General features: G+C 61.3%; 64 protein-coding genes (2 of these 64 only partly in view). 24 read left to right on the top strand and 40 right to left on the bottom strand.

Features of this window, described 5'->3' with window-relative positions:
• The 8 genes from cysD to EEB13_RS05710 all read left to right on the top strand — a co-directional run.
• A protein-coding gene (gene cysD / locus EEB13_RS05745) for a sulfate adenylyltransferase subunit CysD (protein ID WP_045063838.1) crosses the window boundary here: on the top strand, window positions 1–571 show its 3' portion. Its footprint begins 335 nt before the window's first position; the window shows 571 of its 906 coding nt (coding positions 336–906); the start codon falls outside the window, past its left edge; it ends in the stop codon at window positions 569–571.
• Window positions 571–2472 carry a sulfate adenylyltransferase subunit CysN gene (cysN, locus tag EEB13_RS05740; protein WP_141484819.1) on the top strand — a complete coding sequence of 634 codons (1902 nt, stop codon included), beginning with the start codon at window positions 571–573 and terminating at the stop codon, window positions 2470–2472. Before cysD ends, cysN begins: the two co-directional genes overlap by 1 nt.
• Window positions 2473–2496: 24 nt before the next feature.
• Entirely contained in the window at window positions 2497–2856 is a 360-nt protein-coding gene (locus EEB13_RS05735; RefSeq protein WP_033235479.1) for a nuclear transport factor 2 family protein, read from the top strand.
• Entirely contained in the window at window positions 2850–3641 is a 792-nt protein-coding gene (locus EEB13_RS05730; protein WP_033235478.1) for an SDR family oxidoreductase, read from the top strand. Before EEB13_RS05735 ends, EEB13_RS05730 begins: the two co-directional genes overlap by 7 nt.
• 40 nt (window positions 3642–3681) lie before the next feature.
• Window positions 3682–4824, top strand: coding sequence for a sulfotransferase family protein (locus EEB13_RS05725; protein ID WP_033235477.1), 1143 nt, complete (start codon window positions 3682–3684; stop codon window positions 4822–4824).
• Window positions 4825–4859: 35 nt separating this feature from the next.
• Window positions 4860–5921, top strand: coding sequence for a DUF1214 domain-containing protein (locus tag EEB13_RS05720; protein ID WP_033235476.1), 1062 nt, complete (start codon window positions 4860–4862; stop codon window positions 5919–5921).
• Window positions 5922–6040: 119 nt separating this feature from the next.
• Window positions 6041–7654, top strand: a complete 1614-nt coding sequence (locus tag EEB13_RS05715; protein ID WP_033235776.1) for an ABC transporter substrate-binding protein — start codon at window positions 6041–6043, stop codon at window positions 7652–7654.
• A gap of 125 nt (window positions 7655–7779) precedes the next feature.
• The gene (locus tag EEB13_RS05710; RefSeq protein WP_033235475.1) at window positions 7780–8655 is read left to right on the top strand and encodes a TIGR03619 family F420-dependent LLM class oxidoreductase; all 876 of its coding nucleotides are present in this window, start codon (window positions 7780–7782) and stop codon (window positions 8653–8655) included.
• 5 nt (window positions 8656–8660) lie between these two features.
• Here EEB13_RS05710 and EEB13_RS05705 read toward each other — a convergent pair whose 3' ends face one another.
• The gene (locus EEB13_RS05705; protein WP_033235474.1) at window positions 8661–9221 is read right to left on the bottom strand and encodes a TetR/AcrR family transcriptional regulator; all 561 of its coding nucleotides are present in this window, start codon (window positions 9219–9221) and stop codon (window positions 8661–8663) included.
• Between the two features lie 135 nt (window positions 9222–9356).
• Between EEB13_RS05705 and EEB13_RS05700 the strand changes: the two genes are divergently transcribed.
• Window positions 9357–10379: an ABC transporter permease gene (locus EEB13_RS05700; protein WP_141484818.1), complete on the top strand. Its 1023-nt coding sequence runs from the start codon at window positions 9357–9359 to the stop codon at window positions 10377–10379.
• A gap of 38 nt (window positions 10380–10417) precedes the next feature.
• Here the strand turns inward: EEB13_RS05700 and EEB13_RS05695 are convergent, their stop codons facing one another.
• Complete coding sequence (locus EEB13_RS05695; protein ID WP_033235472.1) at window positions 10418–12349, bottom strand: acyl-CoA dehydrogenase; 1932 nt, start codon at window positions 12347–12349, stop codon at window positions 10418–10420.
• Window positions 12350–12392: 43 nt separating this feature from the next.
• The gene (locus tag EEB13_RS05690) at window positions 12393–12740 is read right to left on the bottom strand and encodes a hypothetical protein (protein WP_033235471.1); all 348 of its coding nucleotides are present in this window, start codon (window positions 12738–12740) and stop codon (window positions 12393–12395) included.
• 110 nt (window positions 12741–12850) lie between these two features.
• On the opposite strand from EEB13_RS05690, the gene hemL reads away from it, so the two are divergent.
• From hemL to EEB13_RS05655, 7 genes are all read left to right on the top strand, one after another.
• Window positions 12851–14176, top strand: a complete 1326-nt coding sequence (gene hemL, locus EEB13_RS05685) for a glutamate-1-semialdehyde 2,1-aminomutase (RefSeq protein WP_051730613.1) — start codon at window positions 12851–12853, stop codon at window positions 14174–14176.
• Between the two features lie 59 nt (window positions 14177–14235).
• Window positions 14236–14895: a histidine phosphatase family protein gene (locus EEB13_RS05680; RefSeq protein WP_033235469.1), complete on the top strand. Its 660-nt coding sequence runs from the start codon at window positions 14236–14238 to the stop codon at window positions 14893–14895.
• Complete coding sequence (locus EEB13_RS05675) at window positions 14892–15503, top strand: TlpA disulfide reductase family protein (protein ID WP_033235468.1); 612 nt, start codon at window positions 14892–14894, stop codon at window positions 15501–15503. Before EEB13_RS05680 ends, EEB13_RS05675 begins: the two co-directional genes overlap by 4 nt.
• Window positions 15500–16330: a cytochrome c biogenesis CcdA family protein gene (locus EEB13_RS05670; RefSeq protein WP_033235467.1), complete on the top strand. Its 831-nt coding sequence runs from the start codon at window positions 15500–15502 to the stop codon at window positions 16328–16330. Before EEB13_RS05675 ends, EEB13_RS05670 begins: the two co-directional genes overlap by 4 nt.
• The gene (locus tag EEB13_RS05665; RefSeq protein ID WP_141484817.1) at window positions 16327–17991 is read left to right on the top strand and encodes a cytochrome c biogenesis protein ResB; all 1665 of its coding nucleotides are present in this window, start codon (window positions 16327–16329) and stop codon (window positions 17989–17991) included. Before EEB13_RS05670 ends, EEB13_RS05665 begins: the two co-directional genes overlap by 4 nt.
• The gene (ccsB, locus tag EEB13_RS05660; RefSeq protein WP_045063821.1) at window positions 17988–18950 is read left to right on the top strand and encodes a c-type cytochrome biogenesis protein CcsB; all 963 of its coding nucleotides are present in this window, start codon (window positions 17988–17990) and stop codon (window positions 18948–18950) included. Before EEB13_RS05665 ends, ccsB begins: the two co-directional genes overlap by 4 nt.
• A gap of 178 nt (window positions 18951–19128) precedes the next feature.
• Window positions 19129–20793, top strand: a complete 1665-nt coding sequence (locus tag EEB13_RS05655; protein WP_141484816.1) for a MinD/ParA family protein — start codon at window positions 19129–19131, stop codon at window positions 20791–20793.
• A gap of 94 nt (window positions 20794–20887) precedes the next feature.
• Here the strand turns inward: EEB13_RS05655 and EEB13_RS05650 are convergent, their stop codons facing one another.
• Both EEB13_RS05650 and EEB13_RS05645 read right to left on the bottom strand, forming a co-directional pair.
• Entirely contained in the window at window positions 20888–21094 is a 207-nt protein-coding gene (locus EEB13_RS05650; RefSeq protein ID WP_033235464.1) for a hypothetical protein, read from the bottom strand.
• Window positions 21095–21232: 138 nt separating this feature from the next.
• A complete protein-coding gene (locus tag EEB13_RS05645; protein ID WP_033235774.1) occupies window positions 21233–21439 on the bottom strand; it encodes a BldC family transcriptional regulator in 207 nt (68 codons plus the stop codon).
• A 238-nt stretch (window positions 21440–21677) separates the two neighbouring features.
• On the opposite strand from EEB13_RS05645, the gene EEB13_RS05640 reads away from it, so the two are divergent.
• Both EEB13_RS05640 and EEB13_RS05635 read left to right on the top strand, forming a co-directional pair.
• Complete coding sequence (locus tag EEB13_RS05640) at window positions 21678–22064, top strand: DUF4229 domain-containing protein (RefSeq protein ID WP_410055744.1); 387 nt, start codon at window positions 21678–21680, stop codon at window positions 22062–22064.
• Window positions 22061–23164 (top strand): PLP-dependent cysteine synthase family protein, encoded by a 1104-nt coding sequence (locus EEB13_RS05635; protein ID WP_095886723.1) that lies wholly within the window; start codon window positions 22061–22063, stop codon window positions 23162–23164. The genes EEB13_RS05640 and EEB13_RS05635 overlap by 4 nt, the downstream gene beginning before the upstream one ends.
• On the opposite strand, the gene EEB13_RS05630 is transcribed toward EEB13_RS05635, so the two are convergent.
• Window positions 23130–23666: a GNAT family N-acetyltransferase gene (locus tag EEB13_RS05630; protein WP_045063817.1), complete on the bottom strand. Its 537-nt coding sequence runs from the start codon at window positions 23664–23666 to the stop codon at window positions 23130–23132. The genes EEB13_RS05635 and EEB13_RS05630 overlap by 35 nt on opposite strands.
• 238 nt (window positions 23667–23904) lie before the next feature.
• Here EEB13_RS05630 and EEB13_RS05625 point away from each other — a divergent pair, with 238 nt between their 5' ends.
• The 4 genes from EEB13_RS05625 (at window position 23905) to EEB13_RS05610 (ending at window position 27117) form a co-directional block, all read left to right on the top strand.
• On the top strand, window positions 23905–24780 hold the full coding sequence (locus tag EEB13_RS05625) for a tyrosine-type recombinase/integrase (protein ID WP_187328497.1): 876 nt from the start codon (window positions 23905–23907) through the stop codon (window positions 24778–24780).
• A 143-nt stretch (window positions 24781–24923) separates the two neighbouring features.
• The gene (locus tag EEB13_RS05620) at window positions 24924–25778 is read left to right on the top strand and encodes a replication protein (RefSeq protein ID WP_141484814.1); all 855 of its coding nucleotides are present in this window, start codon (window positions 24924–24926) and stop codon (window positions 25776–25778) included.
• Window positions 25775–26437 carry a DUF2637 domain-containing protein gene (locus EEB13_RS05615; protein ID WP_141484813.1) on the top strand — a complete coding sequence of 221 codons (663 nt, stop codon included), beginning with the start codon at window positions 25775–25777 and terminating at the stop codon, window positions 26435–26437. The genes EEB13_RS05620 and EEB13_RS05615 overlap by 4 nt, the downstream gene beginning before the upstream one ends.
• Window positions 26438–26532: 95 nt before the next feature.
• Window positions 26533–27117, top strand: a complete 585-nt coding sequence (locus EEB13_RS05610; protein ID WP_141484812.1) for a hypothetical protein — start codon at window positions 26533–26535, stop codon at window positions 27115–27117.
• A 56-nt stretch (window positions 27118–27173) separates the two neighbouring features.
• Here EEB13_RS05610 and EEB13_RS05605 read toward each other — a convergent pair whose 3' ends face one another.
• The 3 genes from EEB13_RS05605 to EEB13_RS05595 form a co-directional block, all read right to left on the bottom strand.
• Window positions 27174–28103 carry a tyrosine-type recombinase/integrase gene (locus EEB13_RS05605; RefSeq protein WP_141484811.1) on the bottom strand — a complete coding sequence of 310 codons (930 nt, stop codon included), beginning with the start codon at window positions 28101–28103 and terminating at the stop codon, window positions 27174–27176.
• A 1383-nt stretch (window positions 28104–29486) separates the two neighbouring features.
• The gene (locus EEB13_RS05600; protein WP_141484810.1) at window positions 29487–29810 is read right to left on the bottom strand and encodes a hypothetical protein; all 324 of its coding nucleotides are present in this window, start codon (window positions 29808–29810) and stop codon (window positions 29487–29489) included.
• A 9-nt stretch (window positions 29811–29819) separates the two neighbouring features.
• Window positions 29820–30119 carry a hypothetical protein gene (locus EEB13_RS05595; protein WP_141484809.1) on the bottom strand — a complete coding sequence of 100 codons (300 nt, stop codon included), beginning with the start codon at window positions 30117–30119 and terminating at the stop codon, window positions 29820–29822.
• A 209-nt stretch (window positions 30120–30328) separates the two neighbouring features.
• Here EEB13_RS05595 and EEB13_RS05590 point away from each other — a divergent pair, with 209 nt between their 5' ends.
• Entirely contained in the window at window positions 30329–30826 is a 498-nt protein-coding gene (locus EEB13_RS05590) for a hypothetical protein (protein ID WP_141484808.1), read from the top strand.
• A gap of 490 nt (window positions 30827–31316) precedes the next feature.
• On the opposite strand, the gene EEB13_RS05585 is transcribed toward EEB13_RS05590, so the two are convergent.
• Both EEB13_RS05585 and EEB13_RS31915 read right to left on the bottom strand, forming a co-directional pair.
• Window positions 31317–31997, bottom strand: coding sequence for a hypothetical protein (locus tag EEB13_RS05585; protein WP_141484807.1), 681 nt, complete (start codon window positions 31995–31997; stop codon window positions 31317–31319).
• Between the two features lie 159 nt (window positions 31998–32156).
• Entirely contained in the window at window positions 32157–32279 is a 123-nt protein-coding gene (locus EEB13_RS31915; RefSeq protein WP_261984449.1) for a hypothetical protein, read from the bottom strand.
• A gap of 52 nt (window positions 32280–32331) precedes the next feature.
• Between EEB13_RS31915 and EEB13_RS05580 the strand changes: the two genes are divergently transcribed.
• Entirely contained in the window at window positions 32332–33150 is an 819-nt protein-coding gene (locus EEB13_RS05580) for a hypothetical protein (RefSeq protein ID WP_141484806.1), read from the top strand.
• Window positions 33151–33172: 22 nt separating this feature from the next.
• Here EEB13_RS05580 and EEB13_RS05575 read toward each other — a convergent pair whose 3' ends face one another.
• The 29 genes from EEB13_RS05575 to EEB13_RS05435 all read right to left on the bottom strand — a co-directional run.
• A complete protein-coding gene (locus tag EEB13_RS05575) occupies window positions 33173–34681 on the bottom strand; it encodes a hypothetical protein (RefSeq protein WP_141484805.1) in 1509 nt (502 codons plus the stop codon).
• Window positions 34681–35037 (bottom strand): hypothetical protein, encoded by a 357-nt coding sequence (locus tag EEB13_RS05570; RefSeq protein ID WP_141484804.1) that lies wholly within the window; start codon window positions 35035–35037, stop codon window positions 34681–34683. The genes EEB13_RS05575 and EEB13_RS05570 overlap by 1 nt, the downstream gene beginning before the upstream one ends.
• Before the next feature lie 10 nt (window positions 35038–35047).
• The gene (locus EEB13_RS05565) at window positions 35048–35698 is read right to left on the bottom strand and encodes a hypothetical protein (protein WP_141484803.1); all 651 of its coding nucleotides are present in this window, start codon (window positions 35696–35698) and stop codon (window positions 35048–35050) included.
• Between the two features lie 87 nt (window positions 35699–35785).
• Window positions 35786–36745 carry a hypothetical protein gene (locus EEB13_RS05560; RefSeq protein ID WP_222839788.1) on the bottom strand — a complete coding sequence of 320 codons (960 nt, stop codon included), beginning with the start codon at window positions 36743–36745 and terminating at the stop codon, window positions 35786–35788.
• A gap of 29 nt (window positions 36746–36774) precedes the next feature.
• Window positions 36775–37119, bottom strand: coding sequence for a hypothetical protein (locus EEB13_RS05555; protein WP_261984448.1), 345 nt, complete (start codon window positions 37117–37119; stop codon window positions 36775–36777).
• Between the two features lie 9 nt (window positions 37120–37128).
• Window positions 37129–37440: a hypothetical protein gene (locus tag EEB13_RS05550; protein ID WP_141484801.1), complete on the bottom strand. Its 312-nt coding sequence runs from the start codon at window positions 37438–37440 to the stop codon at window positions 37129–37131.
• Window positions 37440–37730, bottom strand: coding sequence for a hypothetical protein (locus EEB13_RS05545; RefSeq protein WP_141484800.1), 291 nt, complete (start codon window positions 37728–37730; stop codon window positions 37440–37442). Before EEB13_RS05545 ends, EEB13_RS05550 begins: the two co-directional genes overlap by 1 nt.
• Window positions 37727–38560, bottom strand: coding sequence for a hypothetical protein (locus tag EEB13_RS05540; RefSeq protein ID WP_141484799.1), 834 nt, complete (start codon window positions 38558–38560; stop codon window positions 37727–37729). The genes EEB13_RS05545 and EEB13_RS05540 overlap by 4 nt, the downstream gene beginning before the upstream one ends.
• A gap of 3 nt (window positions 38561–38563) precedes the next feature.
• Window positions 38564–38929: a hypothetical protein gene (locus EEB13_RS05535; RefSeq protein ID WP_187328496.1), complete on the bottom strand. Its 366-nt coding sequence runs from the start codon at window positions 38927–38929 to the stop codon at window positions 38564–38566.
• On the bottom strand, window positions 38926–39132 hold the full coding sequence (locus EEB13_RS05530) for a hypothetical protein (RefSeq protein WP_141484798.1): 207 nt from the start codon (window positions 39130–39132) through the stop codon (window positions 38926–38928). Before EEB13_RS05530 ends, EEB13_RS05535 begins: the two co-directional genes overlap by 4 nt.
• Entirely contained in the window at window positions 39129–39440 is a 312-nt protein-coding gene (locus tag EEB13_RS05525) for a hypothetical protein (RefSeq protein WP_141484797.1), read from the bottom strand. The genes EEB13_RS05530 and EEB13_RS05525 overlap by 4 nt, the downstream gene beginning before the upstream one ends.
• Window positions 39440–39814 carry a hypothetical protein gene (locus tag EEB13_RS05520; protein ID WP_141484796.1) on the bottom strand — a complete coding sequence of 125 codons (375 nt, stop codon included), beginning with the start codon at window positions 39812–39814 and terminating at the stop codon, window positions 39440–39442. The genes EEB13_RS05525 and EEB13_RS05520 overlap by 1 nt, the downstream gene beginning before the upstream one ends.
• Complete coding sequence (locus EEB13_RS05515) at window positions 39811–40710, bottom strand: glycoside hydrolase family 19 protein (protein WP_222839787.1); 900 nt, start codon at window positions 40708–40710, stop codon at window positions 39811–39813. Before EEB13_RS05515 ends, EEB13_RS05520 begins: the two co-directional genes overlap by 4 nt.
• A 26-nt stretch (window positions 40711–40736) precedes the next feature.
• Window positions 40737–41252, bottom strand: a complete 516-nt coding sequence (locus tag EEB13_RS05510; protein ID WP_141484794.1) for a M23 family metallopeptidase — start codon at window positions 41250–41252, stop codon at window positions 40737–40739.
• A complete protein-coding gene (locus EEB13_RS05505; protein ID WP_141484793.1) occupies window positions 41249–41632 on the bottom strand; it encodes a hypothetical protein in 384 nt (127 codons plus the stop codon). The genes EEB13_RS05510 and EEB13_RS05505 overlap by 4 nt, the downstream gene beginning before the upstream one ends.
• Before the next feature lie 14 nt (window positions 41633–41646).
• Window positions 41647–43224: a hypothetical protein gene (locus tag EEB13_RS05500; RefSeq protein ID WP_141484792.1), complete on the bottom strand. Its 1578-nt coding sequence runs from the start codon at window positions 43222–43224 to the stop codon at window positions 41647–41649.
• A gap of 3 nt (window positions 43225–43227) precedes the next feature.
• Window positions 43228–44064, bottom strand: coding sequence for a hypothetical protein (locus tag EEB13_RS05495; RefSeq protein WP_141484791.1), 837 nt, complete (start codon window positions 44062–44064; stop codon window positions 43228–43230).
• Window positions 44061–49445 carry a hypothetical protein gene (locus EEB13_RS05490; RefSeq protein WP_141484790.1) on the bottom strand — a complete coding sequence of 1795 codons (5385 nt, stop codon included), beginning with the start codon at window positions 49443–49445 and terminating at the stop codon, window positions 44061–44063. Before EEB13_RS05490 ends, EEB13_RS05495 begins: the two co-directional genes overlap by 4 nt.
• Window positions 49446–49463: 18 nt before the next feature.
• The gene (locus EEB13_RS05485) at window positions 49464–50261 is read right to left on the bottom strand and encodes a hypothetical protein (protein ID WP_141484789.1); all 798 of its coding nucleotides are present in this window, start codon (window positions 50259–50261) and stop codon (window positions 49464–49466) included.
• Between the two features lie 3 nt (window positions 50262–50264).
• Complete coding sequence (locus EEB13_RS05480) at window positions 50265–50600, bottom strand: hypothetical protein (RefSeq protein WP_141484788.1); 336 nt, start codon at window positions 50598–50600, stop codon at window positions 50265–50267.
• Window positions 50601–50647: 47 nt separating this feature from the next.
• Window positions 50648–50956 (bottom strand): hypothetical protein, encoded by a 309-nt coding sequence (locus EEB13_RS05475; RefSeq protein WP_141484787.1) that lies wholly within the window; start codon window positions 50954–50956, stop codon window positions 50648–50650.
• Between the two features lie 98 nt (window positions 50957–51054).
• Complete coding sequence (locus EEB13_RS05470; protein WP_141484786.1) at window positions 51055–51738, bottom strand: hypothetical protein; 684 nt, start codon at window positions 51736–51738, stop codon at window positions 51055–51057.
• A 69-nt stretch (window positions 51739–51807) separates the two neighbouring features.
• On the bottom strand, window positions 51808–52215 hold the full coding sequence (locus tag EEB13_RS05465) for a hypothetical protein (protein ID WP_141484785.1): 408 nt from the start codon (window positions 52213–52215) through the stop codon (window positions 51808–51810).
• Window positions 52216–52542, bottom strand: a complete 327-nt coding sequence (locus EEB13_RS05460; protein ID WP_141484784.1) for a hypothetical protein — start codon at window positions 52540–52542, stop codon at window positions 52216–52218. It lies immediately after the preceding gene.
• Window positions 52535–52864 (bottom strand): hypothetical protein, encoded by a 330-nt coding sequence (locus EEB13_RS05455; protein WP_141485542.1) that lies wholly within the window; start codon window positions 52862–52864, stop codon window positions 52535–52537. Before EEB13_RS05455 ends, EEB13_RS05460 begins: the two co-directional genes overlap by 8 nt.
• Window positions 52857–53219, bottom strand: a complete 363-nt coding sequence (locus EEB13_RS05450) for a hypothetical protein (protein WP_141484783.1) — start codon at window positions 53217–53219, stop codon at window positions 52857–52859. Before EEB13_RS05450 ends, EEB13_RS05455 begins: the two co-directional genes overlap by 8 nt.
• A gap of 14 nt (window positions 53220–53233) precedes the next feature.
• The gene (locus EEB13_RS05445) at window positions 53234–53686 is read right to left on the bottom strand and encodes a lipase chaperone (RefSeq protein WP_141484782.1); all 453 of its coding nucleotides are present in this window, start codon (window positions 53684–53686) and stop codon (window positions 53234–53236) included.
• The gene (locus EEB13_RS05440) at window positions 53683–54621 is read right to left on the bottom strand and encodes a hypothetical protein (RefSeq protein WP_141484781.1); all 939 of its coding nucleotides are present in this window, start codon (window positions 54619–54621) and stop codon (window positions 53683–53685) included. The genes EEB13_RS05445 and EEB13_RS05440 overlap by 4 nt, the downstream gene beginning before the upstream one ends.
• 27 nt (window positions 54622–54648) lie before the next feature.
• On the bottom strand, window positions 54649–54942 hold the 3' portion of the coding sequence (locus tag EEB13_RS05435) for a hypothetical protein (RefSeq protein ID WP_141484780.1). Its footprint extends 147 nt past the window's final position; only the last 294 of its 441 coding nucleotides appear in the window; its start codon lies off the right edge, out of view; it ends in the stop codon at window positions 54649–54651.

Raw genomic sequence — 54942 nt, 5'->3', positions numbered from 1 at the left:
GTGGAAAACCGAAGGCCTCAAACAAGCCCTCGATCACTACAAGTTCGACGCGGCATTCGGCGGCGCCCGCCGTGACGAAGAAAAATCCCGGGCCAAGGAACGGATCTTCTCGATCCGATCGGCAGCGCACCGCTGGGATCCGAAGCAGCAGCGACCGGAGCTGTGGCGGATGTACAACGTCCGCAAGGCGCCGGGTGAAAGCCTGCGCGTCTTCCCGCTCTCGAACTGGACCGAGCTCGATGTGTGGGAATACATACGCCAGGAAGAGATTCCGATCGTTCCGCTGTATTTTGCCGACAAGCGTCCCGTCGTCGAACGTGACGGCGCCCTGATCATGGTCGACGACGACCGGATGCCCTTGTTGCCGGGAGAAACTCCGGAACTCAAGAGCGTCCGTTTCCGTACTCTCGGCTGCTACCCGCTGACCGGTGCCGTCGAATCGACCGCCACCAGCTTGACCGAGATCATCTCGGAAATGTTGCTCACCACCACCTCCGAACGCCAGGGACGGGTCATCGACCACGACTCGAGTGCATCGATGGAAAAGAAGAAGCAAGAAGGGTACTTCTGATGACTGTTTCCTCGGATCTGATCGCCGACGACATCGAGGCATACCTCGAGCGCCACGCGAACAAGAGCATGCTGCGATTCATCACGTGCGGCAGCGTCGACGACGGCAAGAGCACCTTGATCGGCCGTCTGCTCTACGAATCGAAACTCGTCTTCGACGATCAGCTGACGGCACTCGAAGCGGATTCGCGCAAGAGCGGCACCCAGGGTGAAGGGCTCGATTTTGCGCTCCTCGTCGACGGTCTCGCCGCCGAACGTGAGCAGGGCATCACTATCGACGTCGCCTACCGCTACTTCACGACAGAACGTCGCAAGTTCGTTGTTGCCGATACTCCCGGGCACGAGCAGTACACCCGAAACATGGTGACCGGCGCATCGACAGCCGATCTCGCGGTGATCCTTGTCGACTCACGCAAAGGCATCCTGACGCAGACGCGTCGGCACTCGTATCTTGTGTCGTTACTCGGGATCAAGCACGTGCTGCTTGCGGTCAACAAACTCGACCTCGTCGACTACTCGCAGGAGGTCTTCGACGCCATCACCACGGACTACACGAGCTTCGCTCACGAGATCGGTCTCGACGGGTTTGTCGCCATTCCGATGTCGGCATACAAGGGCGACAATCTCACCGAGCGCAGCGCGAATACCCCGTGGTACTCCGGGCCCAGCCTGATCGAACATCTCGAATCCGTGGACATCGACGATGCCGCCGCCTCGGCTCCGTTCCGGATGCCGGTGCAGTGGGTCAACCGGCCGGACCTCGACTTTCGGGGATTCTCGGGCCAGATCGTCTCCGGGACAGTCTCTCCCGGTGATCCGATCCGCGTGCTCCCCAGTGGAAAGACGTCCACTGTCGAGCGCATCGTGACGATGGGCGGCGACCTCGATGTGGCCGGTGCGGGCCGCTCGGTCACCATCACACTCACCGACGAGATCGACATCAGTCGCGGCGACGTGCTGTCCATCGGCGACAATCCGCCGGCCGTCGCAGACCAGTTCGAGGCCCACATCGTGTGGATGGGCGAGGCGCCCATGCTGCCCGAACGGCCGTTCCTGTGCCAGATCGGTACCGTCACGGTCACTGCGCGCATCACGAAACCGAAACACAAGATCAACGTCAACACACTCGAAAAGACCGCAACGACAACCCTCGAGCTCAACGAAATCGGTGTGTGCAACATCAGTTTCGATCGCGCGGTCCCGTTCGACCCGTACACGGGCAACCGTGACACCGGCAGTTTCATCCTCATCGATCGCCTCACCAACGGCACGGTCGGTGCCGGCATGATCACGCACTCGCTGCGCCGATCCGACAACATTCACTGGCAATCCGTGGACGTCGACGAGGCCGCGCACACCAGGCTCAAGGGACATAAACCCGCCGTTCTGTGGTTCACCGGGCTCTCCGGATCGGGGAAGTCGACCATCGCCAACGACGTCGAGCGCCAACTGCACGCTCTCGGCGCACACACCTATCTCCTCGACGGAGACAATGTCCGTCACGGTTTGAATCGAGACCTCGGGTTCACCGAAGCCGACCGCGTCGAGAACATCCGCCGCGTCACCGAAGTGACCCGCCTGATGGCGGACGCCGGCCTGATCGTTCTCGCGTCGTTCATTTCGCCGTTCGAGGCGGAGCGTCATGCGGCCCGTGAATTGATCGGGGACAGCCAGTTCGTCGAGATCTTCATCGATACCGCTCTTGCCGTCGCAGAGGAGCGAGATCCCAAGGGGCTGTACAAGAAGGCTCGACGTGGGGAGTTGGTGAACTTCACCGGCATCGACTCACCGTACGAAGCGCCGCAGAGTCCCGATATTCACATCGACACCAGTGTCACGACGACCGAGGATGCTGCGAGCGTCATTGTCGACTATCTCCGCGCCCGCGGAACCATTTCTTGACCCGCCTGAACATGAGGAGCCTTCATGCCTGACAGGGCTGAAATCATTTCTGTCGTAGAAGATTACGTCAAGTATCTCGGAAGTCACGATGTTGACAATCTGGTTGCGCTGTTTGCCGCCGACGCCGTTCAACACGAACCGTTGGGTGTCAAGACCTATCGCGGGGTCGACGAGATTCGCGCATTCGACACGGCAAACGCGCAGGTCGACTTCACAGTCAGCCTGCTCGGTCCGATTTCGGTGACGGGAAAGTACGCAGCAATGCAGCTTCGGGTGCAGCGCGTCGGTATGGCCGACTTCGCTGCCTCCGACCTGTTCGAGTTCGACGACAACTGCAAGATCGTCTCGTTGAGTGTGGTTCTCGATCCGCAGGCACTGTGTTGAGCGCTCAGGGCCTGCTGGCCGGCAAAGTAGTCGTGGTCTCGGGAGTCGGCCCGGCGCTTGGTCGTTCGATCGCAGTGCAGAGTGCGGCGGCCGGTGCGAAGGTTGTTCTGGCCGCCCGCACGTCCGAGCGTTTGGAATCGGTGGCAACCGAGATCCGTGATCGCGGCGGAATCGCTTTGGCGGTACCGACGGATCTCACCGACGTCGATTCGATTGCGTCGCTGGCGCAGACTGCCGTTGCTGAGTTCGGTGCCGTGGATTGCCTTGTGAACAATGCCTTTGTCCAACCGGCGCAGGTCCCATTGCTTGAAGCCGACATGGCTTCCATCCAGTCGGGCATCGACATCAACTTGCTTGCGGCGTTGAACGTCACACGCGCATTGGTGCCGGCATTGACCGAGGCGCAGGGGTCCGTCGTGATGGTCACGTCCATGGTGCTGCGCAATCAGCTTCCCGGGTTCGGGGCATACCGCGTGATGAAAGCCGGACTTCTGGCAATGGCCCGCAGTCTGTCGATCGACCTCGGTCCCAAGGGGATTCGAGTCAACTCCGTTGCCCCCGGCTATATCTGGGCGGACTCGGTCAAGAACATGTTCGAGAAGAAGGCTGCGGCCACCGGAGTCGACCCCAAGGTCATTTACGACGAGATCGCAGCGGGCGCCGATCTGCGCCGGCTACCAGAACCCGATGACATTGCCAACGCTGTCGTCTTCCTCCTGTCCGATTCGGCCAGGGCCATCGCCGGGCAATGTCTCGACGTCAACTGCGGTCACACGCACCACTGATCAACTCATACAAGACCGATCAATTCTCAAAGGACGTGTCATGACACAGGATTACGACGGCATTGGTTCCATCGAGGACTTGCACCAGGCTGCGCGCGAGGTGGCCGGTTACGAAGATTTCGGCAGTGACGGTTACCTCGATGGCCTTCGAGTTCTGCTCGAGTCGTTCCAGCAGGAAGCCGACCTCACTCCGCACGGCAAGGTGATTGCTCGCAAGATGATCATCGGAGCGCTCGCGGGACGACTGACCAGCGAGGCCGGATTCGCGAAATACCCCGAGCACGTCGATGTTCCGATCGAGCGTCCGATCTTCGTAGTCGGGTTGACTCGGACCGGCAGCACCGCGCTACACCGGTTGCTGGGCGCTGACCCGGCGCATCAGGGTGCCGAGATGTGGCTTGCCGAGACGCCGCAGCCGCGCCCGGAGCGCGACAAGTGGTCGGAGAACGAAGATTACGTTCGCTCAGACGCTTTCTACCGAGCCCGTCAGCGCAACGAGGCTGACCTGATGAAGGTGCATTTCATGGGGGCGGAGGAGGTCGAGGAATGTTGGCGCCTGCTGCAGCAGACGATGCTCTCGACCGCGTTCGAGACCGTTGCGTACGTACCGAGTTACACCCGGTGGCTGGCGAAGCAGGACTGGACCGAAACGTATGCGCGGCACAAGAAGAACCTGCAGCTGATCGGGCTGCACGATTCGGATCGACGATGGGTGCTCAAGAGTCCGAGCCACGTCTTCGCGATCGACGAGATCATGTCGGTCTATCCGGATGCGTTGTTCGTTCGCACATTCCGGGACCCGCTGACATCGATGGCGTCCACTTTCAGCCTTGCGGAGCAGGGCGGACACGATATGTCGAAGGCCTTCGACCGTCCGGCCATCGGACGCACCCAACTCGACCTGTGGGCGCGCGGTAACGCGAACTTCAACAATGCCCGTACCCGTTACAACTCCGATCAGTTCATCGACGTCGACTACAAGGACTTCATCTCCGATGCGGTCGGCACTGTCGAGAAGATCTACGCGCAGTTCGACCTGCCCTTCACGGACGAGGCTCGGGCCGCGGTGGATGCGTCGCATCAGGCGAGCCTCGCAGAACACCGTCGTCCGTCACACCGCTATTCGCTCGAGGAGTTCGGCGTGAGCGCCGCCGACGTCGAAGCGAAGTTCGCCGCCAGCTGATTGCTCGAAAAATCTACTAGAACAAGGAGACTCATATGAACGCTACTTGGGAAAAGTTCTGCGCAGATCTGCTCGAGGTCGGGAAGGTCCTGGAGGACGAGATCGTTCCTCAGGATCCGCTGACGCAGGCCGAGGGCGTCCGCTACCTGAGTCGGTTGCTCCGCTACGGCACAATCAACTGTGTCGAGTACACCGATCCGCGGTGGCCGCAGTTCACGTCCGCACCGAACCCGAACATGATGACGAAGATCGGTGCCGACAACCCGGACAACGTTTACATGCGCGCCAACATCTCCGGTAAGTACAGCTACCGGATCATCGGCAGCCGGGGCACGGTTCCGCTGATCACGTTCGGTTCACGCATCAATCGGTACCACATCGACGGCACGATGCTGCAGACCGGCGACCTGCACATCCACGACCTCGAGGTTGACGAGAACGGCCGTTTCGAGTTCATCGCGAGCGTGGACAAGCCGGCGGAAGGTGCCTGGCTGCCGCTGGCGGCCGACAGCAATCTCATCTCCGTTCGACAGACGTATCGGGATCGACGCAACGAGGTACCCGGTGAGCTGAGCATCGAGTGCCTGAACCCGGACGGCGACTTCGAGCCGCTGAGTCCGGAAGAGTTGGGCGTGCGCCTGAGCAAGTCGGTCGGGATCGTGAAGGGGATGGCGGAGACCTTCCTCGAATGGTCGCGCAAATTCCAACCGCACACCAACGAGATCTTCGACTGGGGACAGGACTACTTCCAGAACGCCGGCGGCGATCCGACGATCTTCTACTTGCACGGGTACTGGAAGCTCGCCGAGGACGAGGCGTGGGTCATCGAGACCGAAGTTCCGAACTGCGAGTACTTCAACTTCGTGCTGCAGAACTTCTGGGTGGAGTCGCTCGACTACAACCGGACGAACATCTACATCAACAACCACACTGCAAAGCTCAACGACGACGGAACCCTGACAATCGTGGTGGCGGCAAAGGATCCGGGTTACGGCAACTGGATCAACACCGATTCGCACGCGGAGGGGACCTGGGCGATGCGCTGGATCAAGGCGGACTCCCACCCGATTCCGACGTCGAAGGTAATCAAGCTCTAAGGCAGGCAGACTCACTCGGTCCTGTGTGAACAGTCGTACTACGTGGTCATATCGGCCGCGTAGTACGACGTTCGCCGCGCGGGATAATGTCACTGGTTCATCTTCAGCAGGGGAATCGTATGCACACCACAGTAATTCGGTCCACTACCCGCCTGGTTGCGCTCGGTATTGCCGGCGCGCTTCTGTTGACCGGCTGCGCGTCGAGTAGCGGCGACTCCTCGGATGCGAATCCCCAGACGCGCAGTGGTGCAGCTGGGTACGTCGGCGCACAGGACGCCGGGGAGCCGATCGGCGGGGGTGCTCTCACCTTCGGGTCCTATTCGTTCCCTTCCTCGCTGGATCCCACCAAAACTCAGGCTGCCGGCTCGACCGGCGGGACCGAAATGGCCGCAATCTACGACACGCTTGTGCGCAGCGACTCCGCAAGCGGGAGCTTCGTGCCACAGCTGGCGAAGTCGCTGACGAATAATGCCGACTTCACCGCGTACACGGTCACCCTGCCCGAGGGCTTGACCTTCAGCGACGGAAGCCCGCTCAACGCGGAAGCCGTGAGATGGAGCATCGATCGATTTGTGGCGGGCAAGGGGGATGTATCGCAGTCTTGGCTGAACATTGTGGAGCGGGTCGATACGCCGAACGAGACCACGATCGAGTTTGTGCTCAAACGGCCGTGGCGTCAATTTCCGGCACTGTTGTCGCTCGGCCCCGGAATGATCGTCGCGCGAAGTTCCGACGCAGGGGGAGCGTTCACTCCGATCGGGGCCGGGCCGTTCACCTTGGCCAAGTTCGCGCCGCACGAAGAGTTGATACTTGCCGCGCGCCCGGACTATCAGGGAGGTAAACCTCCGCTGGACACGGTGCGTTTTGTTCCCACCTCTGGCGCCCAGGCTCAGTACGAATCGCTGAAGAGCGGTCAGATCGACATGACGTACATCCTTCGCGACGAGGCCGTAATCAAACGCGCTCTCGACGACGGATACTCCGGCTACCTCAGTCCCACCGGTCAGAACGGGATCGGCACGATCAACAACCGCGAGGGCAGGCCAGGAGCCGACGTCCGCGTCCGCCAGGCAATCGCGTACGGGGTGGACCCGGAAGCCGTCAATACACGTGCGAACAACGGATTAGGCACTGCCAGTTCCGAACTGGTACCGGTGTCGTCGCGGTGGTTCAACAACACCGAAGGCATACCGTTCGATTCGTCGAAGGCAAAGACCCTGCTCGATCAGGCGAAAGCAGACGGATACGACGGCAAGCTCCGCTACCTCACGACCTCGGAACCCGGCCAACAGGCCACCGCATTGACGGTGCAGGCGTCGCTGAAAGCCATCGGTTTCGACGTCACCATCGACTACGCAACCGACGTCACGGATCTTGTTCGCAGGGTGTACAAAGACCACGATTTTGACATGACCAGGGGCGGCGCTCCGGTCGGGGAGGAAGCGCCATACATCAATTTGTACAACAGTATGGCCAGTGATTCGAAGAACAATCCTTCCGGTTTCGCAGATCCGGAAATGGACACGCTGATCACAGCCGTGCAGACTGCGCCCACCGACGACGCTGTCCGCGACGCCATCAGCAAGGTGCAGGATTACGCCAACGTAAGCGTGCCTTACGTAATCTGGGGCCCGGCAGCGGTATTGACGGCCTGGGACGACAACATTCACGGCGTCACACGCAACATCACGGATATCATGTTCTTCGACGAAGCCTGGATCTCACCGAAGTAAGTTGACTGCGCGAGACGATCCTGATGGACGTCCCGGTCATCAGGATCAGTCGAGTGATTGCCTGCTGCAAGGCAATACGGTCAGGTCTGACATGTCAGTCGACTAGCGATGAAAATGGTGGAACGATGAAGTGGTCGTTGGCGGGCGCGATGATCGACGCTCTGGAACTGTGCGAGTTGGCCCAGGTTACGGAAGAGGCGGGCTTCGACGGTATCGCAATGCCGGATTCCGTGTTCTATCCGGAGCAGGTGTCGGCGCCATATCCGTACACCGCTGACGGCAAGCGGATGTGGGCCCCCGAGACACCGATGCCCGATCCTTTCATAGCGATGACGGCAATGGCTGCGGTGACGTCTCGAATTCAGTTTTACACCAATGTATTCAAGCTTCCGCTCCGTGATCCGTTGTTGACGGCCAAGCAGGTTTCGACCATGGCGGTGATGTCGGGAAACCGCATCGCGATCGGCGTCGGGTTGTCGTGGATTCCTGAGGAGTTCACCTTCACCGGGACCGAGATGCGTACCCGTGGCGCGCGGACCGACGAAGCGATCGAGATCATCAAGGCCGTATGTGCCGGCCGTGGCCCGCAGTGGGTTGAATACCACGGCAAACACTACGATTTCGATGCTCTGATGATCAGTCCGGCTCCGGAGACTCCCGTTCCGATCTACATCGGTGGGCACAGCGAACCGGGATTGCGCCGCGCCGCGAGGCTGGCTGACGGGTGGATGTCGGTGAACACCACCAAAGCTGAATTAGCCTCTGCCATCGACCGTCTGACGAAGTTGCGGGCCGAGTTCGGCCGTGCCGACGTCCCCTTCGAGATCAACGTCTCGCCCACCGACGTACGCGACATCGATGGATACCGCGAACTCGAGGAGTTGGGCGTCACGGAAATCAGAGTGTCGCCGTGGTATCGCTACGGCGTAGACCCCGGAGATCGTCAGGGAAGACTCGACTCGATTCGACAATTTGCCGACGAGGTCATTTCCCAGTACTGATCTTCTCAGTACTGATCTATCAGCGTCTGCATCGCCCGGCCGTAGAGTTTTGCCACCTTGTCCCGATCTGCGGTCGGCGCGATGCTCTCGGTGCTGAGCGCGCTCAGCAACCCCGACACCTGGGCGGAGACGAGCAGTGCCCGGGTGTAGGCGTCGTCGCCCGGTAAACGGGCGGCGAGGTTGGTGGCAAATGTGCTTGTCATTTCCCTCAATCGTCCGCGGATGCGGGGGCTGTCGGATGCGCGTGTCAGCGCCGTGAACACCGACAGCATTCGGGCGTCTGCCTTGCCGAGGAGAAACGATGCGATCTGCTCGCCGAGTGTGTCGAGCGGACCGTCGAACTGGCCCTCGAAGTAATCCTCGACCGGTGTGGTTTCCAGGAACAGTGCTTCCTTGGATCCGAAGTGTCGGATGACCAGTGCCGGATCGACACCGGCAACCTTCGCGATGGCCCGAACGGATGTGCCACCGAACCCGTGCTCGCCGAACAGTTGGAATGCTGCGGCGCGAATCGCCTCGGGCGTCGAGGGATGATCCGGCTCTGGCGTCTGTCCACTGGGTGTCACGCTATCGACCTCTGTGCTCGCTCTCACGCCGACCTCGTTGTCAACGCTGTTGACTCTATCGTGTCAACGGTGTTGACTGTTGAGTCTGTCAACGGTGTTGACAGCTAGATGCGGTTAGCGAAAAGAGTGTGAAATATGACAGATACCGACGTCAGGGTCCCGAGCGAAGCGGCGAAGGCGATTGAGCCACCCACAAACTGGAAGATGGTGGGCGGCGGACTCGCGTTTCCGCTTTTCTTCGTCATCATGTTCTGCCTGTGCTACGTCAGCGCCTTCCACTCGCCGATGCCGAACAACGCGCCGATCGTGGTGGTGGGACCAGCGTCGGTGACCGCGCCCTTGATCGACGGAATCGAAAAAACGTCGGGCGGCAAATTCGACATCGTTGCCACGGATAACGCAGCCGATGCGATCGCTCGGATAGGCAACCGTGACGCCATCGGCGCCATCGAAATCGGTGACACCGTGACCGCGCACATTGCAACCGGTGCCGGTGCCTCCACGGTGTCGGTAGTGACGGGGCTGGCCCATTCCATCGCGGATCAGACGGGGCAGCAGGTGACCTCGGTGGACTCGGCTCCGGTCACCGCGCGTGATTCCTCGACCGTCGGACTGTTCTACTTCCTGATCGTCTGCACCCTCGGTGGTTACCTGACCATGACTGTGCTCAGTCAGGTCGCGCCGAGAATGCGACTGAGAGAGCAATATTCGATTCTCGCCGGCGCGGCAATCCTCACCCCGCTCATCGCCTTCGGAATCACCAGCATCTTCATGCATGCATTTGGCGCGTCGTTCGGTGAGATCCTGCAATTGCTGGGGATTTCGATGGTCTACACCTTCACCGTGGGTGCAGTGTGCATTCTGCTCAACAAACTGCTGGGTCAAGCCGCGATCTTTGCGGTGTTGACGGTACTGGTCTTCATCAACTTCCCGAGTTCGGGCGGCGCTATTCCGGTGTCGTTCCTGCCGGGGTTCTGGCAGCACATTCATTCGTTCTGGCTCGGATCGGCGGCTATGGAGCCCATTCGGTCCGTCATCTACTTCGACGGCAACGGCGCCGGCCAGCACCTGATCGTTCTGGGTGTCTGGTTGGTTGCGGCTCTCGGGTTGACCGGCCTGGTCGCTGCCCGTCAGTCGAAGAAGGCGGCAGCGCAATAAAATTGGTGGGGCCGGGTGCTCCCGGCCCCACCAGATTTCTACTTCAGTCGTACTGCGTCCGTGCCGTCTCCGTCGAGCATCGCCGAACCCAGCAGAGATTCCGGGATTCCGAACCCGTCGATCAAGGTTGCGACATGCGGGCGCAGGGTGCGGCAGCGTTCGTTGATGCCGCGCGTGACGGCCTTCGAGCGCTCGACCGACAGATGCCGGTGCTCCATGAACCAGGCTTTGTCTGCTTCGATGACGGAGAGCGCGTAAAGGTCGCACACCTCGCCGAGAAGATCCTTTGCTGTCTCGTCCTCACATGAATCGATGCCGGCAACAAAGGCTTCCAGGATGACGCGCTCGATGTGCGCCTGCGCGGCTTTCAGCACGTGGTCCTGCACGAAGTTGAAGGCGTCGAACGGATTCTCCTCCCTCTTCTGTGCGGCCTGCAATCTCCGTGCGGCGGTGGAAAGCAGGTACTCTTCGCGGTCCTCGAACATCTTCATCTGAGTGCCGCGATTGAAGAGGCTGCCGTCCTCCTCGTTGTCCTGCCGAGTGTCGACAATCGTCTGCAGGATCTGTTGGGCCGCAGTACGTTTCTTGACCACATCGGAGACCGTCGTAGCGGCGAAACGCATCCAGTCGACCGGGCTCATGCCGCGAACTTCGTCGGCGTAGGAGGTGAGCAGTTCCTTGGCGACCAACTGTGTCAGCACGTGGTTGTCGCCCTCGAAAGTCGTGAAGACGTCGGTGTCCGCTTTCAATGCGGTGAGACGGTTCTCCGCGAGATAGCCTGCGCCGCCGCAGGCTTCGCGTGCCTCCTGAATGGCGCGAGTGGCATGCCACGTGTTGGCGGCCTTGAGTCCGGCGGCGCGACCCTCGAGTTCGCGCTGCTCCTGAGGATCAGGGTTCTCGCTGCTCTGGATGTCATGCATCGCGGCAACAAGTTCGTTCTGTGCGAACTGCAATGCGTACGAGCGGGCGATCAGCGGCAGCAGGCGCTTCTGATGGACGAGGTAGTCCATGATCAGGACTTCATTGTCACTCTTGGGGGCGCTGAATTGCCTGCGCTGCAGGGCGTACCGACCCGCGATGGCCAAGCCGACACGTGCTGCCGCTGCTGCGGAACCGCCAACAGTGACGCGTCCGCGAACCAACGTGCCCACCATCGTGAAGAAGCGGCGGTTCGGGTTGTCGATTGCGGAACTGTACGTGCCGTCCTCGGCAACGTCGGCGTATCGATTGAGCAGGTTGTCGCGAGGGATACGCACGTGATCGAACATGATGCGCCCGTTGTCGACTCCGGGCAGTCCGCCCTTGAAGCCGCAATCCGACGTCGTGACGCCAGGAAGGTCGTTTCCGGCGGCATCGCGGATCGGAACGACGAAGCAGTGCACGCCCTGGCTTTCGCCTCCGGTGATGAGTTGCGCGAACACTGCTGCGACGGTGGCATGTTCAGCGGCCCCGCCGATGTAGTCCTTACGTGAGGACGGAGTGGGGGAGTCGATGACGAATTCGCCGGTGGCCGCGTCGTAGGTCGCGGTGGTCTCGAGTTCCTGGACATCGCTGCCATGACCGGTTTCGGTCATGGCAAAACACCCGAGAAGTTCCAGGTCGATGAGGGGTTTGACGTAAGCCTGGTGGTGTCGTTCGGTGCCGAGGTTCTCGATGGCTCCGCCGAACAGTCCCCACTGGACGCCGGCCTTGACCATGAGAGACAAGTCGGACATTGCGAGCATTTCGATACTGGTGACGGCGCCGCCCGCATCTCCGGTTCCGCCGTGCGCTACCGCGAAACCGTTTGCGGCATAACCGAGATCGGCAAGAACTCGCATCTGTTCGAGGGTCTTGGAGCGGGCGATGGCGAGATTCGGAGTGAAATGCGGAGCAAAACGCTCGTCGGACAGTTCGCCGCGAACTCGCTCCCGCACCTCCCGCCAGCGTCCGTCGAGAGTATTCCTGAGGTGGTCCGCTGTGGTGGCCATGGGATCGACCCTAGCGCGAGGGTGCGACCTGTCAGCAGTTTCCTCAGCAGTTTCCAGCGGCGCCGGCTTCGATTCCTTCTCGGAACAGTTGTTTGTCGGCTTCCGGCATCGCTTGATACGACGGGTCGTTCTCCACGATTTTCAGGAAGTCCGCCGCAGCGTCCGCCGGGGCTCCGCCGCTCTGCGTCTGCTGCGTGACGTAGACCGATACAGCCGAGCAACCACCGAGAAAGGCAGGCTCGGTCCGGGGCACGGCGGGGACCGAACTGACGGACGAATTGGCAGCGGAAGTCACCGTCGTAGCGCTCGGGGCCTCGGTTTCCCCGTCGGAGCTGCAGGATGTGACAAGAATCGCAACTGGAATCAACAGCGTGGTCAGCAGTCGCCTCATAGCCCAAATAGTCCCATAATTGGCCTGTTGGGGCCGGAAAACGCACTTCGGCGCCGTAACTCCTACACCCTGTCGTTGTCAGATTCGACAGAACTGGGACACTGGAGGTCGTGACTGTGTCTTCCGGTGATTTCGACGTGCATGCAACGAACTCGGCTCGGCTCTTCGAGCGTGCCGGCAAGGTTATTCCAGGCGGCGTCAATTCGCCGGTCCGAGCGTTCGGTTCGGTGGGTGGAACACCCCGATTCATCCGTGAGGCGTCCGGCTACACGCTGACCGACGTCGACGACAACAAGTACGTCGATCTCGTGTCGTCCTGGGGGCCGATGATCCTCGGACACGCCCATCCCGCAGTCGTGGAAGCCGTCCGCGAGGCAGCCCTCGGCGGACTGTCCTTCGGTGCTCCCACCGAAGGTGAAATCGCGCTGGCCGAAGAAATCGTTGCCAGGGTCGCCCCCGTCGAGAAGGTTCGCCTCGTCAACTCCGGCACCGAGGCCACCATGAGCGCCGTGCGCCTGGCTCGCGGATTCACCGGTCGCACCAAGATCATCAAGTTCTCCGGCTGCTATCACGGTCACGTCGACGCATTGCTTGCCGACGCCGGATCGGGTCTTGCCACCTTCGGACTGCCCACATCACCCGGTGTGACCGGCGCACAGGCCGAAGACACCATCGTGGTCCGCTACAACGATCTCGACGCCGTAGCCGCGGCGTTCGCAGCCAACCCGGACGCCGTCGCGTGTGTCATCACTGAGGCCGCTGCCGGAAACATGGGGGCCGTCGCGCCGCTGCCCGGTTTCAACGAGGGACTGCGCGCGCTCACCCGCGAGCACGGCGCTCTGCTGATCATGGACGAGGTGATGACGGGATTCCGCGTCAGCGCGTCCGGTTGGTACGGCATCGACAACGTCGCCGGCGACCTCTACACCTTCGGCAAGGTCATGAGCGGCGGTCTTCCGGCCGCGGCATTCGGCGGTCGCGCCGACATCATGGGCCATCTCGCACCGGACGGCCCGGTCTACCAGGCAGGCACCCTCTCCGGTAACCCGGTTGCCGTCGCTGCCGGTCTCGCCAACCTTCGCGCTGCTGACGCCGAGGTGTACGCCAAGCTCGGAAAGAACGCCACCACCCTCGGCACGCTCATGTCCGATGCGCTCACCGCAGAAGGCGTCGTCCACCAGGTGCAGTACGCGGGCACACTGGTCAGCGTGTTCTTCTCCGAAAACACCGTCACGAACTACGACGAGGCGAAGGCCGCGCAGACGTGGCGGTTCCCCGCGTTCTTCCACGAACTGCTCGCTCGCGGTGTGTACGCGCCGCCGAGTGCGTTCGAAGCGTGGTTCGTCTCGGCCGCGCTCGACGATCGGGCATTCTCGATCATCGCCGACGCTCTGCCGCACGCAGCAAAGGCTGCCGCAGCAGCCGTCAAGCCCTGAGACATGCACGATCCCGCTATTCCTTCAGCCCGTACCTACTTCAGCTAGGACTCTCGACTGTGACCGACGTCGACCATCCAGACCACACGTCCACCCGCACGATCGTGCATGTGCTTCGCCATGGTGAAGTGCACAACCCGCGCGGGATCCTGTACGGACGGCTACCGGGATTCCGGTTGTCGGTGGCGGGTGAGGCGCAGGCACGGGCGGTCGCGGCTGTTCTTGCCGATCACGACATCACCCATGTTGTCGCGTCGCCGTTGCAGCGGGCACAGGAAACCGCGACTCCGATCGCCGAGGCTCACGGCGTCGACATCACGACCGACGACAACGTCATCGAAGCCGGCAACGAGTTCGAAGGCCTCAAGGTTGCCGTCGGTGACGGCGCACTCTCGCGCCCGCGGCACTGGTGGAAGTTGCGCGATCCGTTCACTCCGTCATGGGGCGAGCCCTACCTGCAGATTGCGCATCGCATGCTCGCTGCCGTGAATGCCGCTCGCGTTGCTGCCGTCGGACACGAAGCTGTCATCGTCAGCCATCAGTTGCCGGTGTGGACTTTGCGACGGTTCCTGCAGGGCGAGCGCCTGTGGCACGACCCGCGTCACCGCCAGTGCGGCCTGGCGTCGCTCACATCGCTCGTCTACGAAGGCGACACTCTCGTCGACATCATCTACTCCGAGCCGGCAGGCGCATCCGATCCGAGAGTGACTGGAGCATGATTTTCCGCAAGGTCGCAGTAGCAGTCGCCACGGCTGCTGCAGCGATGCTCGTTCTCTCGTCCTGCGCGACCGGCGACGACGCCGTCGCAACGGGCGGCACGTTCGACTTCGTCTCGCCGGGTGGCCAGACGAAGATCTTCTACGATCCGCCGTCCGATCGCGGCACCATCGGAAAGCTCACCGGGCCGGATCTGATGACTGAAGACGCAACTGTCGCCCTCAGCGATTTCGAGGACAAAGTTGTCGTCCTCAATGTCTGGGGCCAGTGGTGTGGCCCGTGCCGCGCCGAAGCCGACGACTTGGAGCAGGTCTACGAGCAGACGCGTGATTCCGGAGTGCAGTTCCTCGGCATCAACGTTCGCGACGACACCAAGAACAAGGCACAGGACTTTGTCGTCGACAACAAGGTCTCGTACCCGTCGATCTACGACCCGTCGATGCGATCGCTGATCGCGCTCGGCAAGGGATACCCGACATCGGTCATCCCGACCACCATCGTCCTCGACCGCCAGCACCGCGTTGCCGCTGTGTTCCTGCAGGAATTGCTTGCCGAGGATCTTCTGCCCGTGGTCGAACGAGTGGCAGCGGAAGAGCCTGCGCAGCAATGACACTCGCAAGTACTGAAACACTCGGCGCCGGCGTCGGTGAAGCATTTCAAAATGCCGCCTCGTCCGGGCCGCTATTTCTTGCACTGGGAGCCTGCCTGCTCGCCGGTCTGGTCTCGTTTGCCTCACCGTGCGTAGTGCCGCTCGTTCCCGGTTACCTGTCCTACCTGGCCGGGGTGGTCGGTGCGGACGCTCCGGCAATCACGGCAGACGAAGCCAGGACGCGAACCATTGCCCGCAGTAGCCGTCTGCGAGTGGCAGGCGCCGCCGGACTTTTCGTGGCCGGCTTCACCGTCGTCTTCGTGCTGGCGACGGCTTCCGTGTTCGGGGTCATCTCCACCCTGCTGATCAACCGCGACGTGCTGATGCGCGTCGGCGGCGTAGTGACTATCGCGATGGGTCTCGTGTTCATCGGCTTGGTGCCCGCGCTGCAGAAAGACGTCCGCTTCGAGCCGCGTCGAGTGTCCTCCCTGGTGGGCGCTCCGCTACTCGGGGGTGTTTTTGCGCTCGGCTGGACGCCCTGCCTTGGCCCGACGCTTGCCGGTGTGATGTCCGTGGCCGCCGGAACCGAAGGTATGACCGCGGCTCGCGGTGTCACGTTGATCGTGGCGTACTGCATCGGGCTCGGCTTGCCGTTCATCATTCTGGCTCTCGGGTCGGCTCGCGCCTTGAACGGTGTCGGTTGGCTGCGCCGCAACGCGCGAACAATTCAGATTTTCGGCGGAATCATGTTGGTGGCGGTGGGTATTGCCCTCGTCACGGGCGCGTGGGACCAGTTCGTCGGCTGGGTTCGTGACGCATTTATCTCGGAGGTGACGCTGCCGATATGACAGCTGACGACAATCACGACAACTCGACTTCGGCATTGCCTCGGCAGTCGACGATCGGCCGAGTCATCGCGCTCGGACGCAACACGTGGCGCGGTCTCACCTCGATGAAGACGGCGCTCGTGCTGCTGTTCCTCCTCGCAATCGCCGCTATTCCAGGCGCGCTGTTGCCACAGCGTTCCCTCAACGAGGGCAAGGTAGCCGAATACATCGCCGCGCGGCCCACCTTGGGTCCGTGGATGGACAAGCTCGAACTGTTCGACGTGTTCAGCAGCTTCTGGTTCACCGCGATCTACGCCCTGCTGTTCATCTCACTCGTCGGCTGCATCCTGCCGCGCTGCGTCGAACACGCAAAGGCTCTGCGTACCCGCCCGGTGGCGGCGCCGCGCAACCTCTCCCGCTTGCCGCACCACACGTCGGCCGTCGTCCCTGGCGAGACGCCCGAACAGTTGGCGGCGCGTCTGTCCAAGGAACTCAAAGGATGGCGCGTCGAAACCCGCACCGACGACGGGCGGTCGAAGCGCGACGGTGAAATCACGATCTCGGCGGAGAAGGGGTACCTCCGTGAATTCGGTAACCTCGTATTCCACCTCTCGCTCGTCGGGCTCCTGATTGCCATCGCCGCCGGAAAGCTGTTCGGCTACGAGGGCAACCGCATCGTGATCGCCAACGACGGACCGGGATTCTGCACGACGTCGCCTGCCGCCTTCGACTCCTTCATCGCCGGACTCGAGCTCGACGGCACCGGGATGACGCCGCTGTGTTTACGGGTCAAGAACTTCCAGGCTGACTACCTCGAAACCGGACAGGCCGAGATGTTCACCTCGGACATCGCGTACCAGTCGGGCGATGACATCGACTCCGACACCTGGCGCGACACGACCATCGCGGTGAACCACCCACTGCGCATTGCCGGTGATCGCGTGTACCTGCAGGGCCACGGTTACGCACCGACCTTCACGGTCACTTTCCCCAACGGGGAGACCCGCACCGAGACTCTGCAGTGGCGACCCGACGATGCCGTCACCTTCCTGAGCAGTGGTGCGATGCGCTTCGACCCGCCAGGCGGCATGTACCCGGATGCCGACGAGCGACGCAAGAATCAGATCGCCATCGAAGGACTGTTCGCGCCGACGGCACTGTTCCACGGAAATCTGCTGTCGTCGAGCTTCCCGGCGATGAACGATCCGGCCGTTGCCATCGACATCTACAAGGGTGACACCGGACTGGACACCGGTAATCCGCAGTCGCTGTTCGAGCTCAACACCGAACTCATCAATCAGGGCCGACTGGTCAAGCAGGAACGTGTCAACCTGATGCCCGGCGAGAGCGCAACATTGGCGGACGGCACGCAGGTACGATTCGACGGCGCCGTCGACTTCGTCAACCTGCAGGTTTCGCACGACCCGGCTCAGCAGTGGGTCCTGGTCTCGGCACTGACGATGATGGCGGGGCTACTGGTTTCGCTGCTGATCAAGCGTCGCAGAATCTGGGCCCGTATCTATCTCGACGACGAACGACGTACGGTAGTAGAGCTCGGCGGACTTGCCCGTACCGACCACGCCGGCTGGGGCGACGAGTTCGATCGTCTCGCAGATCGACTACTAGACAGCCACTCGACTAACTCGGTGACCACACCGCACGTGCAGGAGAATGCCCGATGACAACCAACGAGACTCTCGCTCAGTACAGCGACTGGGCCTTCAAATCAGCCTTCACGGTGCTGGTTCTGGCGTTTGTGCTGCTGATCGTCGAGTACGCGTCGGCTCGCGCCAAATCCGTTCAGGAGAAGGAACTGGTTGCCGCAGGTGGTGGGGACGCCCTCACTCCGGGTCGCGTGACCGAGCAGCCGGTCAAGCCGCTCTCCGAGCGCTTCGGCGGGATGGGCCGCGCAGTCCTGGTTGTCGGCACCGTTCTGATCATCGCGTCGATCGTGCTCCGTGGATTTGCCACCTCGCGATTCCCGCTCGGCAACATGTACGAGTTTGTTGCCATGGCGTGTGCTGCCGCGTTGTTGGTCGGTCACGTTCTGCTGGCCAAGGCAACGTACCGATCGATGTGGGTCTTCCTGCTCGTACCGGTGCTGATTCTGATGTTCCTTGCCGGAACAATCCTCTACGCCGACGCCGCTCCCGTGGTTCCCGCACTGCGGTCATACTGGCTGCCGATTCACGTGACCATCGTGAGCGTCGGATCCGGCATCTTCATGATCGGTGGCATCGCCAGCATCCTGTTCCTGCTGCGCCTCAAGTTCCCGCCCGGTGAAGAAGGTTCTGGCATCGGTGGCCGGATCGCCGAGCGGCTTCCCGACGCACAGACACTCGACCGCCTGGCGTACAAGAGCACCATCATCGCCTTCCCGCTGTTCGGTGCCGGAGTCATCCTGGGTGCTATCTGGGCGGAAGCGGCCTGGGGCCGGTTCTGGGGCTGGGATCCCAAGGAAACGGTGTCCTTCATCGCCTGGGTGATCTACGCCGCGTACCTGCACGCCCGCGCAACATCCGGTTGGCGTGAGACGAAAGCCGCCTGGATCAACATCGCAGGTTTTGTGGCAATGCTCTTCAATCTGTTCATCATCAACATGGTCGTGTCCGGCTTGCATTCCTACGCGGGGCTGACCTGAGTCGATCCGGTACGGTGGGTTGTCGCCGACCGGTCGGGTTTTGTGCCCGCCCAGTGCAGCTGCGGCAGGGTACACGGTAGCCGGGTACCAGCCACGAAACTAGCTACGCGATAGCTGTATGGTCGTGTCTGTATCGGGCTGGGTGATCGACACGGAACAGATTTCGACAGGGGCGGACATGGCTGACAAGAAGGACGACGCGGGAGCGGGGATCTGGGAACCGGTGCGTCCGGCGCCTGCTCCGCATCAGCAGGCCGCACCGAAGCCTGTTCATGCACCGACTCCTGCATCGCCGAAGGATGTCGATCCGGGAATGCGAAGCTTGTTCGTCGCGCCGACGGACAACACAGCGCCGCGCCCCAACGGCCATGACTCCGTACCGATGTACCCGGCGCCGCCGACGCCCCCGCCCGCTACTACTGCCCCGCCCGCTACTACTGCCCCGGCTGCAGCGTCGAATCCGATGCCGGCCCCGAACTCGATGCCTGTCCCAAATGCGACGCCTGCCCCCAACGCGGGGCGTGTGCCTGCTATTCAGTACCCCGGTGGGCCTCCCGGGCCAGCAAATGGACACTTTGCGTCCGGGCCATTCGCGGCCTCACTGCCGCCGCAAACCTATGAACCGTCGCCTGGGGTCGGCCGGACGAATGGTGCAGGCAATCCGGGTGCGGTGAATCCTGTTGCGGCGCAACAAGCTCCGGCGCCCCGACCGCAGTTTCCGGCTGCGCCCGCACCTTTGGGGCAGATGCCGCCTGCTGCTCGGGTTCCTGTTTCGCCACCCGTGCCCAACCCTCAGATGCCCAACCCGCAGATGCACGTCCCGCGTCCGCCTGCTGCGGGGCCGGCGTCGATCGTGGGAACGCAGCCCGCGCCCGGTCGGCCGGAATCATCGCTGCCGATGTCGGCGCAAGATCTCTCCAACGCGCTGTTGCTCAAGCCTGTGAAGCCCGCTCCGGTCGGCGGGTGGCGCAAGGCGGTGTACACGTTGTCGGGACGGAGTCTCAACCTCGGTAACGGCGCCAAAGATCAGCAGATGCTCGAGTTGACTCACAAGATCAATCAGCCCATGCAGGGCTGCTACAAAGTTGCGGTACTCAGCCTCAAAGGCGGAGTTGGGAAGACAACGACAACAGCGACTCTCGGCTCGACGTTTGCATCCGTGCGCGGTGATCGCGTCATCGCAATCGACGCGAATCCGGATCGTGGAACGCTCAGTCAGAAAGTTCCTCTCGAAACCCCGGCCACAGTCCGTAACCTTCTGCGTGACGAAGCGACCATCGAGAAGTACAGCGACGTTCGTGGTTACACGTCACAGAGTCGGCACCGTCTGGAAGTGCTTGCCTCCGACAGTGATCCGGCGGTTTCCGAAGCATTCAGCGGGGAGGACTACACCCGCACCGTCACCATGCTCGAAAAGTTCTACAGCATTGTTCTCACCGATTGCGGAACCGGATTGATGCACTCGGCAATGACAGCGGTTCTCGAGCAGGCAGACTCGTTGATCGTCGTCAGTTCCGGTTCGGTCGACGGCGCTCGTAGTGCCTCAGCCACCTTGGACTGGCTCGACGCACATGGACACAGCGCGCTGGTCTCCAACGCCGTCGCCGTCATCAATGCGGTACGGCCTGGTTCGGGAAAGGTTGATCTACCCCGGGTAGTCGAGCATTTCGAACAGCGGTGCCGCACCGTTCGGCTGATTCCGTTCGATCCGCACCTCGAAGAAGGCGCCGAGGTTGACCTCGATCGACTTCGGTCCGGGACCCGTGACGCTCTCTTCGAGCTTGCTGCCGCGGTTGCCGACGACTTCCCGCGTTCGCACTACGGACGTCCGCTGCAGCGCTGAAACTTGCACAGGGCGACCGCCCTACTGCTGTAGGGGCGATCGCCCTGGCGTGGGACCTACAGTGACGAATAGGACCTACTGCGACGAATAGGGCCTACTGCGACGAATCAGTCGGAGCGCCGTCCTGGCCTCCCTGCTGCTTGCGTCGAGTTTGCTGATTTACGTTCCACAGGAACTCGGGATCGTCGTCAGGTCCCTTCACGCCGCCACCCGAGGCTCGGGAAGTGGGGGACGGTCCGAATGCTTTCCACATCAGGACGACCAATGTCACCAAACCTACTAACGCCAACAGATACAGCACGGCGCACCTCCTTCAAGTACAAGGAAGAGCCTACTCAGTCTCGGGTCTGGATCACCAGAATCCCTGGGACGTGGGTGCGGCTTGGTGCGCCGTGCTGTATTCGGGTAGAGCATTTGGGTAGAGCGCGAGCTCCGGTATTCAGTTGGCTTCGGTGGTCAGCGAGCGCAGAAGCTGCATGACCTCGGTCTCGCGGAAGCGACGGTGTCCGCCCGGAGTGCGAAGTGATCCGAGTCGGCCGGCGTGCGCCCAGCGGGTCACGGTCTTGGGATCTACGTGAAACAGAGCCGCGACCTGGCCGGGTGTCATGAGTGCGTCTGCGGCTACGTTGTATGTTGGTGCGCTCATCTGATGTTCCTCCGTCTTGGCGTCGAACATGTGTTTCGAAACAGTAGCTCAAAACCTACGCCGAGTTTGTTTCGGCGGCCCCTGTGCACGTTCGACCTTTTTTTGGATTGGTAGCGCAATGTTTGCACAGAGTTGCCCAGTTAGTCGATCCTTAATATTTAGGTAAAGAAAAAGTAAAGGACAAACCGGATAAAGCGGGCCGATTATTTTAGTCGCCCGGAGTAGGTAACCTTGCAGTGTGAGTAAGTTGCCTGAACGTCCGGAAAACCAGCCTTCTACGCCCGACCTGGCCAAGTCGGAGCCCGTTAACTCTGGGCAAGCAACTGCCTCTGGTGGGGTTGTCACGAAGGGGCAATTGGCGAGAGATGTCGTGCTGTACTCGGTTGCCCGACTCGTGCTGGTAGTCGTAATCGGTGCCGTCATCATGTTCGGTGGAAAGGCTGTCGGTGCAGAGGTTCCCCTGCTCGTAGCTGCCTTGTTTGCCGTGTTGATCGCGCTTCCGCTCTCGCTTCTGCTGTTTGCCAAGTTGCGTAAGCGCGTCAATGTCGGCATTGCCGCAGTTGACGCTCAGCGTCGCGAAGATCGCGACGATTTGCGCGCCAAACTGCGTGGTGACCAGCGGTGACGTCGGAGGTGGTCGACGTCTCGCGCCGTAGTGCGAGAGGTTGGGTCGACAACGCGGTCCGACTGATCGAAGCCGACGCTCAGCGCAGCGCCGACACCCACCTCCTCCGGTACCCGCTACCGAACGACTGGCCCGTCCAGCTCTATCTCAAAGACGAGTCGACGCACATCACCGGCAGCCTCAAGCATCGTCTCGCGCGCTCGTTGTTCCTGTATTCCATCTGCAACGGTTGGGTTACCGAACACACGCCCGTTATCGAGGCTTCGTCCGGATCGACGGCCGTCAGTGAGGCGTACTTCGCGAAGTTGCTGGGGCTCGAATTCGTGGCTGTGATGCCCGCTCACACCAGTCCCGCGAAGATCGCCCTGATCGAAGCGCACGGCGGACGTTGCCACTTCGTCACCGACCCGTCGTCGATCTACTCCGAATCCCAGCGGCTCGCGCGCGAGTCGGGTGGGCACTACATGGATCAGTTCACTCATGCCGAGCGCGCAACGGACTGGCGTGGAAACAACAACATCGCCGCGTCGATCTTCACTCAGCTCGAACGTGAGGAAAACCCGGTCCCGGAGTGGGTTGTCGTCGGCGCAGGCACCGGTGGAACGGGCGCGACCATCGGCCGCTTCCTGCGCTACGGCAAATTCGACACCGGGCTGTGTGTCGTCGATCCCGAACACTCGGTGTTCTTCGACGCCTGGCGGGCCGGTGATCCGTCCATAGTCGGTACTCGCGGCTCGCGAATCGAAGGCATCGGTCGACCTCGCGTCGAGCCTTCGTTTGTCGGTCAGGTCGTCGATCGGATGATCAAGGTGCCCGACGCCGGCTCCATTGCTGCCGCACGCCACGCCAGTGACGCGTTGGGGCGCAAGGTCGGTGGTTCCACCGGAACAAATCTGTGGGGCTCCTTTGCCTTGATTGCGGAGATGATGGCGGCAGGACGAAGCGGCAGCGTCGTCACGCTGCTCTGTGACGGTGGAGAACGCTATTCGGGGACGTACTACAACGATGATTGGGTTGCGTCCGAGGGTATTTCACTCGAGACGCCGACAGCGGTTCTGGACGAGTTCATCCGATCCGGGGCGTGGACGGCCGGCGCCTGAGCGTTGGACGGCTCATCGTGATCCTGGGCCATGAATCGAGTCCGGCCGCTTGCTCGTGCGTGCGGATCCGGATGAGATCCGGGGACATCGTGCTCTCGGGTATGCGCTCGAATCCGAGTCGCTCGTAGTAGGGCGCGTTCCAGGGGACGTCGGCAAACGTAGTCAGGGTCACCACGTGATGATGGTGTGCTCCAGCCCAGTCGGCGATGGAGTCGATCAACTGCGCGCCGAAGCCTTTGCGTGAGTGCAGGGGGTGCACTGATACCTGCTCGATATGAACCCCGACGTCGATGATGTCGACAAGGGCGTATCCGAGAATTGTGTTCGCGGCATCGGTCATCACCCAGATGTGATCGGCTTCGAGGTACTTCGTGAGTTCGTCGAGAGTCGGGGGCGGATCGTCGGCAATGGCGTCCATTCCAACGTCTCGGAAGGGCTCACCCGCGGCTGTTTCGATCAGTTGCAGTGCAGGTAGGTCATCGGGGACAGCCAAGCGAATCACAGAATCCGTTGTACCTCGAGTGTCGAATTTCGCCCAACCGAGTCGCCCGGAATCCCAAACCTACGCAACCAAAGGTGCGCCGTAGTCTTGCCGATCGGCAGCCGAGAAACTCAGGCCCGAGGTCCGCATCGCTTCTCTGCGAGAAGAATGTTCGGCCGCCGAAGTCTGGTTCATGACGAAGGTCCTTAACACTGCGAATAACGTTTATTTCGCAGGTAGGTCTGACGTACAACAGGCGATGACCACCGAATACATTTCGCAGCACCTCGACAACCTTCGACTTCATAATTCGAGTCCGACGACGATTCGGCATCGCCTGGATAACCTCCAACGCATCCAGGCGAAGCTGGGCAAGCCGCTCGTTGAAGCGACCACCGATGATCTTGTCGCATGGCAGACAGCCCTCCGCATCTCGCCTTCGAGCATCGCCACCTACACGGCGCATATCCGAGCGTTTTACCGTTGGGCACTGCTGAACGGGTTGATCCAGATTGACCCGACGATCCATCTCGTGACTCCGAAGCTGAAGCGTCGCATGCCGCGACCGATCCCCGAAAGGGATCTGTCCGCGGCCTTGACCACGGCGCGCTATGACCATCAACTCTTCTGCGCGTTCTTGCTTGCCGGTTACTGCGGCCTTCGGTGTGGCGAGATCACGCGGGTCTCGCGCAGCGATGTGCGCGAAGACGAGAACGGCAAGGGTGCTTATCTCGTGGTCCACGGCAAAGGCGGACATGAGCGCATCATTCGTATCGCGCCCGACATCTACGCCGAAGTGCGCCTACTCATGCACCGCACAGGATTCTTGTTCGTCTCAAAGAATGGTCGGGCCTACACGCCAAATCGACTGACCCAGATCACATCTGCGCACCTGAAGGCGATCGGATTGCCGTACACGCTCCATACGCTTCGGCATCGTTTCGCCACACGTCTGGCTGACCTCGGCGCCGATGTGCGAGATGTACAGGCTGCGCTCGGTCATGCGCACCTGTCGACAACGACGTTGTATCTCGCATCGAATTCTCGACGGTCCACGACGTCTGTCGACAAGCTTGGGCGAGGATTCGCAGCGATGGCCAAGCGGCAATCAGCTGCGCGGCGCAGCCAAACGTGACGAGGTCCGATGAGGTCGCAATTTAGTTGATACGTCCCCACTCTCACTCTGAGGGTGGGGACGCCCTGAATGAAGCAAGCAAAAGGCTCGTCGAGAGTTCGTACCTCCCGACGAGCCGGTGTCCGACTATTGAGGAGTCGAACGTGATCCAGCTTATCCCCACGCGCCCACAAGGCGGTATACGTCGCGGACCGCGACTGGCAGACAACTTCACCATTCTCAGCAATGACGTGCTGAACGACCGACGTCTGTCATTCCGTGCCCGCGGAGTTCTGATCTACCTGCTGTCCAAGCCTGTCGACTGGCGCACGCGCTCGGAATCCATAGCAGCACAGTCCGACAAGGACGGCCGCGACGCAATCCGCTCGGCAATGCGTGAGCTTGCCGACCTCGGCTATCTAGTCCGGACGAAGATGCAGGATCCCGAGACCGGTCACTGGTCCACGACGTCGACCGTCTACGAAGAGCCCGTCGGCCTGGTCGACGAGTCCGTTTCGCCGAAGCCTGATTCTCCGCTCACCGGTGACGCGCCAGTCGGAAAGCCAGTCGCTTTACCAAGGATTGATCTCCAAAGGACTGAGACCAACCAACCGTCACGCAAGGCGAAAGCGAAACCGGTGGTGGTGGATTCTCCGAAGATCCAAAAGCCGACCACCGAGCAGCTGGCACGTGTCGATGAGCTGGCCGCAGCAAGCCAGAAGGCTGGCTTGACGGCGACCTGGCGCTACTTGAAGCCGCGCAACGTCGCAGCGATCAGCAGCCTCGTTGAAGCTCATGGCGTCCCTGCGCTGGTTGCACATGCCAAGGCACTCCACAACTCGATCAACCCGACCCGCTACGCGTCAGGCTGGATCCCGATGTGGGACGAGATGCCGCGCAGCGTTGTTGCATTGTCGTGGACGTCCTGCGGCCACTGCGGACCGACTGGCTGGCTCAATGACGATCCGTCCCTCGGTCGCTGCCAGTGCTGGACCCGCACGCACGGAGTCACACGATGAACATGAAGGTCACCCGATTCGACGCAGCCCTGACGTATGCGCTCGCCGCGCTCGGGCTGTGGATCAGCTACACCGCGCTCGCCGATCTTGCGTCGCGCGCCGGACTTGGAACGTGGCAGGCGCACGCTTGGCCCCTCGTCGTCGACGGACTGATTCTCGCTGCGACGCGCGCCGTCGTCACCTTCGGCGGACATGACGCGCGCCGGTACGCATGGATGCTTCTCGGGTGCGCCGCCGCCGCGAGCATCGCAGGCAATATGGCGCACGCGCTGCTGCCGGCCGGACCGGTTCATCCCGCTATTGCCGCAGTCGTCGCAGTGGTGCCACCCGTTGCAGCGCTCGCGATGACGCACCTCGCGGTCGTCCGTGCCAGGGTGCGTCAGGACGTGGAGCACCCTGCGTCACCGCAGGTAGAGGCTGCGTCACCTGTTGAGCCGCAAGTGCCGGAGGTCTGCGACGCCTTGGACGACGATGCGCCAAAGCCCCACCTTGTCTCGGTCTCTGCGCCCGCCGATGCGTTCACTGATGCACGCGCTCTCGCACAGGATCTGCTCGAGACGCAGTCGACGCTCAGCAATCGGGAGATAGCGCGACGGTCGGGAGTCAGTGCGTCAACGGTCGGACGCATGCGAACCGCGCGAGCTGCAGATGCCGCATAATCCGACCGAACTGCATGTTGTTGATGGGGCTCTGGTATGCCTATGTCTGAGCTTGCGAGCAATGCGCGAGTAAAGAGACGTCGAGGAATACGAACATGACCCAGCCGCCACAGGATCCGAAGCAGCCGTTTGGGCAGCAGCCCCAGCAGCCCTACGGACAGCAGCCTTACGGCCAGCAGCCGCAGCAACCCTATGGACAGCAGCCCGGACAGTTTGGCCCGCCGCCCGGTGGATATCAGCCGACTCAGCAGCCAGCGCCCATTCAGAAGAAGCCGAAGAAATGGCCGTGGATTGTCGGTGGCGTGGTCGTCATCCTCGTCATTGCCGGAATGGTTGGCGGCGGCGACAAAGAGGCCGACGAGAAGACCGCGACTGTCGCGACGTCAACGGTTGCCATCGCCCCGGTGGCACCTCAGGTGACGACCAAAGCGGCAGCCACCACGGTTGAGCCAGTAGTCGCCGCAGAGGTGACGCTTCCCGACGTCTCAGGTCAGAACGGCGCCATCGTTCAGGACAAGCTGGAGAAGCTCGGACTCACGAACGTCAGACTCGCCTCGGCCGATGCGAACGACACAGTGGTGATCATGGTCGCCAACTGGACTGCAGTCAGTATTGAGCCCGCGCCGGGCACCATCATGGCGGGCGACGACCTCGTTGTTGTCACCATGACAAAGAAGTAGACGGCAGACGCGCCACGAAGGCCTCACCTTTCGGTGAGGCCTTCGCTGTTTAGTTCCTACGCGGCGCCGCCAAGAAATGCCGCCAGCGCATAGTTCCCATGGCGGTCGAGGTTGCCGCGCGCCCGGTCGTACCGCTGCGTCATCCGAGGATCGGAATGCCGCGCCATGATCTGTACGTCGCGGAGCGGGATGCCGGCGTCGAGCGCCGCTGTCACCATGCCGTGCCTGAGCAGGTGAGGGGAAATGGCCTTCGCAATCCCGGTGTGCTTTGCGAGCCGCTTCACTACTCGATCGGCTGACCGGCGCGTCATCCGCGTACCGTCCGCTCGCAACACGAGGGGGCCTGTTGTGCGACCCGCAGCTGCGGCATCCATCGCCCTCGCGACAGGAACCGGGAGTGGAACGATGGCGGGCTTCCCACCCTTGCCGATCATCCGCAGTACTCGGTGGTCGCGCTCGTAATGCTGGAAGTCCTCGACGTTGACGTTGCATGCTTCGGTGACCCGAAGGCCGAGAAGGGCCAGCATCGTAATTAACGCGCCTTCAGATGGTTTCGACGCGCGAGCGTGGGCGATAAGCGCGGACATCTCAGTGCGCGAGAGTCCGACCATCCGACTCTCGTCGTGGTAGACCTTCGGCATCTTCACATATTCGGCCGGATTGCGATCGATGTGTCCATCGACGTGCACGATCCGGTAGAACATTCTCAGGCAAGACATCCGGCGATGCACGGTCGAGGGCGCATTGCCGCGCTCGATCTCCAGATGCCTGGCGAACAGCTCGAGGTGGGGTCGCTGCACCTGCATCGGGTCCAGGCCGACACCGCGACACCACTGCCGATAGAGGCGAATGTCGGTCGAGTACGAGTCGAGAGTGCCGCCGGAATAGCGGGCAAGGAATCCGGCGACGATCAGATCCATTTGATCGAACCGCGCCGGAGAGGTGGCAACTGGCTTGGAAATAGGCAGACGGGTAGCGTCATACATCGGTCATCACTCCAGGATTGGTGGTGTGGTGGCAAGGCCCTCGTCGAGTGTTAGCGCACTCGCGGGGGCCGTTCTCGATTGAGGGGCCGCGACCGATAGTACACACGAAACCTCAATCTCTTTGTCAGAGTAGAGATTTCTATCTTCGATCCACGCTAAGCGTGGTTCGCCCACCGATCTGTTTGCGGCATGGCGCCGGCGCATGGCGGCGTCCGCACAGTCTCGTCACAGGCCTTGCAGTAGTGCGTTCGATGTCCACCGTTCTCCGCCGCCTCGCAGCCGCAGACTTCCCATCCGACCAGGCATGAGTTGGCCGTGAAGGCGTGCCCGTTGGGACACTCCCTTGGGGATCGTTCGACAGTCGACACACTGAAATATTCGCACACTCGTTCGAGGTTTGCTATGGTCGGTCGCGTTGGGCGGGAGACGAGGGAAGCCGTCACAGAGCGCGCAACGTACAACTGAATAGTTCGATGGCCACCTGCGCTTAACCATTCCGGCGAGCGCAGGTGGCCATCGGCATTTCAACGCACAAAATGCCCCGCCCCGAGGTTCGGAGGCGGGGCATAGTGAGCAACTTCAGAAGCAGCACCAGGTGATACGCATAGGCAATTTTCAAGAGACCGGTGCAGCCGTCCTGCGCGCAATCCGATTTCCCCGTGTAGCGTCCGCATATGCCCAGTTATCAGATTCTGGCTGGGTCCGATAACGAGGTCCTAGCAAGCGGAGAGTTCAACGATGACCGCGACGCCATTGCATGGGCTCGAGAGACTACGAATTCTGATCCACCTCGACTTTTGAGATCCGTTTTGGAGAGGCAGGTCGCTGATGGGACATGGACATTTGCTGCGCGAGTAGGCCGCGTGTATGGAATGTAATCCCATGGCCAGGCGAATGCGACAAGCTGACGCCAGCAAAATCACAGCTATAAACGACTGATAGTTCCGAACAATCCGGTCAGCGCGCAATGCTTACCCGTAGCAAGTTGTTCCCACACGGGTTACGGTTATCATGCGAGGCCAGACATGAGGGGTCCAGCCCAGCACGGATAGCGGGTCCCCACGTTGTGTGCTCAACGCGGACGACAACGAACCCCCAACCTCATCGCGAGGTTGGGGGTTCGTGACTACCGGTACGTAAGTGGCGAGCCTGAATTACTGCCGGTACTTTTATCGCGCACCTAGTTCGAGGACTCAAAAGATAGTTCTACTGAAGGGTGCCAGGCCCCGCCGGCAGCGACTCCCATCCCAGTCGGCGGGGCTTGCATAACTTGTATCCCATTTCCGGCCTGCCCACAATCCGCCATCCCACAATGAGTTTTGAGTAACCTTCGAAGCAGTGCAGAGGCAATCCGCATGTCACCAAGTGGCGTATCAGAGCCCGCTACAGCTCGTCTTCGAGTCCCGCATACTTCAGTGCGGCATACGCGGCGTCGAGCCTGACCTGATACTCGTCGACCGCTTCACGCTTGGAAGCGCGTTCAGCCTTCTGTTCCTCTGACGGCCATCCACCGTCGCGGCCCCACTTCTGGATCGTGGCCGTGGACATCCCGGTCAGTGCGGCCATCTCCCGAATCGACCCGCCCGCGAGAAGGCCGGCCACGACAGCGGACCGCAGCTCGAGGTCCGCATCCTTCGCTGCCGACATCGCCGCGAGGACACGCTTACGTTCAGGGTCCGGGATCACGCCACGTTTCTGAGGAGTCACCCACGAAGGCTAAACGGTGTCGTACGTCTGCGTGAAGATGTCCGGCTTGCACGGATAGAACTCGCCCTGAACACCGCGAATGACCCAGTCGTTCGGGCTTGCAGTGATCGGGCCTTCGAGAGTGTTGATGTAGATCTTCTCGTCGTACTGCGTGTTGAAACGGCTGCCGGAGACGGCGATGCGATCGTGAGCGGCATTGCCACCTTGGGTGACGATCCATTCGACAATCGGCGTCGCACCTTCAGCGGTACCGTCCCACTGCATCGCCTGAATCTCGACGGGCTTCTTGCGGAAGGTCTGGGCAGTCATCTCATTTTCCATCCTTGAAGTGTATCGGTTGGTGCTACGCATGAGCGTCTGATGCGTATCAGTTACTGCCACATAATGAGCAATTCCGTGCGGCACAACTGGGCGATACGAGTACGTAATTTCGTATCAATCGAGATCGATTAGCTTTTTCGACGCAATTTTGGCTGCCCAGATCACGTTCCGACCGCACGGTCTGGTACCTATTGCTCATGAAGATGACAATCTTGGCGCTCGGCGTTTGCTCCTTGCTCCTCGCAGGATGTTCCAGTGAAGCGGAGAGCGAGATTAGTGCTGATGTCAGCGCTAGCGCATCTGTCGAAGTGGTGGCCGTCGCACCGACAACCACAGTGAGCGCATCTGCGACAGCCTGGGAGGCATACGGAGATGAACTGACTGCACTCACTGGGATCGATTGCACGTCATCATTTGGATTGAATGTCTCCGAAAAATGCGCTGACGCACTTATTGATCAGGCGGCCCTCAGTATCAAGGTTGTGAAGAAACTGAACGCGCAGCCATCCTCGCCCGAGGTCGTGAACGCGATTGATATCGGCGCATACGTAGCTAAGTACTGGGACGAGTATCTCGATAGGAAGTGCGACGCGGTGACACTATCTAACGTGGACCTCCTCAGCTGCCCGGTGAAAGCGAGACAAATCAACGACATGTTCGACACGCTCTCCGAGGTGGTGCAGGAGATCGGATAGTCCGTGAGTGATATTTCAGTACTTAAATTTCACTAGAGCGCGGCGAACGGCAATGCCCCCAACCTTTCACGAGGATGGGGGCTTATTGCTGTTGTCGTCATCGTTCGGAGTGGGCTTGCCCACCGCTCGTGACCAATTCTGGGCGGGTGAATTCAGGGGTGAACCTCCCATCGTGGCAGGACTAACGTCCCCATTCCCGACAACCCCATGGCACACTTCCAGTTATGTGGTGGATTGTCGCAATTGTCGCCGTCTGGATCGTCGTGGGCACATTAGCTGCCTTCTGGATCGGACGTGCAATCAGCCACACCGACCTCGAAGAATCAGCCGCCGAACTGCGACGTGCGGAAAGGCATATGACGCAGCCGAATCGTTGCCATGAGTAGTACCCGGTCAGGCAGACAGACAACCTGGACGATTGTTCCATCCAAGAAAGCGGTAACCTCGTCATCACTGACCGGAGAATCTCTTGTGAGCAATTCCGGGCGGGTCAATCTCGGGCAGACCAAGCATCGACAATCAGTTGCTGTTGATCTGCGATAGTCGTGCCGAGCTCCTCGGCGATCGTACGGACCGATGGAAAAATCGGCGACGGCATCGGATTAGTTGCCCCGCTATCTGACATCCGTATCCAGCCAGTACTGTTCTCATGCGCGAGCGCGAAGGTTGAGGCCTGCAGTCGATCGATATGAGCTCCACCATCCTTGTTTGCGAGAGCAAGAACCAGGTCGCGACGGCTGAACAAGTTCCCGTTGGCGTCCTTGATGACATGTCTTGTCCACCAGTCATCGAACGACACAGTTCGAAGGCTTGGCGCCGACCGGAGCCTTTCCCCAACGCGGGGGAGGAATGCAATGCTGCCATCTAGTCCCAGACCCATTGAGGTCAGTCCAGTAGTGGCGGCGATGTTGTGTGGCTTGATGTCGTGAGCCGTGTCGTTCCATTGAAGGACTGACTTGATTTTCATTTGATAAAGAAGACTGCGACTGTTTTTCGTGTCATGGACAAGTGTGCGAATTACGACCGCGATCCTCTTTGCTTCAGCTTCGAATCCGCCGTCGTAGGTTGCGCACGAATTCTTGAGAAACAGGAACTGCTCGTTGAGATCAGCGAGCAGGTCTCGATCGAGAGGATGTGGGGGCGTCATCTCTTCATCATCGACTGCCGCCAAGTTGGGCTCGACGGTAGGTCATTCAGGAATGCGCAGGCGATAGCCATCAGCGGCGGTAGTCGGGCTCGAACCGACGTGGTTACCGCAGTCGTCCTCGCGGGCCACCCACACCGTTCACCCTCTCGGGCTACTACTTCACCGCCAACCCAAATCATCCCACTAATGCTGCATCGTGGGATGATTCGCGACCAAAGACTTCAATGCCCCGGCCAGTGCTACCAACACTCCCGGAGCGCGGCCGACAAGGGGCATCGACTTGAGTAGTTCTACCGAGCCCGTCATCGATCGACGCCAGCTGACACCAGATGAACTGGTGGTGCAATGTCGGAAACTGTTGAGCAGACTGACCCGCAGTCTCGACGCCATCGCAGACGGCCACCTCGACGCGATCGAGGACGTTTCAGCACTGACGCGGACCACTCTGGCTTTCGGAAAAGGCGACAACGCTGCCGAGCGATTGCGACGGAGCCTCCGGCTAGATCACCCCGTATTAGTGGTATCCCGGCCGCCCGAGGATGAGCGCGGGACGCACATCGCATTCGGCGGCATGGCAGAGGTGCCGCGAGACACTGGTGGGACCATCAGCGTGACGCTTGAGAGGTGGCTCCGTAGCCCTGCTGTCATCGTCAAAGGTGCACGGAGGCGATCGAGCACCTGGGAGCAATTCATCACCCAGTACGGAAACACCTACGGGTCACACGTGTCAGAACACATACCTGGAGAACTGACCCGGGCGGGCGCGCTCATGCACGCCCGCCAGGTGCCACTCGCGGATTATCTCGTACACGCCGCCGGCGTTGTCGCCGAGAGTTGCTTGATCCAGCTGATCGAGCAGGTCGACGGACGTCTTCTGACGTCGAGCGTGAACGAGAAGCGGCTCTCGCAGTTCGTGATCACCGCTGCAGCCGTCGTCAACCTGCCTGAGCGTGAAATTCTCACCGACTTCGCCAGCGTCACCGAGATGCCGTACTCGTTCACTTTCACTGTGAACACCATGTGGTCTGCCGATAAGACCGAGGACGCAACGCTGTTGATGTTTCGTGCCGGTGAGGATGGTGACTACCTGCGGCTGTTGCTCAATGCAGGAGGAGGAGAAGCTCGAATCGAAGTCGCACCCACGCTGCCCGATTGGTGGGCTTCGGCACTTGATTGATCTGCTACGAACGGCAGCAACGTCAGGCCGCCACGAACGCCGCTCGCGACAGGGTTCCGACTCGGGTGTTGCGTGTGATGTCGGCTTGGAAGTCCACCCAGGTCACGTTGGCCTGTGTCGGGTATCCAAGTTCCGACGTCGGATGCGTCCCGTCCACGCCGGCCCCCATGAGGACATCGCGAGTTCCGTTGCCGACCGGTGCGCCAACCCGACCGGTGCCCGTGTACCAGCCAAACATTTTCCAGAAGGCGGTGTTCATCGTGGAGGCAGCTCCGGTGACGGACACCGTGCATTCCCAGATGGCTCCACCACTGATCACCCGGTCGCCGACTGCATAGTTCGCGCCCGTCGTGTACGTGGGAGTGTTCACGATCGTCCCGAGATAGTCGTGATAACCAATGATCGGCAGGTTGGGCAGCTCGTTGATCGCCTGCCTCATCGCTGCGAGGCACCACGCCGACGAGTTGGAGATTGATTCGGTGTATCCGCGGGGAGGAATACCGGTCACGATCAGCGGCATGTTGGGTGCCGCAGCATTGATGTCGGTGAGGAAAGCCTTTCGTGCTGCCACCAGCGCGGCGTAAGACGTCGCATCGGTGACTAGGCCTCGGTCGTTGCCCGAGTCCTCGATAATGCCGACGTTGGCCTGCGTCGCGATGAACCCCGCTTTCCGGAGTGCAGAGTTGTACACACCGCCGTCCGAACTCGCGTCGTAGTTCGGGTCGTTCGTCGGCAGTGCTGCCACGCCCGGTTCATTGAAGCCCGTACCCGCTTGTCCGCACTGGAAGACCTCGGCCCCAGACAGCCGGCCCATGGTCTGCACCCATGAGTAGTCCGCCGCGACGAACGATGCCCCAAACACCGCGATCTTGAAGCGATCCATCGTGGCCGGCTGAATGACGCTTCTGGTCGGGACACGGATGTAATTGATGCGAGCTCGGGATGTGAGCACCCGCAACGTCTTCATGGAATTAACAGGCACCGGCAGTTGGACGACCATCGCCGTTGCGCTCGTGACCGCCGTGGAGCCGTCCGCGAGGGTTGTCAGCTCCTCAGGCGTCGCGGTGTAGGGCTTGCCGTCTTCCTCAATCCAGATCCGGACGGCGGAGCCTCCGGGCACAATCGAGATGCCGACTTCGACGAACTGGTTGGTCGGATCGCCGCCGATCGCGAGGAACTCCGGCCCCCACATGATCGTCTCGTAGTTCGACGAGCAGCCAGTCTGCTTCGAATAGACGGCCCCATTGCCGTCCTCGAAGGTCGATCGGGTACCGACGAGACGGAAGGCACCCGAGGCATACCTGTAAGTACGAGAGTTCGCCGTCGTGAGTGCCGATGCCGAGCCCGCGATTAGTGGATGGCTCGGCGGTGACGCGAACGGGGTAATAGCCACGGTTCGAGGCAGTGCGAGTCGGGCGCTCGCGACACCACCTGTGGCTGCGTACCGCTGGTCCGCGGCAGTCTTCGTATAGAACGAGTCGGCGCCGTCTACGACGGTGAGCGCTGGGTTCTTGCGGGTTCGACGTGCCATCAGGAGAACACCACCCCAGACAGGACGAGCGTGATCGCGCTCGCCGTACTTGCGATAGCCGAAACAAAGTCACCAGGTCCGAGAAAGTGACCCGCCAACTCGGTAACGACGGACGAGTCTCCTGCCGCGAGCACAAATGTGGCAACACGGTTAGCGACGCCAGCAGTGGCGCCACTCTTGACGAGTGAGATCGACACAGTGACGGCCGCCCCAGTCGTGTTTACGACGGTCGCGGCGGCGAGCTTTGCCGACGACGCAGCGGGGCAGGTGTACTGCGTGACCTCCGCAGCGGTGAGCTGCTGCGAGACCAGAACGGACGGAAGGCCGCTCGATGCGGCCATAAGATTCTGAGCCATAACGGATCTCCTATCCGAGAGCTACGGCGAACGCGATAGCGCGGCCAGTAGCAGTGGTCAATGCAGCGGCAGGTGAACCGGCCCCGGAACCCGGGGCATAAGTGCCGTCTCCGACCTCCCTGATGCGGGACGTCACAGCTGCAGCCGTCTCGGTCTCAGAGACCACCAGCTCGGCCACCGCAGCATCGTCGGCCAATGCCGGCGGAAGCTCCCACGTCACTGTTGAACCGTCGGTGAGGTGCACTGTGCCGTCAGGATCGATCGCTTCGATGCCTGGGCCGGGATCACCGGGTGCGCCCTTGGTGATCAGGACGCCCGAGACCGACGCGCGAGACACTGCAGTCGAGAGATTCAGCGGCGGCATCTTCCCGGACTCGGGGTCAACCGGAACCATCGGCACGGGGCACGTCACGGTGGGGGAGCCAGGCCAGTCGCCGCGGAACTGGTACGTCCACGAATTGTGCGGCTCGATGTCCGGATCGTCGGTGCACACCAGGAAGGCGCGCATCATGCCTGTCGAATCCAGTGTGACCGTATCCGTCTTGGTCGAGAGCGTCAGCGCCGGATCGACCGAGTTCACAACCACTTGCGTGGCCGCCGGGGTGATCGTGACCTTGCCAACCTGGGGCACCGATGTCGCGGTACCCGTCTCGGTCGTCAAGATCAGCTTCTCGTTGGGCCATATGACTTCTCGCCGGTCAACGCCGGTCGGAATGGAAGCAGTAATGGTGGTCTCCTAAGAATGAAGTTAAGTGACACGAAGGTAGGTATCCGCCACATTGATGGTTGTGGTGCCGTTCGCGGCCGAGACCATCAACGAGATGAGATCGCCCGCAACAACCGCGCCGGTGGTCGTCCCGGACACCGTGAATGTGCCGGCGGCCCCGGTTCGCGTCAGCGCGGCACCCAAGAGCGCGCCATTCTTGTACGCCGCGACCGTGACCGTCGTAGTGAAGTTATTCGTGCAGTTCACCGACATGGTGATCGTGGCGTCGGACTTGGCCTGAATGACACTCAGCGCGTTAATGGTTACCGTCGAGCCGGGATAGGTCGGATCGGCGATCATTCCGGTTACTTGCTTCAGAGTTCCCGAAGCTGCGGTAGTTGCAGAACCGGACTTGAGCATGCCCACCGCGGTAAACGAGGTGACATCCGCGCTAGCCGTTCCATCGCCAGACACGTCGGCGGCAACGTATGCCGACGGAATCGTTACGGCGCTCGCCGCTCCAGCGTCGGAAACGTCAACAGTGCCGTACCCCTGAATGGCAACCGTTGCAGCGGCATCCATGACCGTATCCACCTCAGCGATCACAACAGCGGATATCTGCGTGACGGTGGCCGCCGAGCCGCCATCGGAAACCAGCGCATCCACTGCCCCGGCCGGGATGATCGTCACCGAGGCGGTTGAGTCATCCACTATGGGCACGTCGATCACGTCGCGAATGACGATGACCTCCGCTGCCATCTCGGAGGTCACTGCCGACTCGACAGCGACGGATGCCCGGGCGATGACGTCGACGGCCGAATCGCCCACGATTTCCACCGTGCGCCAGGGGATCTCCGAAACCGTCGCAGTTGCACCCATGTCCGAAACAACTTCGGCGACGATGAACACCACGGGAGTCGGCGCCGGCGGAAATGCAACCGTCGCAGTGTCGGGCCCGGGAAATCGTGCAGTGCCTACATCCGGCCCAGGGAAGCGGGCCACCCCGATATCCGGGGCCGGGAACCGCACGACTACGCCGGGAGTGCGTACGGCGCGGTGTATTTCGGCGTCACCTTAGCCTCGCCCGCAGGGCTCACGGTGACGTCCGTGGTGTCGATGACGTCAAGCAGTGTGGACCCGGACCAGCGGCACATGTACGTGTACGAGCCAGCCGCGACGGGGAACACCATTTGCGAGCCGGTCACAACACCGAGTGCTGCACTGCCCCAAGTGGTCGTCTGGCGGGCGTATCCTCCGCCGGTTGCCTCGTTGGCTGTACCTGCTGCGCCGGGATGTCCTGTGTGCAACGAATAGCTTGCACCGAGTGATGCCCAGTGATTGGCCACGCTGTTCGCGGTGGCAACGATGGAAAGCATGATTGTTCCTTACTGTCTGGCGGATCGACGGGCGCGGCCTGAGATCCACTCGTAGTCGTCTGTCGTTTCGGTGTTGTCGTTCTGGTAGCGAACCCAGATGACGAACGGGGTACCGTCGGCGATAGTGGCAACCTCGGTCGATTGGATGCGCCAGGTGACGGTGTCGCCGGAGATCTCGCCGCCCCAATTTTCGCCACTCTCCCAGATGATCTCGATCACCGTGCCAGGCGGAATCGGGCCTTCATCACGCTTTCTCGTGAAGATGAGGTCGCCGCGAGTGAGCGCAATATCGTCGTAGATGGGAATCCATCCGATGGACATCAGGTGCCGCCTTCCGTGCTGAATGCTTGAGCGAGAAGCGGGTTCAGCTGTTCGTCACACGCTCGCTGCCAGTCGCCGCCCCACTGGTTAACCCAGTCAGGGTCGGGCCCAGTCATCAATCGAGCGCATCCAGTGGGCGGACTCTCGTCAGCGACCGTGCGTGTCGTGTGCAGTGCCCCGGTATCGACATTGATCCACAACGTGTGTGGCGCAACCGGGAGAATCTCGGCGAAGGCGACGAATTCGGCAAGTTCCTCACTGGATACGGTGAGTGTTCCGTTGATCTTCATGTTGCTGCCGCCCCCACTGCTGCCCACATCAGCCGGTCGAGGTTCCATGTCAGTGACGACATGGGCACCGATGCAGGGAGCACTGACTGGTTCGCGAGCGTGGCATGGCGCGCCTGCGGTACGGTCCCGGCCTCTTCAGAGATGCCGGTCAGGTTGATGCACCCGATAGAGCGAGGGCCTTGGGCCCCGCCAGGCGCAAGCTGCAACGTTGCCACAGCGAGCAGCTGATCATTCGCCGCAGTCTGAGTCATTCCGGTGCCGATGTGATAGCGACGACGCTGAGATGTCAAGGCCGCTTTGATGTCTCCGGAGTCCCACACCTTCACCATCCGAGTATTCGGCTTGTCGTAGACGTACAGCCCGAGGAACCAGCTACGGATATCGAAGAGGCTGGCGTCGCCGCCAGTGATGATGCGGATAACTTCCATCGGCGTCGGCGTGTCGCGTCCACCGCGCAGGAACGCGAAATCGACTGTGCCGTAGAACGGTCCAGCGCCGAAGAAATCCTTAGTCGCCTGCTGGGTGAACGCCGGTATCTCTGTCCATGTATAGGCGGATCCGTCGTAGTACCAATGCTTCTGCATCATCGTGTCCGGGAACGTCACCAGGTCCCTGCCCCCTGCGGACGACCAGCTCGGCGTTGTTATTCCAGTTCCGACAAAATCGGCCAGATCCTGCAGTTGCTCTCCCTGGACGTCGATGCGCTCGCCGTTATCCTCGGCCTTCTTTTTAGTAACCTTGAGTACACCGCCAACCGCGTTGGCCATGTCGGCCATGTCGCCCCAGCCTGTGTTGGGGGTGCCGCTGGACCAGCCATCGGGTGATGTCATCGGCTACACCTCCTTGTTGGAATCCGGTTCGCGAGCAACGGGTTCAGCTTTGATAAGCGAGACCTTGGGTGCACGCCTGCTCGCTCGATCTGCCTGCTGTTCGCGGAGAAGTGACCAGATCATCGGGACGTAGACGAGTGCGCCGAGCGCGTAAATTGCGAGCCGAATCGGTTGCCGACTGAAGTAGTCCGGCGAGTACCAGATCGACACAGAGACCTGAATCAGGACCAGCGACAAGAACACCGACTTCGTCGCATAGATCTTCCCGACATGATTCTTGCGCCACGGTGACCGAAAAATGTAGATCAGCGTGAAGGTCGTGACCAGTACCGTAAGCGCCAGCAAGGCGACATTGGCTGCCAGCGTCATTGACTGCCTCCCATAGATTCCTGAAGTAGCCGTGTCCAGCCATTGGTTTCGAACTCTTCTTTTTGCCGCTCAGCCGATGCCATCGCTTCTGCCGCCACAACCTCGGTATTCATGCGCTCCTGCGTTGAATAGGCATGAAGCTCAGCAGCTTCCTTCACCTCGTTGCGTGCAGCGTCGAGCGCCTTCGACCACGGCCACCTCATTGCTGCCCCCGATCAGATGCCGAAGCGGTGGCATTCGCCTGCACAGCCTCCAGAAGGTGAACCGCCCAATCACCATTCACACGCTGAGCGTGGACGGTGTCCGAAAGCGTCTCGATGATCCTCCGGTCCTCAGCTCGGGAACCTCGAACGTCGGTAATCACATCGTCCTTGAGGCGCATCAGTTCTCGATGCGCCGTGCCGAGGACCAGCCATCCCCGGGCCAGTGCGATGCCGATGATCAGGGCGCCGAGAATTACCACCGTGACGGTGCTGACTCCCTCCCATGCGGAGGGTGTCAGGATGTCCATCAGCCGTCAGATCGGCGGGCGAGCGACTGCTCGAGCCTTGCGCGAAGCTCGGCGATCGTCGGACCTACTGTCGACGTAATTTGCTCGACACTCGGCGCGTGAATCGTGATCGACGGTGTCGAAGTCGTTGTGGTCACGTTGTACTCGACGGGCGTATCGGTATTGTCACCGATCACCTTCGGGCCGCCGGGAGTGTAGAACGCCGCCATAATGAAGCCGATTGCACCGAGCAGGGTGCCCGCCTGCGTGAGGATCCCGAGCTGCTGATCGGCGCTGACCCAACCGAACATCACGAGCAATCCGAGAATGGCAGCGAGAACGGTGTAGATGACCTGACGTAGCGACGGCCACAAGTTGGCAATTTTGCGAATCACTTCGAACCTCCCAATGCATTGAGGAGCAGGTCGAATTTGGCGGACAGTGCGCGGACTTCAGCGACAGCCTGTTCCGCCTGACGTGCGGCATGGAAGGCCTGGTAGTCCCCGGTGCGGGCATATGTCGCAACGTCGAGTTCGGCTGGCGGATTGCCCCCGAGGTATTCGGGTTCGACGAGTGACATACGAGGGGTGACAAGTGCGTCGCGGATCTCGGCTACCGCTTCGACGAGGGTGTTGTTTCGGCTTGGGTCGACCTTGGATGGCCCAAGGATTGGCCAGCCTTGGCCAGCGCGCCCGGACAGTTGGTCGTTGACAAGTGCAGGGATATCCACAGGGGAACCTCCAGATTGAGGGAAAGTTGGGAGAATTTCAGCGCCCATCGCGCGACAGTTCCAATATCGGATTCGCCTGTCGTCGATGCCGTGCTGGCCGCCGTTGATGGCGGTAGTGGCAGCGATCAGGAGCTCTTGGTCAGCAAGTGTGTTGAGCTGGGGCCGGGCGACAGTCCAGTACCAGATGGCGCCAAGAAATCCGTATGTGGGTGACGCCAATTCGGTTGGGTTGTCAACGAAGTACGTGGGCGTGCCCACGTACCCTTTGCCGTGCGCCCACTGACTGAGGTTCGAGTAGTTATGGCGTCCGGTGACCTGGATCGGGCCGCGACCCTTGAACCGCTTGCCGTCGCCAGCCTGAACGTTGCCGAGATCTGATCGCCACTCGTATTTCGAACCGTCTGCGATCTCCTCCATATATCGGAGGCCTGCCGATTCATGACCGAGTTGTGCACACCACATGACCGCACGGAACTCGGTAGTGCAGTCGGCTTGGATCATCGCGGAGTTGAAGGCCGGGGCTAGTTTCTCGTAGTGGGACATCGGCATTGACGCGCCCATGGCCCTGCTTAGTTGCGCAGCATCCATTACGTCACCGGTCCGATCAGTTGCTCGAGCGCGGGGAGCCAGCGGTCGACGGCTGGCGCAGGGGGAGTCGGCTGTAGGTCGTTCGGATATCGCGACCCTGCAAGCCACGGCTGGGGGTCGAGTCGATTCAGCCCTGGGGGCGACCACACGAAACGATGAACCTCGAAGTGCAAGTGTGGATCAACACCGCCGTTGGTCGCAGAGTTCGGATTGATGTAGCCGATCCGGTCCCCGGCCTGGACCCGTTGACCTACGCGGACTTCGGGGATGATGTGGCCGTACACAGTCAGTCCCGCGCCGGCCTCGACGGGGTGGTCGATGTTGATCCACTGGCCGAATCCGGATGCAGGCCCTGCGGCGGTCACGGTGCCGGACTGGGTTGCGTAGATTGCACGGTTGGCAGATCCTCCTGCGCATCCGAAGTCTGTACCCCAATGGGTTGTGCCCCAGCGTGCCCCGAATCCGGACGTCACGTAGAAGTCGTTCTCGATCGGCATGCACCGCATCGCAGTCATGTCTGCTCCTCGGGTTGTTCGGCGACCATCCGTGCCACGACTTCGGCGCGTTGATCGTCAGGTAGTTTGTCGAGCTGGGCGACAATCCGGTCGGCGACAGTGGGCAGCGGCCTTTTGCGCGCCTGACCCTTCGGCACCCATGTGCTCGGGTTGTGGGGATGAACCGGGCCGCTCACCGGCGGTTCGTAGCGAATGAGGCAGTCGGCGACCGGCCGGAAGCCGAGCTGCTCGAGATGCCTTCCGAGGTCGTTCATCTCGTCGGGCTCGAACTTCGGGGACGTATTTTGCATCGTCGGGTGCATGAAGGCGTACGCGTACGGATGCATGTCGGGCGGTAGCGCCTCGTGCAGTTCCGGGCTGAGCTCCTGTGATGTGTCCACTGATGTCCTCTCGGTCAGGTAGCGCTCGAAATCTGACGAAGCGCGCCCATTGTTGTTTCCATGTGCCGGAGTGCTTTTGTGCCGTTCGGCTCACCGGCGCGGTAGTCGCCGACAGACAGGGCCCAGAACGGGGCCACGGTGCGCGACCAGGACTGTTTGCCGGATGCGATGTTGGACAGCCAGATTCGATCGCCGATCTCGAAGCCGCAGCGGATGCCGACTTCGATGTGACGGCCCATGTAGAAGCCGCCACTGCCGTCGTCGAAGTCCGCGGCGAAGCTGACATAGCCTCGCGCCTTCAACAGTCCGACGCGGCCGGTCTGCAGTCCGGACGGTGAGACTGCTACGCCGCCACCGGTTTCGAATCCGGACTTGTGTGCGTACGGACCCATCGCCGCTTTGCGTTCCTGATCGGTGAAGATCGCCCATGCAAGGATCACGTCCTCGACTGCCTTGTCGAAGATTCCGAGAGTGAGCCATGGCAGGCCGATCAAGCTGCCAAGCAATCCGAGCAGGATGTTCGAAACGAGCTTTGCGCCTTGGTTGATGGCGTCGGGTGATTTCCCGCCCGTCGTGATTGTGTGCTCGATCGGTTTGTGGATGGTCATCTTCGAGCGCAAGCCGAGGTACTGACCCTTACGGAGGATGACGTACGGATCATCCGGACCAATAGTGCTCGGATCGTCGTTCGGGTCGGCGATCGTGACCGTCTCGGATGTACCGTCCGGCTTGATAATCCGGAGTAGATCGCGAACCGGGTCCAAGATCGTGCCCGTGATGCCTGCGGCCACCGAGCGACGGATGACGTCGAAGACGATCGTCGGCCGGTCCAGGATGAAGTGCGTCGGGCACGGTTGCGGGTCGCCGGGAAGCCACAGCTTCGCCGTCAGTTGGATTCCCGCATCTTCGAGCGTCGGCTTGATCAGGTCGTAGTAGTTATCCATCCGGGACCCGAGTGCGGTCCACTCCGCGATGCCGTCTCTCTCGGCGATGTACGGGATCATCACCATCGGCCACTTCGAATTGTCGAAGTTCGCCTGCCAATTCGCGGCGTTCCAGATGTCAAAGTGGGGAATCCAACTGCGCTGGTGCTCGCGTAGGAAGTTCCTGTGCCCGAACCCCTTGATGACCTTGATGGCGTTGCCGAACTGCAGATCCACTTTCGGGGCCTGCACGATGATGCTCGTCATCGTGTTCGGCCAGCATTGCAGGTGCTTCGTTTCGTCGAAGATGTGGATCGCAACGGGACGGACTGCCGTGATTCCCGTTTCGTCGGTTTCGAGTTCGATGTCGAAAACCTTGTAGCACTCTCGCTCGTATTCGCTTTCGAAGACGAGAAAAATGTCGGCGTCCTTGGGTTCGTTGATCAGCCACTGCGCGAGGTCGTCCTCAGCCGGAATGGTGACCCACGCTTCGCCGGCGTCGTTGCAGATCACCTCACGAGATGCGTCGATTTCACCCCACACGTCCCCGACCAGTTCGAGATACTTGTCTCGAATACTGATCCGGGGACGCGCGTTCGCTTGGGCGAGGTCGTGCTCGTACTGGTCGTCGATGACCTGTAGGCCTTCGTCGAGGTCATAGACCGGCATGACTCACCCCCAGGGCATTTCGTGGTAGCGCGGCATGATCGCCCGGAGCGTTCCGGGTACCGCGGCCGTGATCTCCACCGGCAGCAGCGCCGTCGGAGTGTTCGGTGGGATCTCATACAGGAAGCTCAGACCCTGCAACGTCTTGAGCTCGTTCGTGTGATTCGCCGACGAGAGCTGCTCAATTCCCTGGCGTGTCCTGACCTTCCACACGTTCGACTGCGCCTTGATCGGAACCATTCGGCCAGACAACGCGTCCGGAAGTTTCGCCGAAGTGATCGGCGTTCCGCCCCACTCCATCCACAACGGGACGTCAGTCGGGTTGTGGATCTCGAATTCGTGCGTGTTGGTTCCGGCCGGGAAGTCCCATTCGAGAGTGTCGATGCCGGATTTGAGGAACGGCCAGCAGGCCACGACGACCATTTCGATTTCGATCTTCGTGGACTGCATGGAGTAGTTCTCCATGTCCGGCTTCATGTCTCGATCGAGGCGCACCTTGATATCGCGCGTGCCGTAACTCTCCGACTTCACGGTCATCTGCGAATCCGCGTACATCGACCACGATCGGTTCCATGCCGCATACAGCTCTTCGAAGTCCCGCCGGGTGCGCCCTTCGAGACGCACCCGGAAGTCCAACAGTCGCTCTTCGATCTTGACCATCCGCGGCGTGGACCCGATCTCGTACGCGCGTGAGGTACGAGTCGGAGTCCGAGGGGCTGCCTGGAACAAGCCAGTCAGCCCTCCAGTAATCCACGCATCCTTGACGGTTCGAGCCGGTCCACCGAGTGCCCAGCTTGCGCCGTTGACGCCGCGGATCGAGATCGAATCCCGAAGATCGGTCATCGGTTCCTCGATCCGTACATCCGCGAGGACTGGCGTTCGTGAATACCTACTTCGCTCATGGTCTCTCGATCCACCCTTCCTGTGATGTTGTAGGTAGAACCGCCCTGCACAGGCGCCAATTCGAGTGCCTTGCGAGATGATTCGGGCATCACATCGCCGGGAGCGGTGGTGGCGAGCTGCATTTGGTTGAGCATGGGAGCCAGCTCTTCGAATGCCTCCGTTTGCCGCGGCGAGAGAACTCGCTCGGGATGGATGACGTTCTTGAGCATGAAGCCCTTGCCGAATGCGAGACCGCCCTCGTCGTACCAGTTGTTCTTCTCCCAGAACGACTTCGCAGCCATCGGATCGCCGTAGCGGTCCTTGATGTACTTCGCCCCAGCCCTGCCTTGAACCTCGGCATCAGGGTTCTCGTCGGGCAGGTATTGATCCTTGGTCGAGCCGAGGAACTGGAACAGCCCGAATGCACCCGAGGATGGGTTACGCGCACCCGGATTCCAGCTCGATTCCTTGCCGATGATCCAGTCGGCCGCAGCCCACTGATCACCGGTGTCCCATCCGTACGACTTGAACGCGGCCTTGACCTTGTCCACCACCGAAGCCGAACCGCTGCTTGATGGTCCGCCGAGATTCGGTGTCGGCTCCAGGGCGACGCTCTGCTCGACTAGTTGAGCGTTCGGATCTCCGTACGTCGAAGGAGCCGAGGTGGTCGACGATTCGTCGAAACTCGCCTCGTTACGTTCGCCGGCCTGATCCGAACGGCGTCCGGTTTCGTCGACGAGCTTGAGCCCCTCGAGCTTGCCCGTGAAGCCCAGCATGCCCAGGAAGTCGTTACCCCACTCCGCAAGGAGTGAACTCCCGACCTGTGCCCCGACTCCACCCCAGTCGACAGGGTCGAGCGTTTGACCTTCCTCTGCAACCTTGTCGGTTCCACCGAATCCGACGCGGGTAAGGATGTCCCGAATCAACTGCACCTGATCCCAATTGAGAACCGCTTCAGGCCTGCCGGTCTCGTTCCGCACGATCGAGAGCCCGTTCGGGATGTAGCCGCCCTGATCACGGAACAGTCCGAATGTAAGGACATTGCCGATGTCCTTGGCCTTGTCCCATGCGTCCGAGAGCATGTCGCCGACGCCGAGGACGTGATCGGCCAAGAATCCGGCAGCCTTGTCGCGTCCCGTATTGAGGAACTCGGGCGGGATGCCGAGGTACGACGGCGGCGGCGTTCCGATCATCGCCCCGATCGAGTCCTTGATCGGATTGAGCGCCTTGTCGAATATGTCGGCAATCTTCGACTGCAGGAAGCCCTCTTTCGACTGCGCGCTCGGTCCGCCACCGGGGCCGGCCGACTCGAACGAGCCGTCCGATCCGATAGCGAGGTGGTACTGGCCCGGGTTGACACCGACGAACTGGCTGCTGTCTGCGCCTGCGGCGGGACCGCCGTACGCGACGTAGCCATGTGCGCCACCGGATTCGACATTGGTGGTCCCGTACGATCCGACGCCGGTCAGAGTTCCCGCGGTGTGTCCACCGCCAGGCCCGCCCGGGTTGTCATGAACACCGACCGAGAAGCCCTTGCCCAGACCCGGCACGAACGGCTGACCGTTCGGGAACGAACCTGTTGCCCAGGACCACTTTCCGTCGCCACCGTTGAGGATGGCGTCGGCGATCGCAGACATGTAGCCCGAGCAGTCCTCGAAGCCCCAGGTGTACGGGTTGCCGTTACGCATCTTCGCGGCACGGTGACCGTTCTCGAGCGCCTTCTCCCACGGGGCGCCGGCGCGAACTTCTCCGCCATCCTTGTACTTCGGGAGAAGCCAGTCGAACATTCCCTGCGGATCGACGTTGCCGAGACCCTTCTGTGCAACCTCGGCGCCGTAGGCGTTGACGTTGTCGCGGCCGAGCTCGCGAATGAGATTGCCGCCGTCCCAGGTGAATGGGACGCCGCGCATGATCATGTCGCGGATTGCATAGACGGCGTTGTGGCCGCCGGCGCGCTCGACCTCCTTGGCTGTCATCATGTGCTCGTTGTTCGAGCCCCACATCAGTACATCGTCAGAGGTTCCGGTGCCTGGACCCCTGATCTTTCCGCCGGTTGCATGCTCGGGAATTCCGGCAAGTGGTGCGGCGGGCTCGATCCCGGGAAGGAAACCTGCAACGACGTTCCAGGCCTTCAGGAGTCCGTCATTCCAGACCGTGTTGATCATGAAGTTGATCGGCTTGGCCAACATGCCGCGCAAGCTCGACCACTTCTCATTGATGCCCTTGACCGTGTTGGAGAGGAAATCACCAACACTGCCAAGTGCACCCATGAAGACATCGAACGCTGATTTCGCCCCATCGACGACGGTCGAGATCACTGTGCCGACAAGTCCAAAGTAGGGCTTGACGACGTTGTCGTAGAAGAACGAAATAACCTTTCCGACTTCGCCAATCCGGTCCCCGAAGAATCCGAGGATTGGACTGATGATGTTGTTCCAGGCAAAGGAGATTACGTCTTGAATTCCTTGCCAGGCCGCTTGAACGATATTGCGGAAGGTCTCGGAGTTCTTGTATGCCAGCACTACTGCCGCAACGAGCCCGGCGAGAATGGCGATGATGATGCCAATCGGGTTCGCCGACATCGCCGCGTTCAGTGCCCACTGCGCACCCGCGAGAGCATTCGAAGCGACACTGCCCGCGATGAGCGCCACGCGATGAGCTGCGAGGGCAATCGTGTTGGCGCCCAACGTTGCGGCCGAGCGTCCGGTCGCAGCAGCGAATACACCCTGCGCCACCGATGCGGTGAACATTGCAGCGTTCCACAGCGTGATCGCCACACCCATGAGCTTGACGGCGGTGATGATGCCCAAAAGCAAAGGCGCGAAGGGAACGAGCTTTTCGATGACCGTCGCCAGATGTGGTGCCACGAGCGCGAGAATGTCCGCCCACGGAGAGAATGCGTCCACCAGGCCGGGAAGGACTGGAGCAAGGTTGGCGAGCGCCTCTCCAAGTGCGGGCATGATTACCCGCGCCATGTCCATGAGCCCCGGAATGGAGTCCTGGATCGCTTGACCCATCGCCGAGAACCCCGGCGCCAAACCTGACGCGGATTCAGCACCGAATTGCCGGAACAACGAGAACAGGGGGCCGACTACAGCGCCGATGTTTTCGAAGGTTTGCCGAATCCCATCGAACGTTCCACGAAGATCGTCGGCGCTGATGTTCCGCAGTTTTTCACCGATGCCCAGCAGGAAATCGTTGAGGGCAAAGCCGGTGTTGCTGAAGGTCTCCGCTGCAGTTCCGAGGACACTGATCAGGCCCGAAGCCAGACTGCCGAGCCCATTCTCGCCTTCGGCGAGACCGTTGAAGAAGTTCGTCGACCCGGCAATCATGCGGGCCCAGCCAGCCATCGCTTCCGGTCCGCCGATGGACGATGCAACCTGAGACCCGATGTTGCCCAGAGTGGTGGCGAGTCCACCGAGGCTCGGCTGCAGACCGGCCACCAATCCGCCTAGCAGGCCGAATGATCCAACCATTGCGAGGCTGAAGCGATTCGTTATCTCCTCCCGAAGATTCTTGAACGCCTGCAGGAGCGGTGCGAGCCGTTCCCCGATCATCGCCGCGAACGGATCGGCTGTCGATGCTGCCGACTGCTGTGAATCCGCCATGCTCTGGTAGGCGTCCGCAACGGACTCAGCGGCATCAATGTTGGCCTGCGCCACATCCTTTTGCGTCTGCAACAAATCGGTCTGTGCATCTCGCAGTTGCTCTTGAGCGTCGACTTCACGCTCCTTGGCCTCGACTACCTTGTCGGAACCTTCGATGCCCTTCGCTTGTGCATCGGCAATCTCGCCGCGTTGCTCGGCATTCGAGACCTTGATCTCGTCAAGTGCCTGCTTCGCCTCCTTGACGCCGAGATTTGCCCGCCACATGTCGAGGCGGTCCGAATCAGGATTTGCCTTTGTCTCACGCAGTGTCTTTTCTGCTTCGGCGAGTGCGAGTGCGGCGCCTTCCTCGTCGAGTGCCAATCCTGCAAGGGTTCGGGCGTAGCCCTCGGCGTCGCGCTTCGCTTCTTTTCTTGCCTGGTTGACATCGTCCTGCGACTCCTTGACCGCTTCCTGCGCGTCGAGGACCTGCTTCTCTGCGCTGACGATCTGGCGAGCGCCCTGCTCGGCAGTGCGTGTCTGCGACTTCTTGGCGCTTTCGATCGCCTTGAGCGATGACGCACTCTTGGAAGATGATGAAGCCACCGCCTTCTGCGATTCCGTCCAAGCCTTCGCTCCTGCAGACAGGCCTGCGAATGCCATACCTGCGACGGCCATCGCAGGGCCGAGGATGCCTGCCGCTGCCGCAGCAACTGTTCCCATCGCTCCCGCGACTGCCGTAAGGCCCTGCAGCAGTGGGCCGGTGGCAAAGTTCGCCATGACGGAGCCAAGTGCTGATACCGCGCCGAGCGCTGCTGCGGAGCCGACTGTCAGCATTCCGAGGGTGCGACCGATGCGCGTGAGAGTTCCGACCAGCCTGGCTGCTGCTGCCATGACCAAGAGGGCAGAGGTCACCCGAGAAATGTCACGCGCGAGAACGCTCGCGGCCATCGCAGCAAGCCGCAGAACGCCTGCCAGCTTGGCGATGCCTGCACCGCTCATCGCCTGCAGTAGAGACGAGCTGACGAGTAGGCCGGCGCTGAAGTTGCGGAGAATGCGCGCTGCCAATCCGATACCGGTGGCGACCATTCCGATATTGCCGATGACCGACGTGGCCGCGGTGTTGATGAGTGCGAAACCTGATACGGCCGTGCGCACTCCGCCGCCGATGGCCGAGATGAAACCGGCTGCGAAACTGCGTCCTTCGTTGCTACCTCGAGCGTTCGAGTTCAGGGCCTTGCCCATGCCGGTGGCGAACTGGGCGCCGGCCGCCTCGCCGCCTCGTGAGAACTTGCCCGTGATCCTCTGCAGAAAGGATTCGCTTTCGGCGTCGGCACGTCTGGTGTCGATTCGAGTCTCGATGCGGGTGACGCGGTCGGTTGCCTTGGAGCGCTTCGACTCTGCGGCATTCAGCGCGGTCGCTGCGGCCTTGCTGTCCAGCTTGGCTTTGGCGACCTTGCCTTCGGCTGTGGCGAGTCGGTTGGCATCGGTGACACCCTTGCTGCGAAGGGTAAGCAGTTCACGTTCAGCTTTGACAACACCACTGGTCGCTGCAGCTTCGCGACGTCGGGCATCGGCTGCACCCTTCGTGGCGTTGTCGAGATCGGACTTTGCCTTGTTGAGCTGGCGCTGATCGACTTTGACATCAACATTCTGAGTGACTCTGTTGCCCTTGACTTCTGCGGAGAGCTTCTTGAAGTAGCCATTCATGGAAGGCATGACGTTGATGTACGTCTCGGCGCCCTGCATTGCGGACATGAAAGACCTCCGTAGGGGTTATGCCAGGATCGGCTTGTAGCGATCGCCGAGGACCTGGGCGCCGATTTCGTCGTGATCACGGAAGCTGCGTAGCTCTGTTGCGACATCGCGCGCGGTGCGGGGGCGGGGGAAGTTCTTGGGGGCCTTGCCGCCTCGGCCCTTGAATTTGGGGCTGGCGGCATAAGTTGCGTGTTCGATGCGACGAAGGGTTTCGACCGTCTCGGTGAGAAGTTCGCGCTGGGAGTTCCAGCCGATAATCGACGGACGCGAGGAAGGTTTGGGCAGCTTGCCCGCGTCTTCCATTGCGAGCATCTTCTGGGCGCGGTCGAGGTCGCTGCTGATCGCCGCGAGGTAATGGCCGCCCTCGATCGGTTTTGCGAGGATCCGGAACAGCTTGTTCCATGGCGTGTTTCGATGGTCGCGAACCCAGTCGTAGAGATCGAGACGGTGATCGATCAACTCTCGCTCGATGGCGGCGCCGTAGCGATCGAGTTCGTCGACGAGCTGCGCCCATCCGAGTGACGGAGCCACGAGAAGTCCGAAGTGTTCGCGAATCTCGTCGATCAACTGGGCCAGATCGCTGACGGGGCTACTGGCGTACAGCTCGAGGATCAGATCGGCGACGTCATTGCCTGTGAGGATGTCGAGCTGGTCGGTCAGGGAAGTGGTGGTGTCGAGGTCGGCGATGTCTTCGGCTGCCGGAGTGGTGACGATGATGTCGGATCCGTCTTCGGCCGAAACGAAAAACGGGCCGACAGCCTCGTCCAAGAGTTGCTCGAAGAACGATTCTGCCGACCCGTTGTCGTTGTCGGTCATTGGTCAGTGGCGACCGGCGGCCTTGCCGCGGCGGCGACGCTCGACACGGTTCTGTGCCTGCTCGACGTCGAAAAGACCGAAGTGGCGCGAGAGGTCGCGAGCGAGTTCGACAAGCACGTCCGGGTGCTGCGGGCCGAGGTAATCCTCGACGTCCTGGTACTGCTCACCAAGGAACAGTTTGAGGACCTGGCGAGAGTGCTTCGCCTCCTCGATGTCCATCACCGTGTAGGCGTCCGGCTCTTCGACCAGGAAGGTGGGGGAGTCGCCAATCTGGAAGGGGAACGGCTCCTTTGCGGTGCGGCCTTCACTGCCGTACTTGCGGACGTTCTGATCGCTCACTGCTGGGCTCCTGAAGTTAGTGACGGTGCTGTCGGTGTCGAGGTCGCTCACTTGATCGCACCCTTGCCTCGGGGGGCGATGGCAGTGGTTGCCGCAGGAGCGACGGGGCTCGTCGAGGAGTCCGCGGTCTCGCCGGCCGCCGGGGCGACGGTCTGCGCCTCGCCGGACAAGGTCTCGGTGGGCGGCTGCTGCGCGACGGGCGCGGGTGCAGCCTCCGCGGGCGCCACTCGGTATCCGAGGCTGACGAGCTCGTTGTGTTCGCGCTGCGATCCGGGGGTGAATTCTCGGCCGTCGGGAGCGATCAGCTTCGTCGGCTGGTAATTCTTCGGGTCGGCTGCGGTTTTCATGGTTCCCATGAGATTCCTTCTTTCAGGTGGTGGTCGGTGGGGCGGTCTGAAAACACCGGACAGGCAGTCGACCGCCAATCCCCGCCTGTCCGGTGTGCTTTGGGGGACTAGGGCGTAACTACACCCTTGGTGAATCCGGCATCTTCGAGGACTCGATCCCAGCCGGGACCGCCGAAGTAGTGGCGGATTGAGACGCCAAACTCGGTGTCGACCATGCCGTTGACGGTGGTAGGCCACGTCAGTGCGCCTTCTCCGTCGGTGATGGTCTGTTCGCCCATCTCTGCGACCTCGCCGCAGTAGAACAGTCGTCCGATGTAGATGGTGTCGACGCCGGCATTCGCCTTGGAGATGAGCAGGTAACGGAGCTGGCGAATCTGCGCGATTGCAGCCTGGTCGAATGCGAGCTCACCGGTGACGGGATCCGCGGTCATTGCCGAGAGATCCATACCGAGGTTGTTCTCGATGTTGTACCGGTTCGTCTCGAGGCCAGTGAAATTGAGGCCGGAGATGTCCGAGGTGAAGTCGGACTTGACCGGGTTGGAGTAGCCGATCGCATTGATGTCGGACTTCTCGACCTCGCGGGAAAGCGTGATCGCGTCTTCCTTGTTCAGGAGACCGAAATCGAAAGCGCCGACAGGGAGCTCGGCGAGCTTCGAATCTGCGCCTTCGGTGATGTGCGTAATCGGGGGCACTGTCATCGGCATGCCGAAGACGTGGGCCTCGTTGGGCTTGAGGATCAGCTGACGCTGATGCCGGGCGATTTCGAGTTCGCCTACTCGTGTGCTGACCATGAGATGCCTCCTCGGCAACGAAAAAGAGCCCATGGCAGACGCCGATGGGCTGGAAGGTGTTTCGGTGAATTACGGTCGGGGACGCTGCAATCCGAGGACGTAGTACGCAACCTCGGTCCGCTGGTTCGGATTCTCGTAAGGTTCGGATTCCGGCGGGGTGTCCGTGCGACAGAAGTCGACGCAGATCGGTTTCGGTTCATCTTCAACGTCGATGTCGATGCCCGAGATGTTCGCCATCTTCTGCTGCACCAACCGTGCGAGTTTCGATGCTTCGCGCGGGTCGGGATGGTGACAGGTGATCATCACACGCGGATAGTCGGTGATCCCGTCATCGCTTCCGCCAACCCTGTTGATCTGGATGCCAATTCCGTCCTCGGCAGTCGGCGGTTCAGTGTCGGTTTCGGCTACGCCGGCGAAATAGGACATGAGGACGTCCTCGACATTCGGGTACAACGTCTCGTCGAGTTGGACGACCATCTAGCGCCCCTTCCTGTTAATCGCCTGGACGGCAGCAGCAATGGCGCGCACCCTGCGTGACCGTCGGGTGCCGAGCAGTGCTGGCGCATTGCCCTCGGAGTAGGCAACGATGCGCTTTCCTGGGCGGCCATCGCGGCCGACTGCGGGCTCTTTGCGAACCTTGGCTGCGAGGTTGCCTGTGCCGCCTGGGACGCGCGCGGACCTGCGGAACGCGGCGATGCCGCGATCCGCGCCTGCGCTCGTAGCAGTCTGGACGCCTTTCGATTTCATGATCGCCTTCGCATCACGCGAGGTGAATTTGAGCGTCCCTGGTTTCGGATCAGCCATTGCCCGCACCTTCCCATTTCTTCAGGTGACCCCAGACATGGTCGGCGAACCCGTCCTCGTCGAACCATGTCTGAAGGGGGCCGTCGACGTGCAAGCGATCGCCGATGCCGTCGACGGCGAGGACGTTCTCGTTCGATTCAGGAAATCCGGGCGGGGCGTAGATGACCCACTTCTCGGACTTTGCAATCGGGACGCCGTCAGTGGATGTCACCGGTTGTACTGAGCAACCGGGGAATTCATCGGTCGTAACGTCGCTCATGACGCCGCGCTTGAGTCGGACCCGTTCGATCACTTTGACTGTTTGATTGCCGAGTTCATCCATGCCCGTCACCGAAGTTCCATCGCGGGGTGGCAACCTTCGAGATGCCGAGCAGTTCTTTGTGGAAATCGGTGATCACCAGGGATCCGCCGGAATCAACGAGTGTTCCCGATCGAGTGACGCCGCCGACGGTGCGCGAGTACGACTTATGGCCGGCATGCTTGGCGTTCGACAGGGCGAACCGAATCACGTCGACCACGACGTACTTTGCTTGGGGATCGTCGGCGAGCAGTGAGGGTTTTCGGTCCCTGATCCACTGCGAGACAGCGGAGATTTTCCCCAGGACGTCAATCTCCTCGGCAGAGGTGAGGGCGCGCCAACCGTTCGAGATGTCTTCCTTGTCAGCGAAATCGGTCATGTCGCGCCCTCCCGCTACTTCGCGTCGAGAGCGTCGACGGCGGTGATGATTTCGTCCTTGTCCATGCCGGCGACGTCAATACCGCGAGCGGCTGCGTATGCCTCCCACAAGGGCTTGGCTGCAGCAACCTTCGGGCGAGTGGGCGCCTGACCCTGCTGGGCCTGCTGACTCTGCTGTGCCTGCTGCCGTGCAGCATCTTCGGCCGCGAGACGCTCCGCTTCGGCGGCTGCTGCCGCAGCGGCATTTGCGGCCACCTCGGCGGCTTCCCGCTCAGCATCGGCGTCACCGTCAGCGTCATCATCGACGGTGACGATCGCACCGGCCTTGAGTAGGCGTTCGGCTTCGGAACGGTCGAGGCCCGAGATGATCCCACCGGTGCGATGTTTGACCACCTCGATGGGACGGCCTTCGCTGTTGCGCTTGATCACCTGATCGAAGCGCAGGGCTACAAGCTTGAAAGTGCTCACGGTGTGGTCACTCCCGTCAGCCAGAGACCCGCCTTCGGCTGGTCAAGTGCAGCACCGCGCTCCTGGGTGGCATCCGAGCGCCAGGTCTCGCGAGGTCCGCCATTGGGGCCATTGCCTTCGGCGTAGAGCTCGGTGAACGTCAGCGGGCGAGCGTCGCCGTAGAACCCGATGGTCTGTCGCTCGAGCAAGAGGACCTTGTCGAGTGGCCATGACCGGGATTCGATGATCCGCAGATTCGAGATCGTCTCGGGCATTGCGCCGACATACGCGATGTTCTTGTCAGCGATATTGCCCTGGTAGACCTTGAGCAGATCGTCGTTGTCCATCAGGATCGGCTTGAGCGCGGGATTGATGACGATGGTGTCGGCCGCGAATTCGTAGCCCTCGTCCTCACTGCCGCCTTCGTCGACCGTCGGAGCTGCGCTGGCGATCTCGAAGATGCCGTCTGCAATGTCACGACGCGGGCGGCTGTTCGCCACGTCCCACGCGGTAGTGACCGGGAACGAGGGAATGCTGTTGAACAGCATCTTGATCTGACGATCGTTCGCGCGGATGAAGGAGTTCTTCAGCGCGGTGATTTGCTTGTTCACATCGTCGATCTGATTCTTGCGAATCATGTCGAGGGTGACGCGAATACCCTTGCCCTTCTTGGTCGAGAACACGACCTTCGGGATGCCGCGGGCGGCGGCGCTGACCTGGATCTCGGAGAACTCGGCGAGATCGTCGATGTCATCGAGCAGGAACGACGGGTCGCCTTCGCGGTAAGCGAAGATACCCGAGACGTTCGCACCGGCGTTGCGCAGTAGCGCTTCGGCGATGAACTGATTCTCGAGCAACTTCTTGAGCTTGGTGGGGATGAACATTGGGTTCGCCTGGAAGTCGGCGACTGTCATCGCCGCACCATCCGACGAACTCACGACAGTTCTTGGTGCCATGTTGATTCTCTCCTGTGTGAGTTGGGGTCAGGCGATCCGGATGAGGCCGACGGCGTTGGCCGCGACTCCAGCGGGCTGGGTGCACTTGCCGACGATGGTTCGGGGATCCGGATCGGCACCGGCGGGCCCGACCTTGCCCAGTCCGGTCGACACGAGGTGCTCACCAAACTTGGCAGCGGCCGAGTATTCGACCTTGACCTCGGTACCCGAGTAGGCGACGGAGACCACGGTGGGGATCGGCATCGCATTGATGACCGGTCGGCCAATCGAATCGAAGGTCGTTCCACCCTGTGCGGTGTCAGGGCTCTGACCGTCGGTGAT

This window comes from Rhodococcus sp. WS3, from assembly GCF_003797085.1.
Taxonomy (GTDB): domain Bacteria; phylum Actinomycetota; class Actinomycetes; order Mycobacteriales; family Mycobacteriaceae; genus Rhodococcus_F; species Rhodococcus_F globerula.
Note: the sequence above shows the minus strand (reverse complement) of the source record. Positions and strands in the feature narration are given on the sequence as shown.

What these genes read in the sequence shown, in the direction of transcription:
- cysN (WP_141484819.1), top strand. Translation starts at nt 571, where the DNA reads ATGACTGTTTCCTCGGATCTGATCGCCGACGACATCGAGGCATACCTC.
- EEB13_RS05735 (WP_033235479.1), top strand. Translation starts at nt 2,497, where the DNA reads ATGCCTGACAGGGCTGAAATCATTTCTGTCGTAGAAGATTACGTCAAG.
- EEB13_RS05725 (WP_033235477.1), top strand. Translation starts at nt 3,682, where the DNA reads ATGACACAGGATTACGACGGCATTGGTTCCATCGAGGACTTGCACCAG.
- EEB13_RS05720 (WP_033235476.1), top strand. Translation starts at nt 4,860, where the DNA reads ATGAACGCTACTTGGGAAAAGTTCTGCGCAGATCTGCTCGAGGTCGGG.
- EEB13_RS05715 (WP_033235776.1), top strand. Translation starts at nt 6,041, where the DNA reads ATGCACACCACAGTAATTCGGTCCACTACCCGCCTGGTTGCGCTCGGT.
- EEB13_RS05710 (WP_033235475.1), top strand. Translation starts at nt 7,780, where the DNA reads ATGAAGTGGTCGTTGGCGGGCGCGATGATCGACGCTCTGGAACTGTGC.
- EEB13_RS05700 (WP_141484818.1), top strand. Translation starts at nt 9,357, where the DNA reads ATGACAGATACCGACGTCAGGGTCCCGAGCGAAGCGGCGAAGGCGATT.
- EEB13_RS05695 (WP_033235472.1), bottom strand. Translation starts at nt 12,349, where the DNA reads ATGGCCACCACAGCGGACCACCTCAGGAATACTCTCGACGGACGCTGG.
- EEB13_RS05690 (WP_033235471.1), bottom strand. Translation starts at nt 12,740, where the DNA reads ATGAGGCGACTGCTGACCACGCTGTTGATTCCAGTTGCGATTCTTGTC.
- EEB13_RS05675 (WP_033235468.1), top strand. Translation starts at nt 14,892, where the DNA reads ATGATTTTCCGCAAGGTCGCAGTAGCAGTCGCCACGGCTGCTGCAGCG.
- EEB13_RS05670 (WP_033235467.1), top strand. Translation starts at nt 15,500, where the DNA reads ATGACACTCGCAAGTACTGAAACACTCGGCGCCGGCGTCGGTGAAGCA.
- EEB13_RS05665 (WP_141484817.1), top strand. Translation starts at nt 16,327, where the DNA reads ATGACAGCTGACGACAATCACGACAACTCGACTTCGGCATTGCCTCGG.
- ccsB (WP_045063821.1), top strand. Translation starts at nt 17,988, where the DNA reads ATGACAACCAACGAGACTCTCGCTCAGTACAGCGACTGGGCCTTCAAA.
- EEB13_RS05655 (WP_141484816.1), top strand. Translation starts at nt 19,129, where the DNA reads ATGGCTGACAAGAAGGACGACGCGGGAGCGGGGATCTGGGAACCGGTG.
- EEB13_RS05645 (WP_033235774.1), bottom strand. Translation starts at nt 21,439, where the DNA reads ATGAGCGCACCAACATACAACGTAGCCGCAGACGCACTCATGACACCC.
- EEB13_RS05625 (WP_187328497.1), top strand. Translation starts at nt 23,905, where the DNA reads ATGACCACCGAATACATTTCGCAGCACCTCGACAACCTTCGACTTCAT.
- EEB13_RS05615 (WP_141484813.1), top strand. Translation starts at nt 25,775, where the DNA reads ATGAACATGAAGGTCACCCGATTCGACGCAGCCCTGACGTATGCGCTC.
- EEB13_RS05610 (WP_141484812.1), top strand. Translation starts at nt 26,533, where the DNA reads ATGACCCAGCCGCCACAGGATCCGAAGCAGCCGTTTGGGCAGCAGCCC.
- EEB13_RS05605 (WP_141484811.1), bottom strand. Translation starts at nt 28,103, where the DNA reads ATGTATGACGCTACCCGTCTGCCTATTTCCAAGCCAGTTGCCACCTCT.
- EEB13_RS05595 (WP_141484809.1), bottom strand. Translation starts at nt 30,119, where the DNA reads ATGACTGCCCAGACCTTCCGCAAGAAGCCCGTCGAGATTCAGGCGATG.
- EEB13_RS05590 (WP_141484808.1), top strand. Translation starts at nt 30,329, where the DNA reads ATGAAGATGACAATCTTGGCGCTCGGCGTTTGCTCCTTGCTCCTCGCA.
- EEB13_RS31915 (WP_261984449.1), bottom strand. Translation starts at nt 32,279, where the DNA reads ATGACGGGCTCGGTAGAACTACTCAAGTCGATGCCCCTTGTCGGCCGC.
- EEB13_RS05575 (WP_141484805.1), bottom strand. Translation starts at nt 34,681, where the DNA reads ATGGCACGTCGAACCCGCAAGAACCCAGCGCTCACCGTCGTAGACGGC.
- EEB13_RS05570 (WP_141484804.1), bottom strand. Translation starts at nt 35,037, where the DNA reads ATGGCTCAGAATCTTATGGCCGCATCGAGCGGCCTTCCGTCCGTTCTG.
- EEB13_RS05555 (WP_261984448.1), bottom strand. Translation starts at nt 37,119, where the DNA reads ATGCTTTCCATCGTTGCCACCGCGAACAGCGTGGCCAATCACTGGGCA.
- EEB13_RS05550 (WP_141484801.1), bottom strand. Translation starts at nt 37,440, where the DNA reads ATGTCCATCGGATGGATTCCCATCTACGACGATATTGCGCTCACTCGC.
- EEB13_RS05545 (WP_141484800.1), bottom strand. Translation starts at nt 37,730, where the DNA reads ATGAAGATCAACGGAACACTCACCGTATCCAGTGAGGAACTTGCCGAA.
- EEB13_RS05540 (WP_141484799.1), bottom strand. Translation starts at nt 38,560, where the DNA reads ATGACATCACCCGATGGCTGGTCCAGCGGCACCCCCAACACAGGCTGG.
- EEB13_RS05535 (WP_187328496.1), bottom strand. Translation starts at nt 38,929, where the DNA reads ATGACGCTGGCAGCCAATGTCGCCTTGCTGGCGCTTACGGTACTGGTC.
- EEB13_RS05530 (WP_141484798.1), bottom strand. Translation starts at nt 39,132, where the DNA reads ATGAGGTGGCCGTGGTCGAAGGCGCTCGACGCTGCACGCAACGAGGTG.
- EEB13_RS05525 (WP_141484797.1), bottom strand. Translation starts at nt 39,440, where the DNA reads ATGGACATCCTGACACCCTCCGCATGGGAGGGAGTCAGCACCGTCACG.
- EEB13_RS05515 (WP_222839787.1), bottom strand. Translation starts at nt 40,710, where the DNA reads ATGGGCGCGTCAATGCCGATGTCCCACTACGAGAAACTAGCCCCGGCC.
- EEB13_RS05510 (WP_141484794.1), bottom strand. Translation starts at nt 41,252, where the DNA reads ATGACTGCGATGCGGTGCATGCCGATCGAGAACGACTTCTACGTGACG.
- EEB13_RS05500 (WP_141484792.1), bottom strand. Translation starts at nt 43,224, where the DNA reads ATGCCGGTCTATGACCTCGACGAAGGCCTACAGGTCATCGACGACCAG.
- EEB13_RS05495 (WP_141484791.1), bottom strand. Translation starts at nt 44,064, where the DNA reads ATGACCGATCTTCGGGATTCGATCTCGATCCGCGGCGTCAACGGCGCA.
- EEB13_RS05490 (WP_141484790.1), bottom strand. Translation starts at nt 49,445, where the DNA reads ATGTCCGCAATGCAGGGCGCCGAGACGTACATCAACGTCATGCCTTCC.
- EEB13_RS05485 (WP_141484789.1), bottom strand. Translation starts at nt 50,261, where the DNA reads ATGACCGACAACGACAACGGGTCGGCAGAATCGTTCTTCGAGCAACTC.
- EEB13_RS05475 (WP_141484787.1), bottom strand. Translation starts at nt 50,956, where the DNA reads ATGGGAACCATGAAAACCGCAGCCGACCCGAAGAATTACCAGCCGACG.
- EEB13_RS05470 (WP_141484786.1), bottom strand. Translation starts at nt 51,738, where the DNA reads ATGGTCAGCACACGAGTAGGCGAACTCGAAATCGCCCGGCATCAGCGT.
- EEB13_RS05465 (WP_141484785.1), bottom strand. Translation starts at nt 52,215, where the DNA reads ATGGTCGTCCAACTCGACGAGACGTTGTACCCGAATGTCGAGGACGTC.
- EEB13_RS05460 (WP_141484784.1), bottom strand. Translation starts at nt 52,542, where the DNA reads ATGGCTGATCCGAAACCAGGGACGCTCAAATTCACCTCGCGTGATGCG.
- EEB13_RS05455 (WP_141485542.1), bottom strand. Translation starts at nt 52,864, where the DNA reads ATGGATGAACTCGGCAATCAAACAGTCAAAGTGATCGAACGGGTCCGA.
- EEB13_RS05450 (WP_141484783.1), bottom strand. Translation starts at nt 53,219, where the DNA reads ATGACCGATTTCGCTGACAAGGAAGACATCTCGAACGGTTGGCGCGCC.
- EEB13_RS05440 (WP_141484781.1), bottom strand. Translation starts at nt 54,621, where the DNA reads ATGGCACCAAGAACTGTCGTGAGTTCGTCGGATGGTGCGGCGATGACA.